The organism is Chryseobacterium sp. UYP7 (assembly GCF_056279225.1).
On sequence record NZ_JBWBQW010000002.1, the window covers coordinates 173,015 to 229,641 of the forward strand.

At 35.4% G+C, this 56,627-nt stretch carries 61 protein-coding genes, 1 tRNA gene and 1 pseudogene (2 of these 63 running past the window's edge); 26 read left to right on the plus strand and 37 right to left on the minus strand.

Going from position 1 to position 56,627, the window contains the following annotated elements; all coding sequences use genetic code 11:
• From ACZ9HT_RS05030 to ACZ9HT_RS05040, 3 genes and pseudogenes are all read left to right on the plus strand, one after another.
• A protein-coding gene (locus tag ACZ9HT_RS05030; RefSeq protein ID WP_476039367.1) for a hypothetical protein crosses the window boundary here: on the plus strand, positions 1 to 147 show its 3' end. It extends 381 nt beyond the left edge of the window; only the last 147 of its 528 coding nucleotides appear in the window; the start codon falls outside the window, past its left edge; the stop codon is at positions 145 to 147.
• Between the two features lie 56 nt (positions 148 to 203).
• Positions 204 to 1,121: a phage/plasmid replication domain-containing protein gene (locus tag ACZ9HT_RS05035; protein WP_476039368.1), complete on the plus strand. Its 918-nt coding sequence runs from the start codon at positions 204 to 206 to the stop codon at positions 1,119 to 1,121.
• 308 nt (positions 1,122 to 1,429) lie between these two features.
• Positions 1,430 to 1,573 (plus strand): annotated as a pseudogene (locus ACZ9HT_RS05040) (DUF3871 family protein); the annotation flags it as partial.
• A 33-nt stretch (positions 1,574 to 1,606) separates the two neighbouring features.
• Here ACZ9HT_RS05040 and ACZ9HT_RS05045 read toward each other — a convergent pair.
• The 10 genes from ACZ9HT_RS05045 to ACZ9HT_RS05090 form a co-directional block, all read right to left on the minus strand.
• Positions 1,607 to 1,744 (minus strand): hypothetical protein, encoded by a 138-nt coding sequence (locus tag ACZ9HT_RS05045; RefSeq protein ID WP_476039369.1) that lies wholly within the window; start codon positions 1,742 to 1,744, stop codon positions 1,607 to 1,609.
• Positions 1,741 to 2,319 (minus strand): hypothetical protein, encoded by a 579-nt coding sequence (locus tag ACZ9HT_RS05050; RefSeq protein ID WP_476039370.1) that lies wholly within the window; start codon positions 2,317 to 2,319, stop codon positions 1,741 to 1,743. Before ACZ9HT_RS05050 ends, ACZ9HT_RS05045 begins: the two co-directional genes overlap by 4 nt.
• Positions 2,320 to 2,345: 26 nt before the next feature.
• Entirely contained in the window at positions 2,346 to 3,230 is an 885-nt protein-coding gene (locus ACZ9HT_RS05055) for a hypothetical protein (protein ID WP_476039371.1), read from the minus strand.
• Positions 3,231 to 3,279: 49 nt separating this feature from the next.
• Complete coding sequence (locus ACZ9HT_RS05060) at positions 3,280 to 6,165, minus strand: type I restriction endonuclease subunit R (RefSeq protein ID WP_476039372.1); 2,886 nt, start codon at positions 6,163 to 6,165, stop codon at positions 3,280 to 3,282.
• A 45-nt stretch (positions 6,166 to 6,210) separates the two neighbouring features.
• The gene (locus ACZ9HT_RS05065; protein WP_476039373.1) at positions 6,211 to 6,657 is read right to left on the minus strand and encodes a hypothetical protein; all 447 of its coding nucleotides are present in this window, start codon (positions 6,655 to 6,657) and stop codon (positions 6,211 to 6,213) included.
• A 2-nt stretch (positions 6,658 to 6,659) separates the two neighbouring features.
• Positions 6,660 to 7,079 (minus strand): helix-turn-helix domain-containing protein, encoded by a 420-nt coding sequence (locus ACZ9HT_RS05070; protein WP_476039374.1) that lies wholly within the window; start codon positions 7,077 to 7,079, stop codon positions 6,660 to 6,662.
• A gap of 5 nt (positions 7,080 to 7,084) precedes the next feature.
• Entirely contained in the window at positions 7,085 to 7,639 is a 555-nt protein-coding gene (locus ACZ9HT_RS05075) for a hypothetical protein (protein ID WP_476039375.1), read from the minus strand.
• Positions 7,640 to 7,733: 94 nt separating this feature from the next.
• On the minus strand, positions 7,734 to 8,960 hold the full coding sequence (locus ACZ9HT_RS05080; protein ID WP_476039376.1) for a restriction endonuclease subunit S: 1,227 nt from the start codon (positions 8,958 to 8,960) through the stop codon (positions 7,734 to 7,736).
• Position 8,961: 1 nt separating this feature from the next.
• Positions 8,962 to 10,533 carry a type I restriction-modification system subunit M gene (locus ACZ9HT_RS05085; RefSeq protein WP_476039377.1) on the minus strand — a complete coding sequence of 524 codons (1,572 nt, stop codon included), beginning with the start codon at positions 10,531 to 10,533 and terminating at the stop codon, positions 8,962 to 8,964.
• 9 nt (positions 10,534 to 10,542) lie between these two features.
• The gene (locus ACZ9HT_RS05090; RefSeq protein ID WP_476039378.1) at positions 10,543 to 11,235 is read right to left on the minus strand and encodes a hypothetical protein; all 693 of its coding nucleotides are present in this window, start codon (positions 11,233 to 11,235) and stop codon (positions 10,543 to 10,545) included.
• A 165-nt stretch (positions 11,236 to 11,400) separates the two neighbouring features.
• Between ACZ9HT_RS05090 and ACZ9HT_RS05095 the strand changes: the two genes are divergently transcribed.
• Together ACZ9HT_RS05095 and ACZ9HT_RS05100 are read left to right on the plus strand one after the other, a co-directional pair.
• Positions 11,401 to 11,754: a hypothetical protein gene (locus ACZ9HT_RS05095; protein ID WP_476039379.1), complete on the plus strand. Its 354-nt coding sequence runs from the start codon at positions 11,401 to 11,403 to the stop codon at positions 11,752 to 11,754.
• Positions 11,755 to 11,763: 9 nt separating this feature from the next.
• Complete coding sequence (locus ACZ9HT_RS05100; RefSeq protein ID WP_476039380.1) at positions 11,764 to 12,411, plus strand: SOS response-associated peptidase; 648 nt, start codon at positions 11,764 to 11,766, stop codon at positions 12,409 to 12,411.
• A 130-nt stretch (positions 12,412 to 12,541) separates the two neighbouring features.
• On the opposite strand, the gene ACZ9HT_RS05105 is transcribed toward ACZ9HT_RS05100, so the two are convergent.
• Positions 12,542 to 12,623: transfer RNA gene (locus tag ACZ9HT_RS05105), tRNA-Leu, on the minus strand.
• Between the two features lie 103 nt (positions 12,624 to 12,726).
• Positions 12,727 to 13,491, minus strand: coding sequence for an MBL fold metallo-hydrolase (locus ACZ9HT_RS05110; RefSeq protein ID WP_476039381.1), 765 nt, complete (start codon positions 13,489 to 13,491; stop codon positions 12,727 to 12,729).
• A gap of 47 nt (positions 13,492 to 13,538) precedes the next feature.
• Between ACZ9HT_RS05110 and ACZ9HT_RS05115 the strand changes: the two genes are divergently transcribed.
• Positions 13,539 to 14,975 carry a TonB-dependent receptor gene (locus tag ACZ9HT_RS05115; RefSeq protein ID WP_476039382.1) on the plus strand — a complete coding sequence of 479 codons (1,437 nt, stop codon included), beginning with the start codon at positions 13,539 to 13,541 and terminating at the stop codon, positions 14,973 to 14,975.
• Positions 14,976 to 14,988: 13 nt separating this feature from the next.
• Positions 14,989 to 15,438 (plus strand): GAF domain-containing protein, encoded by a 450-nt coding sequence (locus ACZ9HT_RS05120; protein WP_476039383.1) that lies wholly within the window; start codon positions 14,989 to 14,991, stop codon positions 15,436 to 15,438.
• A 70-nt stretch (positions 15,439 to 15,508) separates the two neighbouring features.
• Here the strand turns inward: ACZ9HT_RS05120 and ACZ9HT_RS05125 are convergent, their stop codons facing one another.
• A complete protein-coding gene (locus ACZ9HT_RS05125; RefSeq protein WP_476039384.1) occupies positions 15,509 to 15,979 on the minus strand; it encodes an N-acetyltransferase family protein in 471 nt (156 codons plus the stop codon).
• A 93-nt stretch (positions 15,980 to 16,072) separates the two neighbouring features.
• On the opposite strand from ACZ9HT_RS05125, the gene ACZ9HT_RS05130 reads away from it, so the two are divergent.
• Entirely contained in the window at positions 16,073 to 16,279 is a 207-nt protein-coding gene (locus ACZ9HT_RS05130) for a hypothetical protein (protein WP_476039385.1), read from the plus strand.
• A gap of 28 nt (positions 16,280 to 16,307) precedes the next feature.
• Here the strand turns inward: ACZ9HT_RS05130 and ACZ9HT_RS05135 are convergent, their stop codons facing one another.
• Positions 16,308 to 17,648: a dihydrolipoamide acetyltransferase family protein gene (locus ACZ9HT_RS05135; RefSeq protein WP_476039386.1), complete on the minus strand. Its 1,341-nt coding sequence runs from the start codon at positions 17,646 to 17,648 to the stop codon at positions 16,308 to 16,310.
• Between the two features lie 133 nt (positions 17,649 to 17,781).
• Between ACZ9HT_RS05135 and ACZ9HT_RS05140 the strand changes: the two genes are divergently transcribed.
• Both ACZ9HT_RS05140 and def read left to right on the plus strand, forming a co-directional pair.
• Positions 17,782 to 18,075: a putative quinol monooxygenase gene (locus ACZ9HT_RS05140; protein WP_476039387.1), complete on the plus strand. Its 294-nt coding sequence runs from the start codon at positions 17,782 to 17,784 to the stop codon at positions 18,073 to 18,075.
• A 3-nt stretch (positions 18,076 to 18,078) separates the two neighbouring features.
• Positions 18,079 to 18,696: a peptide deformylase gene (def, locus tag ACZ9HT_RS05145; protein WP_476039388.1), complete on the plus strand. Its 618-nt coding sequence runs from the start codon at positions 18,079 to 18,081 to the stop codon at positions 18,694 to 18,696.
• 49 nt (positions 18,697 to 18,745) lie between these two features.
• Here the strand turns inward: def and lipB are convergent, their stop codons facing one another.
• From lipB to ACZ9HT_RS05190, 9 genes are all read right to left on the minus strand, one after another.
• Positions 18,746 to 19,468, minus strand: coding sequence for a lipoyl(octanoyl) transferase LipB (gene lipB / locus ACZ9HT_RS05150; protein ID WP_476039389.1), 723 nt, complete (start codon positions 19,466 to 19,468; stop codon positions 18,746 to 18,748).
• 311 nt (positions 19,469 to 19,779) lie between these two features.
• Entirely contained in the window at positions 19,780 to 20,562 is a 783-nt protein-coding gene (trpA, locus tag ACZ9HT_RS05155; RefSeq protein ID WP_476039390.1) for a tryptophan synthase subunit alpha, read from the minus strand.
• 182 nt (positions 20,563 to 20,744) lie between these two features.
• Positions 20,745 to 21,926 (minus strand): tryptophan synthase subunit beta, encoded by a 1,182-nt coding sequence (trpB, locus tag ACZ9HT_RS05160; RefSeq protein WP_476039391.1) that lies wholly within the window; start codon positions 21,924 to 21,926, stop codon positions 20,745 to 20,747.
• Between the two features lie 90 nt (positions 21,927 to 22,016).
• A complete protein-coding gene (tnpA, locus tag ACZ9HT_RS05165) occupies positions 22,017 to 22,469 on the minus strand; it encodes an IS200/IS605 family transposase (RefSeq protein ID WP_476039392.1) in 453 nt (150 codons plus the stop codon).
• A gap of 89 nt (positions 22,470 to 22,558) precedes the next feature.
• Positions 22,559 to 23,194, minus strand: a complete 636-nt coding sequence (locus tag ACZ9HT_RS05170) for a phosphoribosylanthranilate isomerase (RefSeq protein WP_476039393.1) — start codon at positions 23,192 to 23,194, stop codon at positions 22,559 to 22,561.
• 62 nt (positions 23,195 to 23,256) lie between these two features.
• Entirely contained in the window at positions 23,257 to 24,042 is a 786-nt protein-coding gene (gene trpC, locus ACZ9HT_RS05175) for an indole-3-glycerol phosphate synthase TrpC (protein WP_476039394.1), read from the minus strand.
• 2 nt (positions 24,043 to 24,044) lie between these two features.
• Entirely contained in the window at positions 24,045 to 25,028 is a 984-nt protein-coding gene (gene trpD, locus ACZ9HT_RS05180; protein WP_476039867.1) for an anthranilate phosphoribosyltransferase, read from the minus strand.
• A gap of 139 nt (positions 25,029 to 25,167) precedes the next feature.
• On the minus strand, positions 25,168 to 25,737 hold the full coding sequence (locus tag ACZ9HT_RS05185) for an anthranilate synthase component II (protein WP_476039395.1): 570 nt from the start codon (positions 25,735 to 25,737) through the stop codon (positions 25,168 to 25,170).
• Between the two features lie 173 nt (positions 25,738 to 25,910).
• A complete protein-coding gene (locus ACZ9HT_RS05190) occupies positions 25,911 to 27,332 on the minus strand; it encodes an anthranilate synthase component I family protein (RefSeq protein ID WP_476039396.1) in 1,422 nt (473 codons plus the stop codon).
• 375 nt (positions 27,333 to 27,707) lie between these two features.
• On the opposite strand from ACZ9HT_RS05190, the gene ACZ9HT_RS05195 reads away from it, so the two are divergent.
• Positions 27,708 to 27,896, plus strand: coding sequence for a hypothetical protein (locus tag ACZ9HT_RS05195; protein ID WP_476039397.1), 189 nt, complete (start codon positions 27,708 to 27,710; stop codon positions 27,894 to 27,896).
• A gap of 186 nt (positions 27,897 to 28,082) precedes the next feature.
• Here ACZ9HT_RS05195 and ACZ9HT_RS05200 read toward each other — a convergent pair whose 3' ends face one another.
• The 4 genes from ACZ9HT_RS05200 to ACZ9HT_RS05215 form a co-directional block, all read right to left on the minus strand.
• Positions 28,083 to 28,601 (minus strand): efflux RND transporter periplasmic adaptor subunit, encoded by a 519-nt coding sequence (locus ACZ9HT_RS05200; protein ID WP_476039398.1) that lies wholly within the window; start codon positions 28,599 to 28,601, stop codon positions 28,083 to 28,085.
• On the minus strand, positions 28,558 to 29,157 hold the full coding sequence (locus ACZ9HT_RS05205; protein ID WP_476039399.1) for a cytochrome b/b6 domain-containing protein: 600 nt from the start codon (positions 29,155 to 29,157) through the stop codon (positions 28,558 to 28,560). Before ACZ9HT_RS05205 ends, ACZ9HT_RS05200 begins: the two co-directional genes overlap by 44 nt.
• Before the next feature lie 16 nt (positions 29,158 to 29,173).
• The gene (locus ACZ9HT_RS05210; RefSeq protein WP_476039400.1) at positions 29,174 to 29,311 is read right to left on the minus strand and encodes a hypothetical protein; all 138 of its coding nucleotides are present in this window, start codon (positions 29,309 to 29,311) and stop codon (positions 29,174 to 29,176) included.
• Between the two features lie 120 nt (positions 29,312 to 29,431).
• Positions 29,432 to 29,815, minus strand: a complete 384-nt coding sequence (locus tag ACZ9HT_RS05215) for a hypothetical protein (RefSeq protein ID WP_476039401.1) — start codon at positions 29,813 to 29,815, stop codon at positions 29,432 to 29,434.
• 219 nt (positions 29,816 to 30,034) lie between these two features.
• Between ACZ9HT_RS05215 and lysS the strand changes: the two genes are divergently transcribed.
• The 5 genes from lysS (at position 30,035) to ACZ9HT_RS05240 (ending at position 36,181) form a co-directional block, all read left to right on the plus strand.
• Entirely contained in the window at positions 30,035 to 31,732 is a 1,698-nt protein-coding gene (lysS, locus tag ACZ9HT_RS05220) for a lysine--tRNA ligase (protein WP_476039402.1), read from the plus strand.
• A gap of 20 nt (positions 31,733 to 31,752) precedes the next feature.
• Positions 31,753 to 32,169 carry an OsmC family protein gene (locus ACZ9HT_RS05225; protein WP_476039403.1) on the plus strand — a complete coding sequence of 139 codons (417 nt, stop codon included), beginning with the start codon at positions 31,753 to 31,755 and terminating at the stop codon, positions 32,167 to 32,169.
• 226 nt (positions 32,170 to 32,395) lie between these two features.
• Positions 32,396 to 34,330, plus strand: coding sequence for a DNA topoisomerase (ATP-hydrolyzing) subunit B (gyrB, locus tag ACZ9HT_RS05230; RefSeq protein ID WP_476039404.1), 1,935 nt, complete (start codon positions 32,396 to 32,398; stop codon positions 34,328 to 34,330).
• Positions 34,331 to 34,469: 139 nt separating this feature from the next.
• Positions 34,470 to 35,279 carry an RsiV family protein gene (locus tag ACZ9HT_RS05235; protein ID WP_476039405.1) on the plus strand — a complete coding sequence of 270 codons (810 nt, stop codon included), beginning with the start codon at positions 34,470 to 34,472 and terminating at the stop codon, positions 35,277 to 35,279.
• A gap of 50 nt (positions 35,280 to 35,329) precedes the next feature.
• On the plus strand, positions 35,330 to 36,181 hold the full coding sequence (locus tag ACZ9HT_RS05240) for a diacylglycerol/lipid kinase family protein (RefSeq protein ID WP_476039406.1): 852 nt from the start codon (positions 35,330 to 35,332) through the stop codon (positions 36,179 to 36,181).
• Positions 36,182 to 36,213: 32 nt separating this feature from the next.
• On the opposite strand, the gene ACZ9HT_RS05245 is transcribed toward ACZ9HT_RS05240, so the two are convergent.
• The 8 genes from ACZ9HT_RS05245 to ACZ9HT_RS05280 are packed head-to-tail and all read right to left on the minus strand — an operon-like array spanning position 36,214 to position 41,912.
• On the minus strand, positions 36,214 to 37,512 hold the full coding sequence (locus tag ACZ9HT_RS05245; protein ID WP_476039407.1) for a cryptochrome/photolyase family protein: 1,299 nt from the start codon (positions 37,510 to 37,512) through the stop codon (positions 36,214 to 36,216).
• Positions 37,502 to 38,155, minus strand: a complete 654-nt coding sequence (locus ACZ9HT_RS05250; RefSeq protein WP_476039408.1) for a MarR family winged helix-turn-helix transcriptional regulator — start codon at positions 38,153 to 38,155, stop codon at positions 37,502 to 37,504. The genes ACZ9HT_RS05245 and ACZ9HT_RS05250 overlap by 11 nt, the downstream gene beginning before the upstream one ends.
• Before the next feature lie 4 nt (positions 38,156 to 38,159).
• Positions 38,160 to 38,855 (minus strand): SDR family NAD(P)-dependent oxidoreductase, encoded by a 696-nt coding sequence (locus ACZ9HT_RS05255; RefSeq protein ID WP_476039409.1) that lies wholly within the window; start codon positions 38,853 to 38,855, stop codon positions 38,160 to 38,162.
• Positions 38,856 to 38,866: 11 nt separating this feature from the next.
• Positions 38,867 to 39,010, minus strand: coding sequence for a DUF2256 domain-containing protein (locus ACZ9HT_RS05260; RefSeq protein WP_476039410.1), 144 nt, complete (start codon positions 39,008 to 39,010; stop codon positions 38,867 to 38,869).
• A gap of 18 nt (positions 39,011 to 39,028) precedes the next feature.
• Positions 39,029 to 39,652, minus strand: a complete 624-nt coding sequence (locus ACZ9HT_RS05265; protein WP_476039411.1) for a flavin reductase family protein — start codon at positions 39,650 to 39,652, stop codon at positions 39,029 to 39,031.
• Positions 39,653 to 39,925, minus strand: coding sequence for a TIGR03643 family protein (locus ACZ9HT_RS05270; RefSeq protein WP_476039412.1), 273 nt, complete (start codon positions 39,923 to 39,925; stop codon positions 39,653 to 39,655).
• Positions 39,925 to 41,244 (minus strand): ABC1 kinase family protein, encoded by a 1,320-nt coding sequence (locus ACZ9HT_RS05275; RefSeq protein ID WP_476039413.1) that lies wholly within the window; start codon positions 41,242 to 41,244, stop codon positions 39,925 to 39,927. Before ACZ9HT_RS05275 ends, ACZ9HT_RS05270 begins: the two co-directional genes overlap by 1 nt.
• Positions 41,241 to 41,912 (minus strand): TetR family transcriptional regulator C-terminal domain-containing protein, encoded by a 672-nt coding sequence (locus tag ACZ9HT_RS05280; protein WP_476039414.1) that lies wholly within the window; start codon positions 41,910 to 41,912, stop codon positions 41,241 to 41,243. The genes ACZ9HT_RS05275 and ACZ9HT_RS05280 overlap by 4 nt, the downstream gene beginning before the upstream one ends.
• 87 nt (positions 41,913 to 41,999) lie before the next feature.
• On the opposite strand from ACZ9HT_RS05280, the gene ACZ9HT_RS05285 reads away from it, so the two are divergent.
• From ACZ9HT_RS05285 to ACZ9HT_RS05310, 6 genes are all read left to right on the plus strand, one after another.
• Positions 42,000 to 43,469: a phytoene desaturase family protein gene (locus ACZ9HT_RS05285; protein WP_476039415.1), complete on the plus strand. Its 1,470-nt coding sequence runs from the start codon at positions 42,000 to 42,002 to the stop codon at positions 43,467 to 43,469.
• Between the two features lie 4 nt (positions 43,470 to 43,473).
• The gene (locus ACZ9HT_RS05290) at positions 43,474 to 44,319 is read left to right on the plus strand and encodes a phytoene/squalene synthase family protein (RefSeq protein ID WP_476039416.1); all 846 of its coding nucleotides are present in this window, start codon (positions 43,474 to 43,476) and stop codon (positions 44,317 to 44,319) included.
• Positions 44,319 to 44,777 (plus strand): hypothetical protein, encoded by a 459-nt coding sequence (locus tag ACZ9HT_RS05295; protein WP_476039417.1) that lies wholly within the window; start codon positions 44,319 to 44,321, stop codon positions 44,775 to 44,777. The genes ACZ9HT_RS05290 and ACZ9HT_RS05295 overlap by 1 nt, the downstream gene beginning before the upstream one ends.
• 1 nt (position 44,778) lies before the next feature.
• The gene (locus ACZ9HT_RS05300) at positions 44,779 to 45,252 is read left to right on the plus strand and encodes a sterol desaturase family protein (RefSeq protein WP_476039418.1); all 474 of its coding nucleotides are present in this window, start codon (positions 44,779 to 44,781) and stop codon (positions 45,250 to 45,252) included.
• Positions 45,253 to 45,415: 163 nt separating this feature from the next.
• Positions 45,416 to 45,901 (plus strand): SRPBCC family protein, encoded by a 486-nt coding sequence (locus ACZ9HT_RS05305; RefSeq protein ID WP_476039419.1) that lies wholly within the window; start codon positions 45,416 to 45,418, stop codon positions 45,899 to 45,901.
• A complete protein-coding gene (locus ACZ9HT_RS05310) occupies positions 45,898 to 47,325 on the plus strand; it encodes an SDR family oxidoreductase (RefSeq protein ID WP_476039420.1) in 1,428 nt (475 codons plus the stop codon). Before ACZ9HT_RS05305 ends, ACZ9HT_RS05310 begins: the two co-directional genes overlap by 4 nt.
• Before the next feature lie 202 nt (positions 47,326 to 47,527).
• Here the strand turns inward: ACZ9HT_RS05310 and ACZ9HT_RS05315 are convergent, their stop codons facing one another.
• On the minus strand, positions 47,528 to 48,136 hold the full coding sequence (locus tag ACZ9HT_RS05315) for a Crp/Fnr family transcriptional regulator (protein WP_476039421.1): 609 nt from the start codon (positions 48,134 to 48,136) through the stop codon (positions 47,528 to 47,530).
• 5 nt (positions 48,137 to 48,141) lie between these two features.
• A complete protein-coding gene (gene ggt, locus ACZ9HT_RS05320) occupies positions 48,142 to 49,827 on the minus strand; it encodes a gamma-glutamyltransferase (protein WP_476039422.1) in 1,686 nt (561 codons plus the stop codon).
• Between the two features lie 245 nt (positions 49,828 to 50,072).
• Between ggt and ACZ9HT_RS05325 the strand changes: the two genes are divergently transcribed.
• The 4 genes from ACZ9HT_RS05325 to ACZ9HT_RS05340 form a co-directional block, all read left to right on the plus strand.
• A complete protein-coding gene (locus tag ACZ9HT_RS05325; RefSeq protein WP_476039423.1) occupies positions 50,073 to 52,940 on the plus strand; it encodes a TonB-dependent receptor plug domain-containing protein in 2,868 nt (955 codons plus the stop codon).
• Between the two features lie 245 nt (positions 52,941 to 53,185).
• Positions 53,186 to 54,157 (plus strand): NAD-dependent epimerase/dehydratase family protein, encoded by a 972-nt coding sequence (locus ACZ9HT_RS05330; protein ID WP_476039424.1) that lies wholly within the window; start codon positions 53,186 to 53,188, stop codon positions 54,155 to 54,157.
• Positions 54,157 to 54,909 carry a polysaccharide deacetylase family protein gene (locus tag ACZ9HT_RS05335; RefSeq protein ID WP_476039425.1) on the plus strand — a complete coding sequence of 251 codons (753 nt, stop codon included), beginning with the start codon at positions 54,157 to 54,159 and terminating at the stop codon, positions 54,907 to 54,909. The genes ACZ9HT_RS05330 and ACZ9HT_RS05335 overlap by 1 nt, the downstream gene beginning before the upstream one ends.
• Before the next feature lie 153 nt (positions 54,910 to 55,062).
• Positions 55,063 to 56,627, plus strand: the 5' portion of a protein-coding gene (locus ACZ9HT_RS05340; protein WP_476039426.1) for a T9SS type A sorting domain-containing protein. Its footprint extends 37 nt past the window's final position; 1,565 of the gene's 1,602 nt are visible here — the first part of the coding sequence; the start codon lies at positions 55,063 to 55,065; the stop codon falls past the right edge of the window.

A 56,627-nucleotide genomic window follows, 5' to 3' on the forward strand; every position in this document is an offset into this window, starting at 1 on the left:
AATAAAGAATTTACACAGATAGAAATAATTGTTTTTGAAAATTCAAAACCATTCGCAAGTGATTTCCTTCAGTGCGTTATAGACGGTGAACTTGATGAACTACTTGTTGATATGAGGCGGGGTTGTATTCCTTTTAAAGAATATTAAGATGCTATATAGTAAGTTGAATTCAGGGACAGATTTTGTCTTAAATCCTTCTTATCATGTATGACACTTTGGGCATCTGGCAAAATGCAGAGAGTTTAAAAAATAGTGGGTATCTCCAAAGGATACCTGCTATTTTATCTAACACAATTCACTCCATTAAAAGCAATGGCATTGAATATTATAGCGGTAGGTATGAGAATCTTTTCATAACCATTAGTGAGAATGGCTTATCAATTAAGGGAAGTCTGAATAAACTTTGGCACAATGATAATTTTTCAAAATTAACCAGACAGGAAACTCAGCACAGTATAGAAAAGCTTCAAGATATCCTGCTAGTTAATTTGCTTGATGCAAAAATGACCCGAATTGATGTTGCACATAATTTTATAATGGATGCCGAAGTAACCAAGTATTATCATTTTTTGGGTGATTGTCAATATTACAAACGTCTACATCAAGCTGACAGCATTTACTATAATAGTGGAATAAAAACCAAGCTCTTCTACAACAAGGTGAAGGAAGCTAAATCAAACGGCTTAGAGATACCCAAAATTTGGCATGAAAGAAATATTTTGAGATATGAGCTAAGATTTATGCAAAGATTGACTAAACAGTTCCAAATGAGCCACGTCACGGTAGCTGATCTATTCAACGAAGTATTTTACAAAAAGAGAGTTGATGCATGGTTCCGGGAATACGATGAAATCAAGAAGAATAAATTACTAACACCAAATATTGAAAACAAAATGACAAGTAAAAATGCTAAAGAATTTCTTTTAAGTGCTTTAATTGAAATTGTAGGACAAAATGAGGTTAACAAGCTAGCAGATCAGTGGCGAGATAATTTTAGTACTTCAAAGGAAGCGCAACGTTTTAAAAAAAGCTTGCAGGAACTGAGAGCACTGAATGAAGAGAGTCCATTAATAAAAGAATTGGATAGTAAAGTATTAAGAGTGACAGAATATTATAGGTAGTTTAAAAACGACTTTCGATTTCAAATTTCTTCTACCTAAAATTGAATGGGCGGGTATCAAACACATTATATAAAGGGCTGTTTTTTTAATAGCCCTTATATTATATAGTAACACTAACACTTTGACACAAACACCATCAAAAACCTTTGACATAGGGTATTCAGGAGATTTCACTTTGTAATAAAATAATATAATCGGTTTCAAATTGGATACCAAAATTTAGGAACCAGTCTAATACTTTTGCTATGTAACAGAGAAATAGTAGTGGAAATTAAATTGATCCAGAAGATTTAAGGATTAACCGCTAGAATTTGTACAACCTCTTCACACAGGCTAATAAGTCCTCCTATATTGTAACTTTCCTAGATAGGAATCTGAATGCCTTTGAGTTTTCAAAAGGTGTTCAGAAAGCACTCAATGGTAATTCACCATACCATTGGTTTTTGAGTTAGGTGATCCACTCCATAGAAATATGGGGTGGCTTTTTATTTTTGTCCTTTTTTAACTGTTGGTTTTAAAAAAATTGGTTTTGATGGTGTAGGGTTTGTTCTTCCACCCATAAAAACACCTATTTTAGTTTTAGGAATTCCAACTGGACCTTCTTGTTTAATTTTCTTACTCATTTTTTAGGCGTTATAACTTTTGCAGGTACTGGATTAATTCTTCCTTTCTCCTCTGTTAAAGGTTTAGGATCTTTAGGGGTACCTTGCTTAGGATTATTTTCATTGCTCATATTTATAAAGTTTATGGTTACAAATGCTAAAATACATACAATTCCAGTCACAAAACTAAATAATGAAATATCATTTAATAAGGTGACACTTCTATTATTTTTTGTATTTTTTGCTGTGAAATTTTCATTAAATAGTTGATCATAATTTTGTGCATTATTTAAAATATAGTCAGAGTCCTTTATTGACTTGTTATGTGAATATAAATTAGATAGGATAGTAATCAAAAAACTAACTAACCCTAAAATAAACAGTAACTTAAATGTAACATCGAAGCTTTGTTCTATTAATTTTCCTGCAATGACTAAAGATATGACCACACCACCACTTGACCAAAGATTGATGTACTTTTCAAAATCATCTTGACTTTTATTTTTATTAACTTCTACACTATTTCTAAACTTATAGAAGTATTCATTCTCAGCGTCTGATTGACTTACCTTGTCAATATCTAATTTTTTTTTCATTGTAAGATTTTATCAGTTACAAATTTTTAATCTTTCTCCCTTAACTCTAATTTATTAATTTCTCTGTGAGTGCCATCTTGACTTTTTTCCACACCCATTTCAAAAGCAGTTTCAGAATAGAGCTTTTTAATAAAATCCTTTTGGTTAATATCTAATCCAAATAAGATACTCATCTCAGCATCTAAACTTGTTTGGATGTATGGATTATAATATTCTATTCCATCAAGAGTGAAAGATAGTATGTAATGAGGGAATATAGCTGTAAAAACTGAAAATTCCTTCTGTTCTGGATATACAAAAGAATTAAAAAGGTATATCCCACTATATTTATCAGTAGTAGATTTTGGTTTCCAAAATTTTATGATTATTCCTTTAGAAAACTTCGTTGCAACCTCTTCATATGATGAAGAAGAAAGGTGATAAGAAGTCTTTCTGTATTTTGTATATGTTCCAATTTGGTGTAAAATAGATAGTAAGTAATTTCTTGTTATAAAAATATCCTGCTGTGATTGTTCTAATACTTTTTTAACAAATTCTTGTTTATTTTTTAAATCAAAAAAGAAAGAAAACAACTCTTTATTGGTATCAATAAATTCTTTTGTTCTTAAGCTTTTAGACTTTCTAAGTTTTCTAAAGTCTTTAAATATGAACTCGAAAATCTCTGGTGATATATCATTTATTTTAAAATCCTTTTCATAGGCTGTGCTTATAAAATAGATAGATTTGTTTCCATAAAAAAATAGTTTTTCAGCAAGTTGATTAATTTTATAATCTTCCAAATGTAATTTAAAAACACCTAGTAGATTCTCTTTAGATTCTCCTCTATAAAATATCTCTACTGCATGTTCTTCACTTAATTCCAGCAACTTATTTTTAAATAAGTCTATTTTCTCCTGTTCAAGTTTATCCATATTACAATCTTTACAGCTTCTTCATTTAAAAAGGTGAGTTTTATTTTCTTCACCCTCCAAACCCACTCACAAAAGTATTCACATACCCCACAATCTTGTGCAGAATCTTTTCACTTCTGGGTTTCCTTTCCAGTAGAGTAGGTTTAGCTCCCATAATCAAGCCTAACACCTCATCTCGCAGAGGTTCTTTCTCAGAGAACATATAATGCTCAATAATGTTTTGTGTGAGTTCTGGGGAGAGATCCTCTGTATTAATAATATCATCGAATGCATTTTTCTGCTCTTTAATCCAGTACTTATCAAACTCTTCTGTAACATCTGATTCATCATCTATAACAGGTAGATTTTCATTAATGAATTTCTCAATAAGCTCCCTTTTGTTTCTAAGATTAACCTCAGAGTTTAGAAGATTCAGAATTGCTTTCTTGGTGGCTTCTTTTTTAGTAGCACTTTGACCTTTCATCTTAATTAGAAGTTGAAGAATGTAGGTCACATTTATTTCATCTTTATGTATGAGTTCTACTTCAAAATCAATATCCTCCAGAATTGAAACTTTTTCTCCACCAGTTCCTGATTGTACTTTGTCATAAAGGTCCAGATATTTACTTTTAAAATCCTCAAAATCCTGTTCCTGCATATCCAGATCTTCCCATTTGAAATCTGTGAAAGTCATCAGGACATTTCTAGTCCTCATCAGTTCTCTAAATGCCTGGATAAATTCCAATTCATCTTCTTCTGATACCAGTTCATTTACAGAATCTACAGTTGGAACTATTGCTTTTAGTTTCTCAACCTGATCATTAAATTTCTCTGTGTAATCTTCATAAGGTTGCACAATAATAACTTCAATTGCTTCCTTGTTACTGAACAAAGTAATGGCTTCATCTGTAGCTTCTTTTAAATTTCTAAAGACAACAATATTCCCTTGTGATTTTTTCTCATTCAGAATCCTGTTGGTTCTTGAGTAGGCTTGGATTAAACCATGATGTTTGAGGTTTTTATCAACATATAAAGTATTTACTTTTTTAGCATCAAAACCTGTGAGGAACATATTCACTACCAATAAAATATCAATTCTATTGTCAGGATTTTCAGGATCTTTTTCTCTGTCTTTTAATTTCTTAGAGAGATCATTGTAGTAATTATAGAAATCATCTTGATTCTTAGTGGAGTATTTAGTTCCAAATGTTTCATTATAATCCTGAATGTAATCTTCCAGTTTATCTCTGGAATGGGAATTAATTTTGTAATCAGGTCTTCCTTCTGCAACTTGTGGAAATTCAACCTCATCAATCAATCCATTAGCATCCTGATCATCTTCATTAACTCCATAACTGAAAATGGTAGCAATATTTAAATTGTGCTCTCCATTGAGTTTTTTCCTCTGGAATAAATCATAATATTTGGTTAGCATTTCAATACTGCTCACAGCAAACAATGCAGAAAAGTCTTTATTGTAAGTCTTTCTGTTGTGGTTTTGAATGATGTAATTGGTGATCTTTTCTACTCTGGAATCTGATTCCATGGCTTCTTTGGTATCAATCTTTTCTACATCAATATCTATGTTGGTGGCTGAACCTTCTTTCTGTTTAAACCTGCCCACATATTCTACAGAAAACTTGAGAACATTTTCATCTTTAATGGCATCTGTAATCACATACTTATGAATACAATCTCCAAACAATTCTTTGGTAGTTCTTTTACCTAGACTATTTTTAACTGCATTATCTGCAAAAATTGGAGTTCCGGTAAAACCAAATAGCTGAATATTATTAAAGAAAGATTTAATCCTTCCATGAGTTTCCCCAAATTGTGATCTGTGACACTCATCAAAAATAAATACCATCTTTTCATCTTTAAGCTTAATCATCTTGTTTAAATAATGACTCTTGGAAATGGCAGTATTCAGTTTTTGAATAGTAGTTACAATTAACTTGGTATCATCTTCAAACTGTTTAACCAAGGCTTTGGTATTGTCAGTTCCATCAATACTCCCTTTGCTGAAACTATTAAATTCTTTGGTAGTTTGATAATCCAGATCTTTTCTATCTACTACAAAAACTACTTTCTTAACTTCTGGAAGAGTTGTAAGAATCTGACTGGCCTTAAAGGAGGTTAAAGTTTTACCACTTCCTGTAGTGTGCCAGATATAACAATTCTTATTGGTTGATTTAACCATCTGCACAATGGATTCAACTGCATAAAATTGGTAAGGTCTTAAAACCATTAGGATTTTATGGGTTTCATTCATGACAATATACTTGCATATCATTTTTGACAAATGACACGGCTCTAAAAAGTCTGTGGTAAACCCATTCAGAATATTGGTTAACCTGTTATTTTCTCTGTCTGTCCAGTAGAAGGTTTGTTTGAAGGATTGTTTCCTGTTGTTAGTGTAGTATTTTGTGTTCACTCCATTACTGATCACAAAGATCTGAATGTACTGGAATAGGGCTGAATTAGAGGCATAAGAATGTCTGTGATACCTGTTCACCTGGTTAAATGCTTCCTTGAGTTCTAAACCTCTTCTCTTGAGTTCAATCTGACAGAGTGGAAGTCCATTAATTAAAATAGTAACATCATATCTATTCTTGTATTTTCCTTCAATGGTAACTTGATTAGCCACCTGAAATTCATTCTGACACCAAGCCTCTGTATTGATAAATTCAACATAAAGATTGTCACCATTATCTCTGAGGATATGTTGTTTTTCCCGAAGAGTTTTGGCTTTTTCAAAGACAGAACCTTTGTTCAGAATATTCAAAACTTTATCAAATTCATTAGCGGAGAACTCTGTTTTATTATGCTTCTCTAATTGAGTTTTAAGATTGGCAACTAGAGTTTTTTCATCAGGAATAGTTACAGCAGTATAACCTATCTTCTGTAGTTGTTTTAAAAGTTGTTCCTCTAAGGCTTGTTCTGATTGTCTGGACATAAATGGATTGAATAGAAAAATCGTTTATAGGAGAGGTTCTAAATATTATTTAGTGATTTCCAGTAAAATATCTTCTTTAATAGCATCATTCACGTTAAGTAATGGAAGTATGTATTTTGATAATGGAGAATCTCCTTTAGACAATTTCTCAAATAAGATTCCTCTGATTGAACCCACTGAAAGCATTGCAAAATGTGCAAGAATGTTTCTTGGAATGATTACCTGATTATTATCTTCTAAATCTTCCCACGAAGAGTTTGAAATTTTAAATGTAAAAGTAAATTTTCCCTTTAACATTATTTTTTCATCTATTAATGCTTGGATCTCAAAATTCCATTCTACTAATTTATCTGTATCACTTACATTGAAGCCAACACCAAAATTAAATTGATGGTCAATCTCTCTATTTTCTTTAAAGTTTTCTTCAAATTTTGCAAATTCTTCAGTAGATATTGATACTAATGCAAATTCAATGTTTTCTTTATTTTTCATAATTACATTTGAGCATATTGTGGAATTTGTGCTGAAGAGACCATAGGAATTACAACCGCCTGATAACTTTTAGTATTGGTTAGTTCAGTGTGCTTTTGCTGTAAAATTAATCTTTTGGTTTCACGTGGGAGATTCTGAACAAAAATGGGTAAGTCTAGAATTTCCTCTAATTTACAAAGAAGATCTCCCCCAAATTTGTGATTCCCTTTTACCATCTTGCTGACATACTGTGCAGAAACCCCTAACTCGTCTGCCAATCTTTTCTGAGACCAGCCAGGTTCATCCAATTTCAACAAAATATCTAAAGCCAACCTTTTATAAGTTCGCATTTGCATTTTATTGGAATTTCTTTCTTTAATTTTCTCTATTAAGCGAGTATCTGAGCCACAGGAAAATTCCTTGAGTGATTTTTTTGTTTCCATAGTACTTATTGGTTAATGTATCCTATTAATGAGTCAATATCATAGATATCATTTTCTTTAATAAAATTTTGGACTTCGTGTAGTAATTCTAATTGATGAATGGTGTCAGGATGTCCCTGCATGGTTTTTGTGATTTTTATTGCTCCACCAGTTATAATATATTCATCTTCTAACTTAAGTTTAATAGCGTAGATTCTAAGAAATTCTTGTCTTGCTTTACGAAGATCTTTATTCTCATCAGTAACTTTTTTATGTAAGTATTCAAATAATTGTTCAATAGTATCATTATCAAAGTGCTCTTTAATCAATGCTTCAATTTCTTCTGATTCATCAAATATCTGTTCTATAAAATCACGGATATCTTTAATATGGGAACAGAATGGATCATTATTAATGATTTCCTTATTATCATCATAAAACTTCTTGAGATATTCCACATCTTGCCACAATTCTAAAACTCTCTCAAGTTCATCTATTTCATCAATACCATACTCTTCCTCCAGGTTTCTGGGTAGAACAACAGCGTATAATTTCTCTGCGAAGATACATTTAAATTTCATATTAATCAACCTATAGGTTTACTTTTAAATTCATTAGTTTAAAATATGCTCTTTTTATTTGGCTCTTTTTACTTTTTACTTAGCTCTTCTCAACCTACACAAACATCTGCTGCAACAATCCTTTTTTCCAAAGTTCTGTTTTTTGGATTTGGATTTCTACCAAGTTGATCTTTGCATCTAAAGTACTTAAAACTTTGGCTATTTTTTCTTGTTCTGGAAGTGATGGAATATTCAAATTAATATTAAAGAAATCACTTAATGCAATGTTCAATAGTCCATGATTTCTTGCTCCTTCTTGTGTTATGTTCTCTAATTCTTTAATATGTGTTCCTGCTTCAAAAAGTTGTTCGATAAAAGTCATATCAATCTGATTTTTATCAAACCTAAAACATATATATAAAGTTGAAACAACTCCTTTAGCATATCTATTCAATCTTTTTATTGCTCCCATTGGATACCCTTTTGAATAACTTTTGTTATAAGCAAAATCATCTTTTTCAATTAGATAATAATTGGTTAAGTTTTTAGCAGAAACAGATTTATTAAAATATTCTAATTGACTAATTAATCCTTGTTGAGCAGATATGGTTAAGACGTTTTGATTATCCTCTTTGTTTTTAAATGTGATTCTGTGCGCTACTTCCCCCAACTTCTTTTCTTCCCACTCAGCAAACTCATTTCCCTTATCATCTTTGAATCTGAGTTTTTGGGAAAAGATTTGTTGCATCACTCCTTTTTTATAGAGTTCCAGTTTTTCTTTTTTCTCTTTTAATAAATTGAGTTTTTGATCAATGGTGGTAAATAAAGTGGCAATTTTTTCTTGCTCTGGTTTATCAGGGAAGGTAATTTTAAAACCCTTAATACTTTCAAAATTTAATCCTTCTCTACCACTTCCAGTCATTGCCTGGAATATTAATTTTTGTCCTATTTCAGAAGAAAGTATTGTCTGAAAGAATACGGGGTTATCTTTTTTAAGTCTAATAATAGCAACATGCTGATTGACATTTCCTTCTGTAAAATCTTCAGGAACAACACAACTTCTACCAATAGAACCTCCAGTTATATTGAGTAAAATATCATTATGTAAAACTTTACTGCCAGACATTTTCTTATGAATAGATTCAGGAATATGAACATCATCAACCTGTAATTTATTACCAATAACATTTTGACTTCTTATAAAGATTATTCCTTCTTTAGTATAAACTTCTACACCGCCTTTTGGAGTACTGCCACTTCCTACTTTTGTAGTTAATGTTCCAAGTTTTTTTATATCCCATTCCTCAGAAAACCCATTAAACCTTAATTTTGGACTACTCATTCTAAAAAGGTTTTAAAATTTCTAACTCCTCACAGAAAACTGCTAAATCCATATCAGCTTGTGAAATCTTGTGTTCTAAATCCTGCAATTCCTTAGCAACAGTAGAAAGATCAACAGCATCTTCTGCTTCAAAAGTATCAATGTATCTTGGGATATTCAGATTGTAATCATTCTCTGCAATTTCTGTTAAAGGAACATTGCGGGAATATTTTTCTAAATCTGTTCTGTTTTTATAGGTTTCAAAAAGGGTTTCAATATCTTCTTCGCGCAGATAATTTTGGGTTTTTACCTTTTCAAAATTATTGCTGGCATCTATAAAAAGTACTGTTTCTGGCGTATCTCTGCATTTCTTGAATACCAAAATAGCCGTTGGGATAGAAGTTCCATAAAATAGATTGGCAGGTAAACCAATCACAGCATCCAGATAGTTTCTATTTTCAATAAGGAACTTTCTGATATGTCCTTCTGCGCCACTTCTAAATAAAACACCATGCGGTAATACTACTGCCATAGTTCCATTCTCTGCCAGATGATAAACCATGTGCTGTACAAAAGCAAAATCTGCTTTAGAACCTGGTGCTAATTTACCATAAGGAGAAAACCTTTCATCTGAAGTGAAGAGTGGGTTTGCAGACCATTGTGCAGAAAAAGGAGGATTGGCTACAATGGCTTCAAATTCCTGCCCAATATGTTGTGGGTGCTCAAGAGTATCTTCTTGCTTAATATCAAATTTTCTAAAATGTACGCCACGAAGAATCATGTTCATGCGTGCTAAATTGTAAGTAGTTCTATTGAGTTCCTGTCCATAAAAATCTCCAACTTGATCTTTCACTTCTTTGGCAACTCTTAAGAGCAAAGATCCACTTCCACACGTAGGATCATAAACAGATTTTAACTTGTCTTTATTGACTGTAACAATCTTTGCAAGAACTTTACTTACCTGTTGTGGAGTATAAAATTCACCTGCTTTTTTACCAGCACCACTTGCAAACTGTGCAATCAGATATTCATAGGCATCACCCAAAACATCTAATTCCGTATCTTCTAACTGAAAATCAATATTGTCTAAATGAAAGAGGACTTTAGAGATCAGTTCATTTCTTTGGGTGGGAGTTTTGCCCAGTTTGGTGTTATTCAGATCCATATCCTCAAAGAGATTATCAAAATCCTCTTCAGATTCTGTTCCCATAGTACTTAACTGAATATTCGTCAGGATTTTCTGAATATCCTCAATCACAAAAGTATTCTCTAAAGTTTCAGAATTTCCTTTCTTGGTTATCTGGGAGAAGAGTTCAGAAGGTTTTAGGTAATATCCCAAACTCTCCAAGGCTTCATCTCTGATGGCTCCAAGATATTCTTTTCCTAGATCCGAATGTTCATCAATGGTTTGATACTGAATTTTATCTTCTGCTAAAATCTTATTGGCAAAGAGATTCATCTTTTCAGACAGATACTTGTAAAAGATAAATCCTAATATATAATCCCGGAATTCATCTGCACCCATTTTCCCTCTCAGGGCATTGGCAATATTCCAGAGTTGCTGTTCTAATTGTTTCTTATGTTCTTCTGACATTTATTTTACTTAATTTTCTTGTTCAATTTTTCTCTCACAGGAACTGCACACCTCATCAAAACTAGAGAATTTTCTACCTCCACATTGTGGACAAGTATGATCTTTTTCATCTTCCATTTTTCTTTTGCAGGAACTGCATATCTCATCATATGCATATTTGTAGCTTCCACAATTAGGGCAAGTTTCATCTTCAACCTTTTGTGCTTGCTCCTCTATATCATTATTAACTGAGTTTCTCAATTGATAACCTCCTGAACATCCACCACCAAAAGAACCAATACTTACAGTATATTGATAACCTTTATCACTTCTGAAAGATACCTCTCCAGAAGAAATGCTTTCAGGTGAAAAATGGGTAGAGTCTAACCAACCTCCATTTGGCCAATCAATTTGAACTAAATCACCATTTTGAACTTCTACATCTAAATCATAACTCCTTCTAGTACCTGTAGATGAATTATAGTATTCTACCTCTGCACAATAGGTTCCATCAGGATATTCACCAGTTGAGTCCAGATATATTTGCACATCATTATCATCAGATATTTCCATATCGTCCGGATCTATTTCTTGAGAAAAGTCCACAAAGGAAGTTGCCGTATTAGATTCTATTACCTCATCAGAAGTGCTTGTAGAACTATTAGATTTTTGACATGAGAAAAGGAGAGTAAGGAAAAGTAAAAGGATAGAAATTTTCTTCATTTAGAATGTTTCTTGTGTTTTCCAAATATAGATAATTTTGGATTTACACCAAGATTTAAAATGGTGTAAAGTCAATTAAAAATAAATGAAATATTTATAAAATGAAAATTATTACGTTTATTATTTAAATGTGGACTGAATATTTAGTAATTTTAAAAAAAAACAATGATGAGAAAAATTTTATTTTTTTGTGCAATATTATTTGCGACCATGTTCAGTGCACAGAATGCTTCTTGTAGTGATTTAGTGAGGTATGCAAAATCTTCTGACTCTTCACCAGATAGAATCAGTCCAATAAATTCATCAATGATTGCAAAAGCTGAATATTACGAAGTAGATGGTGGAGGATTAGTAATTGCTTATCTTAAAAGCAATGAATATGATTTTTCCGGTAAACCTTACATATTCTGTGGTATAAGCTATCAAAGATGGTCTAAATTCAAATCAGAGGGAATGTTTGGTAGTTACGGCGAGGCATTTCATGCTTATATAATGGACTACACTTGTGACTGTAATTAAACTTATTTTATGTGCTACTACATTTCAAACAACCTTACCAAAAAAGAAATCAAGGACTCATTTGGAGTAGAATATAATGCTCCAGACTTTAAAGGTTCTGGATTTTTGAATGGATTCTCACATCCTAAAACACCCATTATTATGGATGAAAATTCTGATGAAGCTATATTGGGAGATTGGGGATTAATTCCATTCTGGTCAAAAGATAGAAAGGTTCAGAAAATGACCTTAAATGCTAGAATAGAAACTTTGACAGAAAAGCCAAGTTTTAAAAATTCAGTTTCTAACAGATGCTTAGTTTTGGTTAATGGTTTTTATGAATGGAAGTGGTTAGATTCTAAAGGAAAAAATAAAGAGAAATACTTCATCCATTTAGAAAATGGTAATCAACCATTTGCTTTAGGAGGTATTTATAATATTTGGACAGATAAATACACTAATGAAACCCTCACTAGCTTTTCAATTGTAACTTCTAATGCTAATGAACTAATGTCTGAAATCCATAATACAAAGGACAGAATGCCTTTGGTTCTATCTAAGGAAGCAGAAGAAGCTTGGTTATCTGACAGGTCTATTGATCATTTTGCTTTCCCAAATTATAATCCGCAGTTAGTTGCTGTGAATTTAGATACTGCAAATCCTACAACTCTTTTTTAGGATCAAATATTTGTGGTAAATAATTTATAAAAACCATTTGTCTTCAAGTGGTTTTCCTCATTATGTTACTATTTTGTTACCGATAAAAATAAAAACCACTGATAATCAATAGATTAACAGTGGTTAAGAGTACCCGGTGCCGGAATCGAACCGGCACATCTTGCGATACTAGAGTTTGAGTCTAGCGCGTCTACCAATTCCGCCAACCGGGCGTTTTTAATTGGTGTGCAAATATAGAATTATTTTCATTTCTGAAAAATTATTTTCTGAGTTTTTTCAAAAATCTTTCTACAACTGGCTTTAGGTGTTATTCATTTAAAAATCGAGCACCAATCCATCATACGCAAGATGCACATTTTCTGGCAGTTCACTTTCAGTTTCGGCGTGCAGTCCTAGATGATGAGAAATATGAGTGAGATATAATTTCTTCGGGCGAAGTTCTTCAAAAAGCTCTAAAACCTGCGGCAAAATAAAATGTGCCGGATGCAGCTCTTCTTTTCGAATGCAGTTTAATATGAGATAATCAAGATTTTTCAGTTTTTCCTTTTCCTTTTCCGAAATAAAACTTGCATCGGTAATGTAAGCCAGATTTTTAAACTTAAAACCTAAAATTGAAATTTTGTAGTGCAATATTTCAATGGGAATTATTTCAGTCCCAAACAGTTCAAAATTTTCTTTGATCTCATGTAATTCAAACGACGGTGCACCCGGATATTTAATGTCCGAAAAAGCATACGGAAATCTATTTTTGATTTCCGCTCCTACCCTCTCATTACAATAGATCGGCATGTCTTTATGACTTCGAAAAATTAAAGGCCGTAAGTCGTCAAGACCGATAACGTGATCATTATGTTCGTGGGTAATCAAGACCGCATCCACATGATCTTCTTTATTAGTTAGCATTTGCATTCTAAAATCCGGACCGCAGTCGATAAGGATCTTTTCACCGGAATGTGTACTCACCAAACCCGACGACCGAAACCGGTTATCTTTCGGATTCGCTGATGTGCAAACTTCGCAGTGGCAACCAATAACAGGAATACCTTGCGAGGTTCCTGTTCCTAAAAATTTCAACTTCATTTCTTTTGAACTAGGAATATTAGTGGTAAATTTACAAAAAATAAGAATTGTCTGTGATTAATCAAAAATTAACACCTAAACAAAAGGCCTTAGCCATTAATTTAGACCCCGATATCTACGGAACTTTTGCCGAAATTGGTGCCGGACAGGAAACGGTACGTCATTTTTTTAGAGCGGGCGGCGCCTCGCAAACCATTGCAAAAGCGATGTCGGCTTACGATAAAGATTTTAGTGATGCGATCTATGGTAAAGAAGTCCGTAACAGATATGTAACTCAAAACCGTCTTAGAAAAATGCTTCGTTATGAAGTTTCTTTAATAGAAGAACGTTTGTCCCGCGAAAATAATCCCGGCAGAAAGTTTTTTTCTTACGCCAATACCGTAACAACAATCAATTTCGATAAAACGATGAGAGGTCACGGTTGGGTTGGGTTACGATTTCAACTCGATGAAAAAGAAGATTATAACGAAATTGTTTTCCATGTAAAATTTAACGAGAATGATACCACGCTTCAGCAGGAAACACTTGGTGGACTTGGAGTGAATTTGATTTATGGCGCCTTTAATTATGCAGATAATCCACGAAGACTCATCGAATCTTTGTACGATGATATCTCTACCGATAATGTAGAAATTGATATGATCGACTTCAGCGGACCTGCTTTTACCTATGTTGACAACCGATTAATGAGTTTGCAGCTGGTAAAAAATGGAATGACCGACGCTGTAATTTTCAATCCACAGGGGAATAACATGTTGCCCGCAGATATTCTGTATAAAAAAAATATTTTCGCCGTTCGGGGGAGTTTTCGTCCTGTAACCTTGGTGAATATTGATATGTTCGAGAAAGGTTTGGAAATGTTCATGAAAGATTCGGAATGTAGTTTTGAAGAAAAAGAAGTTCTTTTTGAAATTACCATTTCGAATTTAAGAGCTGCCGGAGATATCGACGAAAGAGATTTTCTGGACAGAGTTGATGTTTTGGCAAAACTCGGATACACAGTTATCATTTCTAATTTCTCAGAATATTATCGGTTAATTGATTACTTCGCGCATTACACCGGCGGAAATATTGGTGTTGCAATGGGGGTAAATAATCTTTTGGATGTGTTTGATGAAAACTATTATAAATTCCTCTCTGGTGGTATTTTAGAGGCTTTCGGAAAGTTCTTCAGAAAAGGAATGACCGTTTACTTATATCCTTATAAAGATCCGGAGACACACGAATTATTGACCTCTAATAATCTGAAGGTTACCGATAATCTGAAGGAATTATACAAATATTTTAAACTGAATCAGCGGATCGTAGATATTCAAAATTACAATCCAGCCTATTCTGAAATTTATTCCCGCGAGATCCTAAGCAAAATTGCAAATCACGAGCCCGGTTGGGAAAAACAAATACCTGCAGAGGTTGCTGATATGATTAAAGAACGCGGAATGTTCGGTTATAAAGAAGAATTAAAATTAAAGGAGTTTTCTTAAAAAAATTAAAATAATGTCAGAAATTAAAAAACGTCTTTCTATCATTTTAGAAAGTCCAAATAACACTACAGAAGTTAAGCTACAAAAAGTTTGTCATCTTCTAGATCAGGAAATTTCCTACTTCAACTGGACCGGATTTTACTTTAAAAACGGCGACAAAGAAGAGTTGATTCTGGGACCTTACGTTGGAGCACCAACGGATCATACCATTATTCCTTACGGAAAAGGTATTTGCGGACAGGTTGCAGTATCCAACGAGACTTTTGTAGTGCCAGATGTTCACGATCAGGACAATTACTTAAGCTGCTCCATCGATACTAAAGCTGAAATCGTAGTTCCCATTATGAAAGACGGTCAAAATATTGGTCAGATCGATATTGATTCGCATACCATTGATCCTTTTACAAAAGATGATCAGGAAATGCTGCACTGGTTGTGCGACGAAATAGCGAAAATTATGTAATCAAGTGATTAAAATAAAAAAAGTGTGGATTTTTAACGAATCCACACTTTTTGTTTTTTCAGCAGTTTTTTTATTCCGCCAAATCGGCAATTCCTTTTTCATCTAATCTAAAAACCGACCATCCATTCATTGGTTTGGCCTGAAGCGATTCATAAAATTTAATTGCTGGCGTATTCCAATCCAGAACCGACCACTCCATTCTACCACATTTTTTTGCTTTGGCTATTTGAGAAAGTTCTACAAATAGTTTTTTGCCATAGCCTTTTCCGCGAAATTCCGGTTCTACGAAAAGATCTTCCAAGTACAAACCAGGCTTACCAACGAATGTAGAAAAATTATAGAAATAAAGAGCAAAACCAACGGGTTTGTCCTCTTCTTCTGCAATAATTACTTCTGCATATTTCTTATCGAAAATATTCCGGCGAATTTCTTCCACAGAAGTTACCACGTCATTTTCCATTTTTTCGTAAACAGCCAATTTTTTTATAAGATCAAAAATTATTGGGGAATCTTCTTCGGTAGCTTTTCGGATATTGAACATATTAACTTAATTTTTAGAAGCCAAAGATAACAACTTTGAAAGAATTAGTTAGCTTAAGAAAAACCACGAATACACGAATCTTCCGTACTAGCGATGTCAAATCACAGAAAAAACATTCGTGAATTCGTGGTAGATAATTTTATGATCTTTCTACCAATTTCCTTAGAAAACCTACGCGTAACTAGCCGCGATCGAAACGGCATCCTTTTTCTTTTGAATGGAAATGCCGTGGCAAAAAGAAAAAGATATAGTGTAGAGCGCGAAAAAGCTCCTAAAAAAAACCTCCAGAAAGTTTTCTGAAGGTTTTAGTTTACTATTTTTTGAGATCTTAAATTTCGGTATCCAGATCCCAGTTCTGTAAATAATCGTGAACATGTTTTAAGAACATTCCTCCCAAAGAACCGTCTACTACACGGTGATCGTAAGAATGTGACATGAACATTAAGTTACGGATCGCAATAACGTCGCCGTCTTTGGTTTCTAAAACTGCAGGTTTTTTAACGATGGCTCCAACCGCCAAAATAGCGACTTGAGGTTGCGGAATAATCGGCGTTCCCATTAAATTACCAAATCCACCAACATTGGAAATCGTGTAAGTTGCTCCCTGCGTGTCTTCGGGTCTCAATTTTTTATTTCTCGCACGGAAAGCCAGATCATTGATCGCTTTTGCTAATCCTGAAAGTGAAAGCTGATCTGCATTTTTAATAACAGGAACAATTAAATTTCCGTCTGGAAGAGCGGTTGCCATTCCAATATTAATATTTTTCTTTTTGATGATCTTATCACCATCTACAGAAACGTTGATCATTGGGAAATCCTGAATTGCCTTCACGATCGCTTTCACAAAAATTGGCATATACGTCAATTTCTCACCTTCTCTTTTTTCGAAAAGATCCTTATGTTTCGTTCTCCATTTCACAACATTCGTAACATCGGTTTCGATGAAAGACGTTACGTGTGGCGCGGTATGTTTGCTTTTAACCATTGCCTCGGCGATGATCTTTCTAACGCGGTCCATTTGAATAACCTCGTCGCCTTGTCCAACAATCATTGGCGTAGAAACTGGCGCAACTGCCTTCGGAGCCGGAGTTGGAATTGGTTGTGCTTGAACCGGAGTTTGCATCTCGGCCTTTTGCTGACCTCTTGTAGAAACAAACGATAAAATATCTTCTTTCGTAATGCGACCGTCTAAACCACTTCCTTTAATGTTCTGCAGTTCATTTTCGGAAATATTTTCCTGTTGTGCGATCGATTTTACCAAAGGTGATAAATAAAGATCGGAACCTTCAAAACCTGTAGAGCTTTTTGAACTTTCCATCGCTTCTTCCAGACCTTTTACGACTTCTGAATCTGCATTTGGAATCTGAGTTTTCACTTCTTCGGCAGATTTTGGTTCCTGCGGCTGATCAGAAACTGATTCTCCTTCACCTGCAACTTCTAATATCGCAATGACTTCGCCGATTTTTGCGATTTCATCTTTTTGCTTTAAAATTTTTATGATTTTCCCGGAAACTGGGGTCGGAACATCGGAATCAACTTTATCGGTTGCGATTTCTACAACGGAATCGTCCTCCTTTACCATATCTCCTTCGTTAAACATCCAACTGATGATCGTTGCTTCCATCACGCCTTCTCCCATCGAAGGAAGAATTAATTTATATTCTGCCATTTTTACTTTATTGATTCTTACAAAGATAAAAATTTTTAGCAATTAAGAATAAATGATTTTAAACCCACTTTTTTTGAATTTATTTCAAAAATTAACGTTTCACTTTTCTATCTTTGAAGCCTAATTTAAAACAATGAAAAATTTATCCATAATCGCTGTGTTTCACTTTAAAGAAAATGATCTCATGGACGCGCTCGAACTGCTTAAAAAATTGGTAATTGAGACCCGAAAGGAAGAAGGTTGTCTGCAATACGATCTGGTAGAAGATTTCGAAAACAAAGGCGTTTTCTTTATCACAGAACTTTGGGAAAGTCAGCAACATCACCATCAACACAACATCAGTGATCATTTAACCAATTTCAGAATACAATCGGTATCACTTTTCAGCAAATCTCCGGAGGTTTACAAAGGTTACAAAACATTTTAAGAAATGAAAAAAGTTTCATTGCTCTTCCTGCTGTTTTCGATTTTTTCTTTCGCGCAAAGATTTACCGACGCTGAACTTCTCAGGATTAAAGACGGAGATATTGAAACTGCGATGCCCATTTTTCAGACCTCGGATTCACTGCAACATTTTGTTTTACTTGATCAGTCGATCGATGTAAATCCAAAAGATAAGAACACGAAAATTTTAGTGAACCGCATAAAACTGGCCTTACTTTCTACGAACAGCGGGGTTGGAATTGCGGCGGCACAAGTCGGAATTAACCGTAACATAATCTGGGTAAAACGTTTTGACCAAACGGAAAATCCGCTGGAATGTTTAATTAATCCGAGAATTGTATGGCGTTCCAAAATTTTAAATTTTGGTCCGGAAGGTGATCTTTCTATCGAAACCTTCAGAGATTATTTTTACAGAAGTCAGGTCATCCAAATTGAATTCTACGATTTGGACGGAAAAAAACATACGGAAATCGTGGAAGGTTTCACCGCCGTAATTATGCAGCACGAAATCGATCATCTTTCGGGGATTTTAATTTCGGATAAAATTAAAAAGCAGAACTTAAAAACTTTCGAAAAAGCAGAATTTTACAAAGAGTTACCATAATAGAAATCATCTTTAAAAAAGATGATTTCTATTATTTAATGGTGTTGAGCTAAATAAATTTTGCATCAAAAACTTCAGAAAAGTGTTTTTTAATTTTCTCTTTGAGATCACCAATTTCAGCTTCAGAAAATTCCCGTTCCAGTTCCCGTTTCAAAGAAGTCACCGTTTTATCTTTAATTCCACACGGAATGATATATTCAAAATATCTAAGATCGGTATTCACATTTAAAGCAAAACCGTGCATCGTCACCCATTTTGAAGTCTTCACGCCCATTGCACAAATTTTACGCGCGTAAGGTTTTCCTACATCCAACCAAACTCCGGTTTCGCCTTCACTTCTTTCTCCTTTCAAGCCAAATTCTGCAATGGTGCGAATTATGACTTCCTCCAAATTCCGCATATATAAATGGATGTCGGATTTGAAATTATCAAGATCTAAAATTGGATAACCAACCAATTGTCCAAAACCGTGATAGGTAATATCTCCGCCACGATTGGTTTTCACGTAAGTCGCATTGATTTCTTCCAACCGTTTAGAATTGGCCAGCATATTTTCTTCATGACCAGATTTCCCCAAAGTGTAAACATGCGGATGTTCGACAAACAATAAATAATTAGGAGTTACCTCTTGAATTTCATCGATTCGATCACGGTTTTTCAGTTTCAAAGCGATGATTTCTTTCATCAGTTTTTCCTGATATTCAAAAGCGGGAAGATAATCCATCAAACCTAATTCCTGAAATTGCAAAGTTCTATTTTGTGTGCTTGTCATTTTCGATATTTATTTTGGGCAATCCCTTCGTTGTCCTTGCTTTCCATCACCAACTCAGGTCGGGCTATCCGTTACAATCTTTTTTTCCAAAAAAGGATTTTCACTACTATCCCTATTGCGAGACTTCGCTTTTACACCAATGTTTTTCTGGTTTAGAAGGATTTATTTTTTCAATAAACTATTCAAAACTTTGAAAACTTGTAAGTAAAATCAGTTTGTATTTTTTGATTTCTTCTGAAGAGCTTCTTTATCACATTGGGCTTTTGTGGCTTTCGTGCTTTAAAGATTTTGCAGTTGTAAATTTACAAAATTTAATTCTTTATGCTATGAATAAAGTCGCTTCCTTTCTGTTTCCAGTCGTCATTTCCTAAAAGAATTTTCACGAAAGCAGTTCCGATAATTCCACCTTCTGCTTTTTCGGTTACGTTCGCGAAATCGGTTTTATCTTTTATTCCAAAGCCGATGAATACCGGATTTTTTAAATCGAGCTCTGAAAGATTTGTTAAGTATTCTTCGTTTTTGACTTCTTTATTTTCGTTTCCTGTGGTCGAAGAACTTGAAACTGCATAAAGAAATCCGGAACTTAATTCATCCAGATATTTAATTCGTTTCTCTGAAGTTTCCGGAGTGACGAGGAACGTAAAATTGAGATTATATTTCTTCAGGATTTCGCTGTAATTTTTCTCAAATTCAATCGGTGGCAGATCTGGAATAATTAACCCAGAAACGCCGGAATCTGCGCATTCTTTACAGAAATTCTCAAAGCCGAAACTTAAAACAGGATTAATATAACCCATTAAAACAACGGGAATTTTGATCTCTTCTTTTACCGTTTTCAGCTGTTCGAAAAGTTTTGCGATGGTCATTCCGTTTTTCAACGCGATCTCATGAGCTTTCTGAATGACTTCTCCATCTGCAACAGGATCAGAATACGGCATTCCGATTTCCATATAATCTGCACCAGAATTCTGGATGGTTTTCATGATTTCCGTGGTGTCTTCTAAATTCGGAATTCCTGCCGTGAAATAGATATTGAGTTTTTTTTGCGGCTGGATGCTGGAAGTTGGATGCTGGATGTTAATATTGTCGATCATTATTTATTTCGTTTTTTTGAATTGAATTTGACAAAATTACTTTTATTTTAAAAATAATTTTTTGAGGAGCGCGATTTGCGACCCGACCTGAATGGAGCTCTTTTTAATTGGTGGCTGAGCGGAGTCGAAGCCACCAATTAAAAAAGCGGGAATGGAGGGCGGAAATTGTCGCCCAAAAAATATTACAAATTATTAAGATACATTTCCAGATCTTTATCGCCTCGACCACTCAAACAAATCACGACTACATCATCTTTCGCAAACTTTTTCTTTTCCAAAACCGCCAAAGCATGCGCGCTTTCCAAAGCCGGAATAATTCCTTCAATTTTAGTTAATTCGAAAGCTGATTTTAAAGCTTCATCATCGGTAATACTGAAAAACTCGGTTCTTTTTTCTGTAAATAAATTCGCGTGAAAAGGTCCAATTCCTGGATAATCTAATCCTGCAGAAATCGAATGTGGCTCGATAACTTGTCCATCTTCCGTTTGCATGACGATACTTTTACTTCCGTGCAAAATCCCCAAAGTTCCAAGAAAAGTTGTGGCCGCAGATTTCCCTGAATCGAGTCCAAAACCTCCGGCTTCAGCTGCAATTAATTTGACGCTTTCTTCATTCACAAAATGATAGAACGTTCCGGCAGCATTGCTTCCACCACCGACGCAGGCAATGACGTAATCAGGATTTTCCCGACCGATCTTTTCTTTCAACTGCCATTTAATTTCTTCCGAAATCACGCTTTGAAACCGTGCTACCAAATCTGGAAAAGGATGCGGACCGACCACACTTCCAATGATATAATGCGTTGTCGTGGCGTTGTTGATCCAGTCTCTTAAAGCTTCGTTTACGGCGTCTTTCAACGTCTTTGAACCGGAGGTTGCGGGAATGACTGTCGCACCCAACATTTTCATTCGTCCAACATTTGGTGCCTGTCTCGCGATATCGACTTCGCCCATGTAAACGATGCATTCCAAATTCATCAATGCACATGCAGTCGCAGTTGCAACGCCGTGTTGACCTGCACCGGTTTCTGCGATAATTCGTTTTTTTCCTAATTTTTTGGCAAGTAAAACCTGTCCCAAAGCATTATTGATTTTATGCGCTCCAGTGTGATTGAGATCTTCTCGTTTTAAATAAATCTGCGTCTGATATTTCTCACTCAAATTTTTCGCAAAATAAAGCGGTGTCGCGCGACCGACATAATCTTTAAGTAAGTCTCGAAATTCTTTTTGGAATTCAGGAGTGCTGATAATGTCAATATATTTATCCTGTAATTCTTCTACGTTTGGATAAAGCATTTCGGGAACGAAAGCGCCACCAAATTCGCCGTAATATCCGTTTTCGTCGGGGTTTTTATAATTTTTCATTTTATATTTTATTTTTACGAAGCCACGAAGTGGCGGTTTAATGAAGGATAGGATGAAATCCTATCTGGTATTTGCGACGTGTACCGTATTTTAATCCCAGAGATATTTTTCGTCGTATTGCACGTCATTATTTTTTAAGGTTTCTATAAATTCGGTTTTAAAGTCTTTTTGTCTGTGATGTTCTCTCTGATTTTCAATATTTTTGGAAGTGACGTTTAAATTACTTTTGTCCACAGAAAAAACTCCATATCCATCCTGCCAGAAAAAATTTTCATACTTCGGACCCTTTTTTTTTATCCAACTGGATGAATGTGATTTTATTTCCTGAACCAATTTCATCACTGCAATCTTTCTGGAAAGAATTCCCAAAATGTGAATGTGATCATCTGTACCACCAATTTTCAATGCAGGACTTTCGAAATCTTTACAGATAGTCGCAATATATTTGAATAACTCTGACTCTATTTTTTCATCAATAAAATCTTCCCGATATTTTGTCGAAAATATGAGGTGTATAAAAATTTGCGATAATGATTGAGCCATGATTTTGGGTTTTTAATTGAAATACTGTAATAGGATTGTATCCTATTCTTATTAAGTCATAGGATTATATCCTATTCTTTATTAAGCCTTCACTTCGTGACTAATTCTTGTTTAAACAATTTTATTTTTTCTAAATCCTTATTTCCGGGTCTAATTTCAAATCTTGAATTGATGTCTAAGGCAAAAGGTTGTTTTTTTAACAATTTTAGATTTACAATATTATCTTCTGAAATTCCACCACTTAAAAAAAAAGGTTTAGTAATTTCAAGGTCATTTAAAATTTGCCAGTCGAAAGAATGTCCTGTTCCACCGAACGATTTTGAATCGGTATCGAAAAGAAAATAATCGACGTCAGATTTTAAATTTCGAATTTTAGATTTTAAATTTTGGAACTCCGTTCCTATTCGGAAAACTTTGATTATTTTAATTTCAGAATTAAGTTTTTCTCTTAATTCGGAAATGGATTGGTCGCTTTCATCGCCGTGAAGTTGAATGAAATTGAGATCTGCTTTTTCAGCGATTTCTATGATTTGGTCTTGACTTTCATTGACGAAAACTCCGACTTTTCCTTGATGAGTAATAGATTTAATTTGGTCTAAAGTCAAAGAGTTCAAAACATAACGCGGTGATTTATCATAAAAAACAAACCCTAAAAAATCGGTATTCAAAGAAATTAATTCTTCAATTTGATTGAGTTTTGTGAGACCGCAAACTTTTAATTTCATAATAAGTTTTGGCTAAAGCCAAATTGATTTTATTTCTTTTTTAAACGGGCTAAAGTCCGTTCCTATTGATCACTATTAATTTCTTCTGAAAATTTTTCAAACGCCAATCCCGGATTTTCATTTGTCATAAAATATTCGCCCATTAAAAATCCAGTAAATCCTTTTTCTTTTAGAAATTTGAAATCTTCTACAGAATAAATTCCACTTTCCGCGACAGATAAAACGCTATCCGGAAGTTGATTTTTTAAATTGACAGAATGCTGCAAATCGACTTTAAAATCTTTTAGATTGCGATTGTTGATGCCGACCAGATCAATCTTATTATTATAATGTTGTAATTCTTCTTCCGTATGAATTTCCAACAAAACTTCTAAACCAAGTTCATGGGACAATTCCGTAAATTCTAAAACTTGGGATGGAGGAAGATAGGCTGCGATCAACAATATAACATCTGCTCCAATTGACTTTGCTTCGTAAAACTGGTAGTCATCGATCATAAAATCTTTTCGAAGAATTGGAATTTTAATTTCATTTCTAACCTTTATAATATCATCAAAACTTCCTCCAAAAAAATCCTGATCGGTCAGAATGGAAATTCCGCTTGCACCAAATTTCTCGTAGGATTTTGCTACTTCGAGAACAGCAGATTTGCCGTTAATAATTCCTTTTGAGGGCGATTGTCTTTTAAACTCCGCAATAATTCCAGATCTACTTTTTAGAGAATCTTTCAAAGAGAAAGTTTCTCTCCCAAAAAACCCGGAATCTTCAAGTTTATTCCGCGATATCTTTGACTTGGAAGCTTTGATTTCCTCCTTTTTCCGTGCAATTATTTGGTCTAAAATATTCATTTCTACTTCGTTAAAACTTTTAAACCATTCAAAGCTTTTCCGCTTTCTAAACTTTCCTTTGCCATTAATAAACAGTTTTGATAATCACCATATTTCTCCGTGTTTTGCAAAGCTTTTGCAGCATTCGATAAAACTACCGCATTTTGCTCATAAGTTCCTTCACCTTGCAAAATTTTCAGGAAGATCTCGGCGCTCTCTACTTTGGTTTTACCACCGTTGATCGCTTCTGCGTCTATATTTTTAAATCCTAATTCTTCTGCAGAAAAAATATTTTCACCGCTTTTATCAAAGATCTTGGTATCTCCAGTTAAAGAAATTTCATCGTAACCATCAAGTCCATGAACCAGCATAAAATCGGAATTTTGTTTTTGAAGCAGATATTGATACAATCTTGCAATTTCCAGATCATAAACGCCGATCATCGAAAAATCTGGTCTTACAGGATTTACGAGTGGACCTAAAACATTAAAAAAGGTGCGTAAACCTAAACCTTTTCTTAAGGGTGCAACCGTTTTTAAAGCCGGATGAAAAAGCGGTGCGTGAAGAAAACAAATATTAGCTTTTTCCAGATCACCCTGAAGTTCTGCCTCATTGTCTTTAAATTGATATCCCAATTCTTCCAGAACATTGGAAGATCCCGAAATTGCAGTTACGCCATAATTACCATGTTTTGCAACTTTTTGACCGGTTCCAGCCACCACAAAACTCGCTAAAGTAGAAATATTGAAGGTGTTTTTTCCGTCGCCACCAGTTCCGACAATATCAACTAAATCATTTCCTAAATTGACAGTTGTCGCCAATTGTAAAAGTGCATCCCGAAAACCTTCCAATTCCTCCAAAGTGATGGTGCGCATTAAAAAAACGGTCACAAAAGCCGTCACTTCATTTTCGTTAAATTTGTTCTGCGCAATTTCCTTCAAAATGGCTTTTGCTTCAGCTTTTGATAGCGTATTGTGGCTGAATAAATACTGTAAAATCTCTTTCATTTTTTTATAATTTTTTGGGCAATTCCCTCGCCGAAGCTTTTCCAGCACCTCGGGTCGGGCTATTCTCTCCAATCCTCCTGAATTTTCGGGAGGGATTTCCATTTCTATCCCTATTGCGGGATTTTCGCTCATTATCTAATTAGTTATTTAAAAAATTCTCCAGGATCTTAAAACCTTGCGGCGTCAAAATACTTTCTGGATGAAACTGAACCGCATGAACATCGAAAGTTTTATGTTGCAATCCCATGATCATTCCATCTTTGTCGATCGCTGTAATTTCTAATTCCTCGGGAAAATCTTCAAGATTAACTGCCCAAGAATGATATCTTCCGGCTTCAATAGTTGGCGGAAGATCTTTAAAAAGTTTCGTATTTTCTTTTGTCACCTGAACATCTGTGGCAACTCCATGAAATATTTCAGAAAGGTTAATTAAACTTCCACCAAAAGCCTCAGCAATCGCCTGTTGTCCTAAACACACTCCGAAGATGGATTTCGTGGGTGCATATTTTTTGATTAGATCCAAAAGAATTCCTGCTTCTTCCGGGATTCCGGGACCCGGCGAAAGAATGATCTTATCATATTGGTCAACATCCTCTAAACTAATTTGATCGTTCCGGAAAACCGTTACTTTTTCGCCCACAATTTTTTCGATCATCTGCACGAGATTGTACGTAAAACTGTCGTAATTATCGAATACTAATATTTTCATTTTTCTATTTTTTTTGATGAAATTTTATTCTATCCTTTATTAACCGTCACTTCCTGATTTTTTATAAATTCATTTAATAAATATGACGAATCTGCAACCCGGCTTGAGCGGATCCCGATGTTCAATCGAAGAAAGAGCGGAAGATCTCGTCATCTTTGACGAGACCCCAAATATTAACTGATTTTCTCCGCTTTCAAAATTGCTTGTTTCAAAGCTCCTAACTTATGATTGACTTCCTGCAATTCATTTTCGGCGGAAGATTTCGCTACAATTCCTGCTCCAGCCTGGGAATACAAAGTGTTTCCTTTTGATAAAAAAGTCCGGATCATAATGGCAAGATTACAACTCCCATCAAAACCGACGAAACCGATGCAGCCGCCATAATAACCCCGCGAAGTTTTTTCATACGAATCGATCAATTCCAGCGCTTTATATTTTGGTGCACCACTCAAAGTTCCCTGTGGGAAAGTAGTTGCGATCATTTCGTAGGGGTTTTGATCATCTGAAACATCGGCTGTAACTTCGGAAACCATGTGAATGACGTGGGAGAAAAACTGAATTTCTTTTAATTTAGAAACGGTCGTATTTTGTCCTAAAATGCTTAAATCATTTCTAGCGAGATCAACGAGCATCGTATGTTCCGCGTTTTCCTTTGCATCAGCTTTCAGTTCATCCGCCGATTTTAGATCTTCTTCTAAATTTCCGGTCCGTTTAAAAGTTCCGGCAATCGGGTGAATAATGGCTTTATGATCTTTAATGATCAACTGACTTTCCGGACTGGAACCCATTAATTTGTAATCTCCGTAATCGAAATAAAACAAATAAGGCGAAGGATTTATATTTCGCAAAGCACGATAAACATTGAATTCATCACCTTTAAATTTCTGTTCAAACCTTCGGCTTAGAACCAGCTGGAAAACATCGCCGCGGAAACAGTGTTTTTTTGCAACTTCGACCAGATTTCTGTATTCATCATCGGTTAAATTCGAACGTTCCTCCTCCACTTTTTCAAATGGAAAAACAGGTGCATTTTTTTGTTGAATAATATTTTCCAGCGTCAACATTTCAGACTTTACGCCTTTGATTTTATTCTCGATGAGAAACATTTCATCGTTGTGATGGTTGATGGCGATGACATACTGATAAAGACGATATCTCAAAAGGGGGATTTTATTTTCCGTGGAAAGTTCTTTGAATTTTATATTTTCAAAAAACGGGATCGCGTCGTAAGAAGTGTAGCCAAAAAATCCCTGCGCGGTTTTACCAATGGGTAAAGTTGGTTCTTCACATTCAAAAGTCTGGGAAAATTCCTGAAGAAGATCGGTGAGTTTTTCTTTTTCAATATTGAACTTTTTTGGACTTTCCAAAGGAAATTTAATTTCCGCTTCTGTATAATTTTTAATTTCAATACCGGCAATCGCGTTGACTGCTATAAAAGAAAAATTATTTTCGGTATTTTGGTTTCCGGCACTTTCCAAAAGAATGGTGTCGCGAAACTGATCACGCAAACGCAGGTAAATTCCTACTGGCGTGAAAAGATCGCTCATCACTGATTTGATAGTGGTTTTTATTCTTACAGTTTGATTAAATTTCATGAGATATTTTAAAATTAAGATAAAAAAAAAGACTTTAACGGGTCACGTCAAAGTCTTTTTATCTATTATTACGAACAGAATACAAGATTTGCTTCAGACCTTAAAAAAGTTTGAATGCCACCACCAAGTATTGTTTGTTCCTGAATTCATTTGTCTAAAATTGTTTACTTAAAAGCTGAAAATTAATATTTCTTTGAAGAAATATCTGTTTAGTATTTCAGTGGGACAAATATATAAATGTTTTTCAAAAAAGAGAATTTTTTTTACACATTTTTTGAAGTATAAACTTAATGTCACTTTTTATTTTTGTTTTTATCTCTTCAAAGTTTGATTATGTAAAATATATTCTTCATTTTTGCGCAAAATTAAATTATTATGAAAAAGTTATTAGCAATTGCATTTGTAGGTGGATTAATCTTAGCAAGTTGTGCAAAAAAAGAAAATGTTGAAGAAACCAACACAATGATGGCTGAACCAGATTCTACAATGATGACTGCTGCTCCAATGAACGATTCTACGGTAGTAGTAGCGCCAGTTGCAGTTGATTCAACTATGGCAAAATAAGTAGCAATTACTTACAAAAATAAAGCAGCTAAGTAATTAGCTGCTTTTTTAATTTTCTTATTCTTCTACGTTTTTCAGCGCCATTAATAATTGATAAGCGCCTTTGGTCACAAATTTTTTGCTTTTATTTTCCTCTTTGAAATTCAACAATTCAGTAAATCCATTTTCAGAATTTCCGATCTCTACCTAAAACATCTTGTAGGTTTTAGGTTTAATTTCTACGAAAACATATTGCTTTTCTTCCCAGGTTACAATCGCATCATCGGGAATTACAATTCCTTCTTCAGAATCTGCTTCCATTTCAGCGTTCATAAAAGTTCCCGGAAGCAAAGCCAATCGAGTATCTACAAAATGACAATGAATCAAAACACTGCGATCGACAAAAAAATCTTTACCAATTAGAAAAACACGAGCTTCATATTTTTTGGTCGGATTTTGATTGGTGAATGCAAATACTTTCTGACCAGTTTTAATCTTGATCAAATCTTTTTCAAAAACCTTTAAGGCCAAATGCAGATCGCCGGTATTCACAATCTCAAACATTTTATCCATTGGAGAAACATATTGTCCAATATTTATATTTACGCTAGAAATATATCCTGAAATCGTGGAATTCACGGCAAATGTTCGGCGAATGTTATTGGCGCTTAAAGAGCTGGGATTAATTCCCAACGCCGTTAATTTTTGTGGCTTCAGAATCTCCACCAATCATTTTTGAGGTAATTCCTTTTCGATTTGTATTTTCAGAAATAGCGACGCCAGCAAAGTGCAAAAGAACAAAAATCGGCATCCAGTAAACGGCGAGTTTGTGGGTTGTCTCTGCTAAATCTGCCAGTGATTCGGATCCTATTTCAAATTTCAGAATACTTCCTGTAATTATTTGTACCGCAACTAAAACATAGAATCCAACATAAGTTAAACCTTGCAATTTTTCTTTAGTTGTGGTTGTTTTCAGAAAAGGATTTGGAAATCTTATTCCTTTAAAAATCATGTAAATAATCCTCGCGATAAAAGCAAAAGTAATCACGTATGCAGCGTAAACATGCCACTCAAACATTGGATCTTGCACAGAATGAACGATGGTTCGAAGGCTTTGTTTATCTAAATTCAGACTTTGAATTTGTGAATTTTTATTCACAGCAGTTGAAATGACAGTTTTGCTCATCCACACAATTCGAAGGAAGCCGGTGGTAAATAAAACCAATATTCCAAGTGCGAAAACCCAGTGTAATAAGCGATGTAGAGCGGTATATGTTTTCATTTTTATAAATATTTAATTAGTTCTGAGTTAAAGTGTTTAACTGAATTGTTTTTTCATTCAGCATTTCAAACAATCCATAAATAATTAAACCAAGCGTCATCAAAATGATGATCAGTTTATTTTTTATAGAAAATTTTATAATTTTATTGAGCATTTTACAGGAAGTTTGAGCATTGTTAGATGATCATCTCAACAATACTTCTTAAGTTAGAAATACTTAAAGATCAGTCAGAATCTGAAGATTTGACGGAATGATACACGAAAATATATTTATTTATATTTTTGGCGGCTCCCAGATCGTTTGTAAAACTGAAGGATAGAATTTTTCGCAATAGGCAAAATTAGTCGAGTAATCAACGTAAATATTTTCCCGTTGTAAATTTAAATTTGCCTTGTGGGGCTGAATATTTAAAGTGATGGAAGAACTGGAAAAATCATGACTTTTATATGGTAATTTCATATCCTCTTCGTAATCATTATCTACGATTTGCTTATCTACATAATGCATTTTAATAAACGCATATATTGAAATATCGTGGTTGGCAATTTTATGAGAAATATAATGTTCAACCAATTTTGGAAGTTTCACGATTTGTCTGACTTCCGAAAAAGAAATTAGGTACGTGATGAGCATTAAATAGAGAAATATTTTCTTCACCCAACAAATTTAATGATAATAGTCTGAAGACAGCACCGCATTAGGAATATGGAATGATTACAGATAAAGATCATGTTATTTTTCTTACATTACTATTGAAGACAAAAGTTATTTAAAATTTAGTAAGAAAGTATGCAATTCGATAAATTCATCCGTAACGGTCGATTGTCAATTCCCAGAAAAAATGACTAAATTTGCAGTCTTAAAATAGCAAGAAAAATGCAGTTATCAGAACAGGAAATAATCCGCAGAGAAAAGTTACAAACTCTGGAAAAAATGGGCATCAACGCTTTTCCAGCCGAAGAATATAAAATAACAGATACTTCTAAATCCATCAAGCAGGATTTTGTTGAAGGAAAAGAAGTGACCATCGCAGGTCGATTAATGAGCCGTAGAATTCAGGGGAAAGCAAGTTTTGCAGAACTTCAGGATTCAGAAGGTAAAATACAGGTTTATTTTAACCGCGACGAAATCTGTACTGGTGAGGATAAAAGCCTTTATAATGACGTTTATAAGCATCTTTTAGACATCGGTGATATTATCGGGATTGAAGGTGAACTGTTCAATACTCAAGTTGGAGAAATGACGGTCAAGGTGACGAATTTTACTTTGCTCACCAAATCTTTACGTCCGCTTCCACAAGCTAAAACTGATGAAAATGGTGTCGTTTACGATGCATTTAATGATCCGGAACTTCGATACAGGCAACGTTATGTAGATTTAATTGTGAATCCACAAGTAAAAGAAGTTTTCATTAAAAGAACAAAATTGTTCAACGCAATGCGAACTTACTTTAATAATGCAGGTTATTTTGAAGTGGAAACTCCGATTTTACAGGCTATACCAGGTGGTGCTGCGGCGAAACCTTTTATCACGCATCATAATGCATTAGACATTCCATTATATTTAAGAATTGCGAACGAGTTATATCTAAAAAGATTGATCGTTGGTGGATTTGACGGTGTTTATGAATTCTCAAAAAACTTTAGAAATGAAGGAATGGACCGAACTCATAATCCTGAATTTACGGCGATGGAAATTTATGTCGCGTATAAAGATTATAATTGGATGATGGATTTCACGGAAAAATTACTGGAATTTTCTGCGATTGAAGTGAACGGATCTACAGATTCAACTTTTGGCGAACACACCATCAATTGGAAAGCGCCTTATCCAAGGATTTCAATGACCGAATCTATTCAACATTTCACTGGATTTGATATTACTGGAAAATCCGAACAGGAATTGTTTGATTTTGCAAGATCGATTGGTGTTGAAGTAAATGAAACGATGGGTAAAGGAAAATTAATTGATGAAATTTTTGGGGAAAAATGTGAAGGAAATTACATCCAACCAACGTTCATTACCGACTATCCTATCGAAATGTCGCCTTTAACAAAGAAACACAGAAGCAAAGAAGGTTTAACGGAACGTTTTGAATTAATGGTTTGCGGAAAAGAAATCGCAAATGCTTATTCAGAATTAAATGATCCGATCGATCAAAGAGAGCGTTTTCAAAAACAAGTTGAATTAGGTCAAAAAGGTGATGATGAAGCAATGTTTATTGACCAGGACTTCTTGAGAGCTCTGGAATACGGAATGCCGCCAACTTCGGGTTTAGGAATTGGAATGGATCGTTTGATTATGTATTTAACGAACAATCCCTCAATTCAGGAAGTTCTATTTTTCCCTCAAATGAAACCGGAAAAAGCTACTCCAACCTTCGAATTAGATGAAGACGAAAAACTGGTTTTAGAAATTTTGAATTCTTCAGAAGAACCAATGACTTTAGGTTTGGTAAAAGTTAAAAGTAATCTTTCCGGAAAAAAATGGGATAAAGCCGCTAAAAATTTAACGAAATACAATTTGGTTAAAGTAGAGAAGATCGACGATGTCGTTTTGATGAAATTAGTATAACACCAATTAAAAATCATATTATGAAAAGAAATGCAACAGCCATTTGGCAAGGTTCCGGTAAAGAAGGAAAAGGAAATTTGACAACCCAAAGCACCACCTTAAACCAAACTCAATACTCCTACAACTCCCGTTTTGAGGAAGGTGTAGGAACGAATCCTGAAGAATTGATCGCAGCAGCACACGCAGGTTGCTTCACAATGGCTTTATCTTTCAAAATAGATGAAGCAGGTTTTAAAGCAGAAAAATTAGAAACGAAATGCGTTATTAATCTGGATGCTAAAGAGGGAAAAATAACCGAATCAATGTTGACCTTAATGGCAACAGTTCCGGGATTATCTCAGGAAAAATTTGATGATTTAGTTGCTGATGCAGAAAAGAACTGCCCAATTTCTAAATTACTGAATACTGAGATCAAAGTAGAAGCAACTTTAGCTTAAAAAGAAAATAAAAGTTAAAATTTAGCTTGAAATCCTCAATTCTTTGAGGATTTTTTCGTGGAAAACACCCCTAATTTTATGACTTTCTTAACTTTGATATTACATCGAAATTCAGTATATTTGTGAGCCTTTTGAAATAGTCAAAAACAGACAAATTTCAGTATCATTTTAATATAAATTTCATTGAATATGTTGGCGTTAAATGACTTCAACAAACAACAATATTATGAGTCAAAAAGAATATACAGCGAGTAGCATCCAAGCTTTAGAAGGAATGGAGCATGTAAGAATGCGACCATCAATGTACATTGGTGATGTAGGTTTAAGAGGTTTGCATCACTTGGTTTACGAAGTTGTGGACAACTCGATTGATGAAGCTTTGGCAGGACATTGCGACACTATTTCCGTAATTATTCACGAAGGTGAAAGTATCTCTGTAAAGGATAACGGTCGTGGAATCCCTGTAGATTTGCACGAGAAAGAACAAAAATCTGCTTTAGAGGTCGTAATGACCAAAATTGGAGCCGGTGGAAAATTTGATAAAGATTCCTATAAAGTTTCCGGTGGTCTTCACGGAGTTGGAGTTTCTGTGGTAAATGCCCTTTCCAATTCTCTAATTGCAACTGTAAACAGAGATGGTAAAACCTATCAGCAAAAATATTCTAAAGGAAAAGCTTTAGCAGATGTTCAGGAAATCGGTACCACTACCGAACGTGGAACGGAAGTTTTCTTTCAGGCAGATGACACCATTTTCCAGGAACTGATCTTTAATTACGATACGTTAGCAAGCAGAATGCGCGAGCTTTCTTACCTGAATAAAGGCATCAAATTGACTTTAACGGACGAACGGGTTCTGGAGGAAGATGGAACTGCTAAACATGACCTCTTCTTTTCTGAAGGTGGCTTGAAGGAATTTGTAGAATATATCGATGGAAACCGCGAAAGCATCATGAACAGCGTAATTTTCATGGAAGGTGAAAAAGATAATATTCCGGTGGAAGTTGCAATGAGATACAACACTTCTTACACGGAAAACCTGCACTCTTACGTTAATAATATCAATACCCATGAAGGTGGAACTCACCTTGCCGGTTTCAGAAGGGCTTTAACGAGAACTTTGAAGAAGTTTGCAGACGAGTTAGGACTTCCAGCAAAAGAAAAGGTAGAAGTTACCGGTGATGATTTCCGTGAAGGATTGACTGCTGTGATTTCTGTAAAAGTGATGGAACCTCAGTTTGAAGGTCAGACCAAAACTAAATTAGGAAACTCCGAAGTTTCCGGTGCAGTTGATAAGATCGTAGGAGAAATGCTTTCTAATTTTTTGGAAGAAAATCCGAATGAAGCGAAACTTATCGTTCAAAAAGTAGTTTTAGCTGCAAAAGCGAGACAGGCTGCAAAAAAAGCACGTGAATTAGTACAGCGTAAATCGCCGATGGGCGGAAGCGGATTGCCAGGAAAACTGTCCGACTGTTCTTCCAAAGATCCTGCAATTTCGGAATTATTCTTAGTCGAGGGAGATTCAGCAGGTGGAACAGCGAAACAAGGTCGTGACCGTCATTTTCAAGCGATTTTGCCATTAAGAGGTAAAATTCTGAATGTTGAGAAATCAATGGTTCATAAAGTGTACGACAACGAAGAGATCAAAAATATTTATACAGCTCTCGGCGTTTCTGTGGGAACAGAAGAAGACAGTAAAGCACTGAATATCGCCAAATTAAGATATCATAAAATTGTGATCATGTGTGATGCCGATATTGACGGTGCTCACATTTCGACTTTAATTTTAACGTTCTTCTTTAGATATATGAAAGAATTGATCGAGAATGGATACATTTACATCGCTCAGCCACCCTTATATCTCTTGAAAAAAGGAAGTAAAAAAATCTACGCGTACAATGAAAAGGAACGTGAAGAAATTACTTTAGAAATGGCGCCAGACGGTAAAGGTGTTGAAGTTCAACGTTACAAAGGTCTTGGGGAAATGAATCCGGAGCAGCTTTGGGAAACAACTTTAAATCCAGAAAAAAGAACGCTGAAACAAGTGACGATCGAAAGTTTGGCAGAAGCAGACAATGTATTCAGTATGTTAATGGGCGACGAAGTACCACCAAGAAGAGAATTTATCGAGAAGAATGCGATCTACGCAAAAATCGATGTTTAAGACTTTTTGAACGATATTATTTAAACTGCTCAATTTTTTGAGCAGTTTTTTTTTGCTTTGAAAGAATCATCCGTTTTAAAAGTTATGAAAACATTACTAAACCATTTTTTTAAACAAATTATTTTCATTAAATTTAAAAATGAAAAATTTCTTAATCCTTGTAATTTCATTTTCCTGCCTTTTATCCAGCTGTAACAAAGAAAAAACGACCGTTGAAACGACGCCTAAAGCCGCATTAGATACGGTAATAGTTCCGGAACAATTCACCATAGATTCCGTTAGTGTTGGCGATTCTTTAAAAATTGATGACAACTTAACGATCAGTTTTAAATCCAAATTGCTGGTTTTTCCACAGATCAAAGATTCTGTACTTCTGGATTCCATTTATGCAAAGGAGCAAATTTATGCAGGTAATTATTCCAAACCAAATCTGATCAAGGAATTAGAAGCAAAAAAAACGAAATTTTTCGAGGATAACAAAAAATCTTTAAAAGACTGGAAACCCGATTTTAAGTCAACCTGGAACAGCGATTCCGATATGAAAATGTTTTCAAAAGAAAATGATTTAATGACGATCCAGTATTCCGGAAATGGATTTACAGGCGGTGCCCACGGCTATTATTATAAATTCTTTAAGGTCTTTGATCTAAAAAACAACAAAACAATTGAACTTTCCGATATTCTTGCAGAAAAAGATCCGAAAATATGGAGCAGAATTTTAATGGACAATTTTTTAAAAAACGATCTGGACAAAGGACAGGCGGAAATGCTTTTAGTTAAAGAAATTCCACTGAACAATAATTTTTACTTCGATAAAGAAGCTTTATACTTTCTTTATAATCAATACGAAATTACGGCTTATGCAGCGGGTCCGGTTTTAATAAGAATTCCATTTTCGGCCATTAAACCTTTAATGAAAAGCGAATTTAAAACGCGCATCGGTTTATAAAAACTCAAAGAAAGCTGGTTTTATCGCTGGCTTTTTCTATTTTTGTTCTTATGCAAAATGTCGCCTTTATCATCAATCCTTTTTCCGCAAAAAAAAATTATCAGCCTTTTTTAGGTTCCCTTAAAAAAGCGCTGGGCGATCCTAATTACTACATTTCGGATTCTGTGGAAGGCACGGCAAATTTCATCCGGGACAATTTCGACAAAACCGATATTTTTGTGGCAGTTGGTGGCGATGGAACCATTTCTTCGGTAGCGAAAAGCCTTATCAATACCGGGAAAATTATCGCAATTTTTCCTGCAGGTTCCGGAAATGGTTTCTCCAATGAAAATAATTTCAGTAAAAATCTGGAAGAGCTTCTGGCTAAAATTAAATCTAAAAAATACCGCGAAATCGACACTTTTAAAGTCAATGATAAATTATCGATCAATGTTTCAGGCACTGGTTTCGACGGCAAAGTGGTAAAGGAGTTTGAAAAGACGGATCGTGGTTTCAAAAATTATATCAAAGTTTCTGTTAAAACCTTCTTCAGCTACAAACCGATTCAGGTAAAATTTCAGTCCGAACAATTTAAAAAGCACGACGGCGAATATTTAATGATGAATATCGCAAACACCCGACAATTCGGGAACAACGCTTATATTGCCCCACATGCGAGTACGGTTGATGGTTTGGTTGATGTGGTTTTGGTGAAAAAATTTCCGCTCTTGTACGGAGCCGTTTTTGCAATTCGAATGTTTTCGAAAAATTTAAAAGAAAACGAATACGTTACTTATCTTTCTGTTCCGGAAATTGAGTTCAGCGTAAATACGGCGGATTGGCATCTTGATGGTGAGTATAATGAAATTAACTCTCCTATTCAAATAAAAGTGCTGCCGAAAAGCTTAAAAATTTTGATCTGAAAAATTTTCTCGAAGTTGAAAAGTAAAATATTCTACTCCTGAATTCCTTTTTTATAGGTATCCAAAGCTCTGGCGCGTGCAAATTTATGCTCAACGATAGGATGTGGATAATCTTTCGTTCCGAATTCTTTGACCCATTTTTTGATGTATTTAAATTCCGGATCAAATTTTTTCTGCTGTTCTTCCGGATTAAATATACGAAAATAAGGTGCCGAATCGCAACCGCTTCCCGCGCTCCACTGCCAGTTTCCGTTGTTTGCCGATAAATCATAATCCAATAATTTTTCCGCGAAATAAGCTTCTCCAATTCGCCAGTCCATCAAAAGATGTTTGGTGAAAAAACTTGCACAAACCATTCGAACGCGATTGTGCATAAATCCAGATTCATTTAATTCCCGCATGCCGGCATCAACAATAGGATATCCCGTTTTTCCTTCCTGCCAGTTTTTTAAATTTTCATCATCATAAAGCCACTTTATATTATCGTATTTCCTTTTGAAAGATTCATGAACCACTTTTGGAAAGTGATAAAGAATCTGCATAAAAAATTCCCGCCAGATCAATTCTTTTAAATAAGTTTGATTCAGTTCTTTACCATCTGCAGCCAGTTTACGAACGCTGATGGTTCCAAAACGAAGATGAACACTCATTTCGGAAGTTTTCGTGGTCGGAAAATTTCTCGTCTCGTCGTAGGTTTTTAAAATCTTAGGATTGATCTTGGGAACTTCAAAGCGATAATCTGTTTTAATAAATCCAATTTTATCTAAAGAAAAATCTTGTTTTTCAGTATCTAAAAAATTTTGCAGATGTTTTTCACTTGGATAAAACTCGACTTTACTGGCGTCATATTTCAGGAGCCACTGTTTTGAATAAGGCGTGTAGATCGTGTACGGCTTGCCATCAGCTTTTAAAATATCATCTTTATGAAAATGAACCTGATCTTTAAAAGATTGAAAGGCAATATCTTTTTTTTCTAAAAATTCCTGAATTTCCTGATCTCTTTTGATGGCCGAAGGTTCGTAATCTTCATTGCAGAAAACGCTTTCGACCTCATAATTTTCAACGAGTTCTTTAAAAACATCAATGGCTTTTCCATGCAGAATTTTAATCGACTTGCCAGATTTTTCTAAATATTGATTCAGCATCTGCAAAGCCTGAAAAATAAAATCGACTCTTTTATCTTCTTTATTTTCTAGTTTTGAAAGAATTTCGGTGTCGAAAATAAAAACAGGCAAAACACTTTCCGAAGATTTTAAGGCTTCAAAAAGTCCGTGATTATCCGTGAGACGTAAATCTCTACGAAACCAAAAAACAGTTATTTTATTCGGCATTTTGTACCATTTTCAGGATTTTTTTCGGCTCTTCATTTCGCAAATTCGTGTAGATCGTGTGATGAAAAGTATTGAGTTTTTTTAGAGAAATCAACAGTTCTTCTTTTTCTGTATCGTCAAGTTTACCACACATAATTTTTGAAACCATTGTAATATCTTTCATCGAATCCCGAAAAACAGTTTTCCCCTTTTCGGTCACAGAAATTCGGGTACTTCGCTTGTCATCTAAATCCGGACTTTCTGAAAGCAGTCCGTTTCTTACCAAGCGCTTGATGATCTCGATTCCGGTTTGCTTCTCGTGGGCATTTTTTTCGATGAGCTGCATCTTCGTTAAAGAGTCATAATCCATCAGTCTAAATAGATAGGTAAAATCTTCGTTCACCAGATCCGGATGATTTTCTAAAGACTTTTTAATTAAATGTTTAGAATATCGACCCAACATGATCACCTGTTTCGCAATTTCATTTTCACGGTCAAAAACCTGCAGATCAAATTTATCCGAGAGATTTCTAGGCGTTTCTTTTTCGTAAGCCTTTTCGTTCAGATACAATCGAAATTCTTCCAAAGAAGTCTGACCGCCTGGCTGCTCTTTCTGAAAATTATCCAGTTCAGCCAATATATCGATGATTAAATTTAATTCCATAACATTATAATTTTATATTTCCTAAGCCACCATCAACACCAATAACCTGTCCTGTCATCCAGGAACTTTTGTCGGAGAGTAAGAACTCAACCAATTGCGCACTGTCGTCGACTGAGCCAATTCTTTGCAACGGATGTCTTTTCGCAGAAGATTCTCTTTTGTCTTCTGTAGAAAGCAGCATTGCAGCTAAAGTAGTATCTGAAAGCGATGGCGCAATCACATTTACCCGAATTTTAGAAGCGGCTACTTCTGCAGCTAAACTTCTTGCAAAACTCTCAATCGCTCCTTTACTTGCTGCAATTGAAGTATGAAAAGGCATTCCCACTTTAGCGGCAACCGTAGAAAAAAGAACAATACTTCCCGACCCCGATTTCTTCAGGGCAGGCAAACATTTCTGAATAACCTTAACAGCGCCTAAAAAATTTTGATGAAAATCTGCCAAAAAATCTGCTTCTGACAGTCGATTGAAAGGTTTTAAATTAATAGAACCCGGACAAAAAACCAGACCGTGTAATTCTTCCGGCAAAGATACTTCACTCAAATCATCTGTGGAAACATCTAACTCAAAAAAATGAGTTCCTAAATTTTCTAATTCAGGCGTTGTATTCCGGGAGATTGTGTAAAGATTTTCTTCTTTTAAAAGTTCCGCAGATTTGAGGCCGATCCCTTTTCCCGCGCCGACAATCAATATATTTTTCATGTTATAAAACGTTAATTATTATTATTTCTTCTGCACTTTTCGCTGCAGTACAAAACATTTTCCCAATCTCTTTCCCATTTTTTTCGCCAGGAAAAAGGTTTTTTGCAGACCAAACAGATCTTCGCAGGCAAATCTTGCTTTTTTACATTTTTCAAGACAATTACAATTTATATTCAGGGTTTCGCGTAAGGCAACTGCTCTAAAAAACGACTCGAATAATAAGCATCTAAACCGCCGCTCAACAACAAGTCATCAACTTTTACCAGGCCATCTTCGGCCAGTCTCTCTTTGGGAATCTGGATCCATTCGATACTTCCAATGACCAAGATCGTATTGTTGATTTTAAGATCTACAATTTCCTGAAGTTTCATTTCAACTTTAATTGAAGCTTCTTTAACAAACGGCGCAAAACAATTTCCTAAATATTCCGGCGTAAAACCAACTGCCTTAAACTCGGAAGAATCTTTTGGATATCTCGCGGAAGTTTGGTGTGCCTGTTTTACATATTTTTCATGGATCAGATTGAGCGTGTAACTTTCAGTTTCTTTGATGTTTACTAAAGTGTCCCGCTCCACAGAATCCGGTCTCGATATAAAACCAAACAAAGGCGGATGTGCACCTAGATGAATTAACGAATTAAAAATGGCTACGTTTTCCTGTCCGTTTTTGGCTTTCGTTCCGATCAAAGAAACCTGACGAATTCCGGCTAAAGAGTTGATCAATTTGGTGCGAAAAAGTTTTTCACTTTTCAGAATCAATTCCTGAGTCAGACTCAATAATTCGTACTCCTTCTCCATTTATCTTTTGCTAATCTTATTTCCTGAAATAGCCCGTTGTCTGGTGCATTTAAATCTCTCAATCCCGGAACTTCTTTTATATAGATGTTTCTGACTGATGCCGGAATTTACTCGGGCGCGCCATAATTTAAAAGAACTTCTTTTTAATTCTTTTCGCATTAAAATGATCACGTCTTTTTCGGTTAAAGAAAATTGATATTCAATAGCTTCAAACGGCGTTCGGTCTTCCCACGCCATTTCGATAACGCGATCGATCTGTACAGTGTTCAACATCAATTTGTAATATATTTTTTATAGTTATTGATGACTACATTTTTAGCTTTAATATCGTGCATTAAATTATACAAACCGAAAAATGTTCTGTTCATATAAATAAAATGCCGCGAACCTCGATTGGCATTTCTGCCCTTCATTTGGGTGTTTTTCGCATATTTCTGTCCAAGATCTGCGATCGCTGCGAAGAATTTTCCATCAGAAAAATCAAAATTTTCTTCTTGAAAAGGAACGGTGAATAAATACAGTAATTCATAAAATATCTGTGTAAAAAACGCTCTTTCCTCTGGCGAATCGTCGGCTCTGATGATCTCTAATTCTATTAATTTCTCGTCGAAAAACTCCTTGTTATCCAGGTTTTCCCGAATCGACAATTCAAAATAAGGAGTATAAAACTCTTCCGGAATCGTTTTCATACATCCAAAATCAATAGCGATCAAAGTCCCGTCTTCCGATACCAAAAAATTTCCCGGGTGCGGATCCGCGTGAACTTTTCGTAATTTATGGATCTGAAACATATAGAAATCCCATAAAGCCTGTCCTACTTTCTGAGCCATTTCGGGATCATTATTTTCTGCGCAGAACGTGGATAAATGTTTCCCATGCATCCAATCCATGGTGATAATTCGGTTATTGGATAACTCTGGATAATAATTTGGAAAAGCTAAATTCGGCAGCATTTCACAATTTTTTCTGATCTGCAAACTTTGACGAAGTTCTAAATCATAATCCGTTTCTTCTAAAAGTTTATCTTCAACTTCTTTAAAATATTGATCAGAATCTTTTCCTTTTATATTGAACATCTTCATGGCAACCGGTTTTACCATGGCGAGATCAGAAGAAATACTATCGGAAACTCCGGGATACTGAATTTTTACAGCCAGTTCTTTGCCATCTTTCCAGGCTTTATGCACCTGACCAATACTGGCAGCATTGGTAGAATCTGCTTCAAATTGATCGTATAATTCTGTAGGTTTTTGTCCGAAATAATTTTTAAAGATCTTCGTCACCAAAGGTGCAGAAAGCGGCGGAACCTGAAACTGAGCTAAGGAAAATTTTTCTACATAAGCTGCCGGCAATATGTTTTTTTCCATGCTCAACATTTGCGCTACTTTCAAAGCACTTCCTTTTAGTTCTTTTAAACCGTCGTAAATGTCTGCAGCGTTATTTTTGTTGAGATTTCCTTTGGCTTCATCTTCCGTTTTCGTGATCTTTTCGCCGTAATATTTCAAGTAATTCACTCCTACCTTTGCACCGGTAGAAAGCAACTTGGTTGCGCGTTCGATTTTGCTGGTTGGTATTCTGTCTAATGTTTTCATGAAGGATTTTTTACTTTTTCGTTGAAGAGAAATTTTCCCAGATCCACTAATTTTTTCAAAGGCTGAACATCTAAGAATTCAAAGCTTGTATCAACGGACTTTTCAATAAAAATATCGGTTTTTTCAAAATTAGAACTCGTATCATCCATCCAGAATTTGATGGTCGCTACAAAATGTCCCCAGTAGAATTCCTCGATTCCCTTATTTTTTAATTTGTCTATTTTCGCAGCACTTTCGCTTGTCCCTTCCATCAAGGGTTGCGAGATCGCCAATGACTTGATGAAGAGCTGAAATTCTCTTTTCAACGACCAGAGTTTTTTCATGTTCGCTAAATTATTCTTTTCGGACCCCAGTAAATAGATGATCAGACTTCTATTCATTGTCAACTGTTCGAAAAAAGTATAATAAAAGGAAAGCAACTTGTGTTTCGCATGATCACTCGCGTAAGTTTCTTCTTCGGAAATAAGCTGAATGGAACGGTCCATAAAAAATCGCAGATAATCACCTTCTAATTGCTCAAAGTTTGAGTAATAGAAGTAGAAATCGTTTTCAGTAAAACCATGATCTTCACAGAACGTGTAAACATTCACCGGTTTTTTATTATTTCTTAGTACATAATTAGAGTACAGGTCTAATATTTTTTGTTGATCAACGTCTATATTTTTCATATCTTGTATAATAAATTATGTACAAATTTAGTAAAAATATTTTCTAATTAAGAAATAAAAGTATATTTTTGTTCCATTATTGAAAACATGAAGAAGGTTGTTATTATAGGTTCAGGATTTTCCGCCATTGCTTCCGCTTGCTATATGGCGAAAGCGGGATATTCTGTGCAGGTTTTAGAGAAGAATGAACAGTTAGGTGGTCGCGCTTCACTTTTAGAAATTGAAGGTTTTAAATTTGATATGGGTCCAAGCTGGTATTGGATGCCCGATATTTTTGAGCGGTTCTTCGCTGATTTTGGAAAAAAAGTTTCAGATTATTATGAACTTCAGAAGCTTTCTCCCGGTTACAGAGTGATTTTCGGGAAAGATGATTACATTGATATTTCTGATGAGCCTGAAAAAATTATCGAAAAATTTGAAGAAGTTGAACCTGGAAGTGGTAAACATCTTCGAAAATTCATGGAGGATTCCCGTAAAAATTATGAGATCGCGATGAATGATCTGGTTTACAATCCCGGAAAGTCATTGCTGGAATTAGTTAATTTTGAGACCGCCATTAGACTTCCGTTATTTGTACAGAACATTTCCCAAACTGTTCGGAAGAATATAAAAAACCCGAAACTCCAAAGTATTTTAGAATTTCCTGTTCTTTTTTTAGGTGCGAAACCACAGAATACACCGGCGTTTTATAATTTTATGAATCATGCCGATTTCGGTTTAGGAACCTGGTATCCAAAAGGGGGTTTTAACGCAGTAGCTTTAGGAATGGTAAAACTGGCCAAAGAATTAGGCGTAAAATTTCTCGTCGATCAAGAAGTAACGAAAATCGAAACGGAAGATCACAAAGCAAAACGCGTCATTACGACAACCGACAGTTTTGAATCTGATCTGGTAATTTCGGGTGCAGACTATGCACACACCGAAAATTTGCTTCAACCTGACGAAAAAAATTATACCGATAAATATTGGCAAAAGAAAGTTTTTGCACCGTCCTCCTTTTTATATTATGTTGCATTTGATAAGAAAGTTCCGGAACTTCAACATCATAATTTATTTTTTGATACCGATTTTGGACAACACGCTGTGGATATTTACGATGAGCCTAAATTGCCTACAAAACCTTTGTTCTACGCGAATTTTTCCTCCAAGACAGATTTAGATTTATGTCCGGAAGGAAAGGAAATTGGCTTCTTTTTGATTCCAGTTGCGGTGGATTTAGAAGACAATCAAGAGATTCACGATCGATATTTCGAAATGATCATGGATCGGGTTCAGAAAAACATTGGAGTTGATCTTCGGGATTCTGTACTATTTAAAAAGAGTTTTGGCGTTCAGGATTTTAAAGAGCGGTACAACTCTTGCCGTGGTAATGCTTATGGTTTAGCCAACACTTTATTACAAACTTCTATTTTACGCCCGAGCATCAGCAATAAAAAAATCAAAAATCTATTCTATACCGGTCAGCTAACAGTTCCCGGACCCGGAGTTCCACCCGCCTTAATCTCCGGAAAAGTGGTTACAGATTACATTCTTCAACATCAAAATAAAATATTCTAATCCCATGAATAATTTAGAAATTTTTAACTCTTTTTGCGGACAATCGTCGAAAATGGTTACCGAAAAATACAGCACCTCTTTCTACAAAGCCTCGTCGCTTTTTCAGCCAGAGATCCGTCAACACATTTATAATATTTATGGATTTGTACGGTTGGCAGACGAAATTGTAGATACTTTTCATGATTATGACAAAGTGACTTTGATGGCTGAATTCGAGACTTCTTACCATTCTGCGAAAACAAACTGCATTTCTTTGAATCCAATTTTGCATTCCTTTTGCCTCACGCAAAGAGAAAAGAATATTCCGCAGCATTTGGTTGACGCTTTTTTGCATTCTATGAAAATGGATCTGGGGGAAATCAAAGATTTAAACGATGAAAAATACAATGAGTATATTTATGGCTCTGCAGAAGTTGTGGGTTTAATGTGTCTGAAAGTTTTTGTGAATGGCAATGACGAAGAATATGAAAAGCTGAAACCTTTCGCACAGAGCCTGGGTGCGGCTTTTCAAAAAATAAATTTCCTGCGCGATATTAATGCAGATTTTATTGATTTGAACCGGACTTATTTTCCTAACGTCGATTTTACCAATTTTTCTAATGAAGATAAAAAGACGATCGAAAATGATATTGCCAAGGATTTCGAACACGCAAAAATTGGAATTAAAATGTTGCCGATTTCAAGTAAATTAGCAGTTTTTATGGCTTATAAATATTACTTCAACCTCTTAAAGAAAATTAAAAAAACCAAACCAGAAATGCTTTTAACCAAAAGGATCAGAGTTTCAAACGCACGTAAAATGTATCTTTTTGGTGAGATGATCTTAAATAAAAATTTGAACCTACTTTAATGAAAAGATTTAGTTTAATTCTATTTCTAATATTTTCTCAAATGACATTTTCTCAAAATTTAGAAGAGTGCAGGACTTTGTTGAGAGCCGGCGAAAATTCCGAGAGATCCGCAAAGATGCTGATCGAAAAATCTTCGGACGCTTACAACAAAACGAAAGAGCCTATTTACGCTGGGTTCTTGGCGTGTGGCCAGTTTTTTATGGCAAAACATGTTTTTAATCCTTTAAAGAAAATGTCTTATTTTAATGAAGGAAAAAAGTTAATGGACAATGCTGTAAAATTAGAGCCAAACAATATCGAGATCAGGCTAATGCGCCTCATAACGCAGGAAAACGTTCCCAAAATTTTAGGTTACAATCATAACATTTCCGAAGACCGCAGTTTCTTAGTTAAAGAATACAAAAATACGGATGACGGTAATTTAAAATTGTACATTAAAAATTATTTAAAATTATAAAATGGAAATTCTAGGATATATTCTAATAACTCTTGGCGTCTTCGTTACCATGGAAGGCGTTACGTGGCTTACCCACAAATTCGTAATGCATGGTTCCGGCTGGTATTTTCACGAGGATCATCATCAACCGGGATATCCACACGTTTTTGAAAAGAACGACGCTTTCTTTATCGTTTTTGCGATCCCAAGTATGCTGCTCTTTTTTTTCGGAACCTGGTATGGCCTAAACTGGATGTTTTTCGTCGGTCTGGGAATTCTTTTATATGGTATCGCCTATTTTACGATTCACGATGTTTTAATTCACCGAAGATTTAAATGGTTTGAAAAAACAAACAACTGGTATTTGCGTGGTTTAAGAAAAGCACACAAAATGCACCACAAACATTTGGGGAAAGAAGAAGGCGAATGTTTCGGGATGTTATATGTACCGCTTAAGTACTTTAAAGAAGCGCGATTGTCAATCTCAAAGAAATAAATCTAGAAGCGCTATTATTACTTAATTTTAGATGTTTTCAGCTTTCTACTCCCGTTTCTTTTTTTTTAGGAAGACACGCTCTACTTTTGCACTCTATTATATTCGATCGTTCCTGTATTTGAATATTTAAGATTGAAAGAAATATTTCGCACAAAAAATTATAATGAAAATCAACATTACCAAACAATCTGGAATTTACACTTTGACTTCCGAACAAATACTGCCTATTTCTCTAGAGAAAGCCTGGGATTTTTTTACGGTTCCGATGAATTTAGATAAGATCACGCCGAAGGAAATGGATTTCAAGATCACTAATAATCCACCGGCAAAAACGTATAAAGGACAGATCATTACTTATAAAATTGGTATTCTGCCCGGAATTAAATCGAACTGGATCACAGAAATTACGCAATTAGAAGATCATCAGTTTTTTGTTGATGAGCAACGCTTCGGACCTTACGCAATGTGGCATCACGAACATCATTTTGAAGAAATAGAAGCTGGAAAAGTGAAGATGACGGATATTGTAAATTTCAAAATGCCTTTCGGCGTTTTAGGTGATTTATTTGGTGGAGCTTTGGTCAAAAATAAAGTCAGATTTATCTTCGAAAGCCGCTATACTATTTTAGAAAAATTCTTAAAACCATGAAAATACTTCTTACAGGCGTTACCGGTTATATTGGCAAAAGGCTTCTGATCCAGTTATTAGACGAAGGTCACCAAGTGGTTTGTTCTGTAAGAGATCATCAACGTTTTGTAGCTCATTTATTTAAAAATAAATCCGCTCAGATTGAGGTTATAGAAAATGATTTTTTAAACGAAAAAACGTTAGATAATATTCCAAAAGATATTGAGGCTGCTTATTACTTAATTCACTCCATGTCCTCAAGTGAAGGAGATTTTGAAGAAAAAGAAAAAATTTCTGCCGAAAATTTCCGTCGTGCTTTAGAAAAAACCAATGTTAAACAGGTGATTTTTCTAACCGGAATTATTAATGAGGAGAAACTATCAAAACATCTTCAGTCGAGAAAGAATGTAGAAGAAGCCTTGCAAAGTTCAGTTTATGGATTGACAAGTCTTCGCGCGGGAATTATCGTAGGTTCCGGAAGCGCATCTTTTGAGATCATTCGCGATATTGTTGAGAAATTACCGGTAATGGTCGCTCCAAAATGGCTCAATACGAAATGTCAACCTATTGCAATTAGAAACGTTATTCAATATTTGAATGGCGTTTTAGGAAAAGAATTTACCTATAATCAACATTATGATATCGCAGGAACTGATATTTTAACGTACAAAGAAATGCTTCTGCAGTATGCGAAAATTCGGGGTTTAAAACGGACTATTATTATTGTTCCGGTAATGACGCCTAAGTTATCTTCGTACTGGCTATATTTCGTAACCTCTACCAGTTATTTTCTTGCACAAAATTTGGTCGATAGCATGAAGATCGATGTTGTTGCAAAGAAAAATGACCTGGCTGAAAAATTAGAAATTCATCTTTTTTCTTATCAGGAAGCGATAAAACTGGCATTTGACAAGATCAAACAAAACGATGTTTTATCGAGTTGGTATGATTCTTTTACGAACCAGTTTCACACACGACAGGTTTGGCAATATTTAGAAGTTCCGGATGAAGGTTGCTTTAAGGATATTCGCGAAATTAAAGTGGATGATGAAGAAGCGGCAATCAACCGAATCTTTAGTATCGGTGGTAAAACCGGGTGGTATTACGCAGATTTCCTCTGGAAAATTCGCGGATTTTTGGACAAGCTTTTTGGTGGTGTTGGTTTAAGACGCGGTCGCCGAAATGTGACTGAATTAGATGCCGGAGATTCCGTAGATTTTTGGCGTGTTCTTTACGCAGACAAAGATAAAAAACGACTTTTGCTTTTCGCTGAGATGAAACTTCCGGGAGAAGCGTGGCTGGAATTTAAGATTAAAAATGGCGTTTTGCATCAGGAAGCAACTTTTCGTCCGCTCGGGATTTCAGGCAGATTATACTGGTATTCCGTTTTGCCTTTTCACGGTTTAATTTTTAATGGAATGCTAAAGAAATTAGCGGGGAAATAAATTCATTTCTTAGTCTAAAAACTTGATCCTTTGCTGTATTATCTCTTCAATGATATAAAATTTGAAAAACCATTTCAAAATGAATTCTTCAAAATAAAAAATACAGCAAAGGCAAGGATCGAGATCACTCTCTTTTATTCATCTTGTGTCGAAGAATCAGTGTAAAGATAAAACAACGCTTTCTTAACCCACTTAACATTTGTTAATTCCGACTTATTTTGAATCTTTCTGCGCGAATTCTGGATAAATGAACCGGCGAAATATTAAGCCAGGATGCGAGATGTTTTAAGGGTACCACATTTAAATAGCGCGAAAAATAACTTTCGATATAATCATAGTTCTCGCTCGCCGTATTAAAGCTGATTGTGTTTCGAAAATTCATTAATTTCACATAATGCTCCTCCATAATTATGAGTCCAAATAGAGCCCAATCATGGTGTTCAATATAAAGCTTCATTAAATTTTCCCGATCAATAGAATATAGGGTAGAATCTTCGTAACAACGAATATCACATCGACTTACTGTTTGAGAACTAAAACTTTCATACTCAGTTATCAGAGTTTTTTCCTGTTCCAGCCAGATCGTTTTTTCTTCGCCCTCCTGATCAACAAAATAGCAGCGCGTGATCGAATTTTCAGCCATAAAAATACCTTTACATACTTCACCTGCTTTCAAAATAAAATCCCCACTTTTACAAGTAAATACCTGAAAGTGTTCCAAACCAATTTCCAGCATTTCCAGATCAAAATCCGGTTTATACGAAAGTACTTTGTTTCTTATAAAATCTTTTTCTCTTATATTTTGTATCATATCACTTATTCTACACCTACAGAATCATCGCCGCGACCGTCTGCAACTGCAACAGCATTTCCATTTTCGTCGATAACGATCATTTCTGTTCTGCCGATCTGGGAGGTTCTTTCAATTTTATAGTTCATCTTTTCTAAATCCCTGATCGTTGTTTCCGGAAAATTCTTTTCGACCAGTACACTTTCGGGTAACCATTGATGATGAAATTTCGGAGTATTGACGGTCATATTAGGATTCAATCCGAAATCCACAACATTTACGATTGATTGGTACACCGAAGTTGGGATTGTAGTTCCACCTGGAGTTCCGACGATGATATAAGGTTTTCCGTTCTTCAAAACAATGGTTGGAGTCATAGAACTTAACATTCTTTTTCCGGGTTTAATAGAATTTGCTTCTCCACCAACTGCACCAAACATATTGGGAACACCGGGTTTTACAGAAAAATCATCCATTTCATTATTGAGGAAAAATCCGGCGCCGGAAACAACGACTTTGCTGCCGTACAAGCCGTTTAAAGTTGTGGTAACTGAAACTGCATTTCCGTCTTTATCAACTATAGAAATATGGGTGGTTTCTGTAGATTCTTTGGGTTGAGGAATAATTTTACCGACTTCTGCACTTGGTGTTGCGGCATTTTTATTGAAGGTTTTCCAGCGGTTTTTTAAATATTCATCCGAAATCAGCATCTCGGTTTGATCTTTAATAAATCCCGGATCACCCATGTATTCTGCACGATCCGCAAAAGCGCGACGTTCGGCTTCTACCATAATTTGAACAGCCTGAGTAGAATTCTGCTGGTATTTTTCTAAGTTTTCGAAACCGCTCATTTTCAACATTTGGGCTAAAAGAATTCCACCACTCGAAGGCAAAGGCATTGATACGATCTCGTTTCCTTTGTAATTAAAAGCGATCGGTTTGCGTTCGGCGACTTTATAATTTTTGAGATCATTCAACGTAACAATTCCATTTCCGCGCTTCATTTCCTGCACGATCAGTTCTGCCGTTCTTCCTTCGTAGAAACCTTTTTCACCATTTTTCTGAATGAGTTTTAAAGTTTCTGCGAGTTCTTTTTGAATTAAAAGATCGCCTTGTTTCCAGGAAGAAGTTTTTTGAAAAACGGTTTTGGTTTTATTATGTTCGTTAAAAGCTTTCATTTCGCTGTTGAGCAGATTGGCTTCTTTTTGCGTCAGAGAAAAACCCTGTTCCGCTAAATCGATTGCGGGCTGAATGAGTTTTTCCATAGGAAGTTTTGCATATTTTAAAGTGGCAAAAAATCCGGCGACAGAACCTGGAACTCCGACAGCTAATCTTCCATTTTGGGAAAGATCGGTATTGGCATTTCCTTTCTTATCAAGATACATATCTTTCGAAGCTCTTTCTGGCGCAGTTTCGCGATAATCCAATGTAAATTTTTCCCCGTCATTTTTTACGCCGACCAAAAATCCGCCGCCACCAATATTCCCGGCTTGTGGATAAACAACAGCTAAGGCGAATTGTGTTGCGATCACTGCGTCATAAGCATTTCCGCCCATTTTCATAATTTTCGCGCCGGCTTCACTGGCTAAAGGATGAGCAGAAACAACCAATCCTCTGTCTTTGGTTCGGATTTCTTTTACAATATTAATGTCGGTGAATTGTGCAAAGGCAAACTGAGAAATAACTAAAAATGACAGAAAAAGCTTTTTCATAATATGGAATTTTATCAAAAGTAAGGAAACCTTTAAAATAAGTAATTTTTATTTTAAAAAAATGCTAAAATAAGATGATCAGAAATTTCTATAAAAATTTTCATAAAAACATCAAGACAAAAATACTGGTTTGGGTAATTATCAATAAATTATACTATTTTATGAATATAAAAATAACAAAAGAATAGATTTTATTGTTATTATTCATTATTATTAAATATATTTGATAAAATAAATAAACGACTATGAAGAAAAAGAATGTTCAGATCATCGCGCTGTGTGGATTTTTCTCACTCGCATCGGCTTACACCTTTGGTCAGGAACGGGACACCATCCGATCAAAAAATATTGAAGAGGTTAATTTGACCGTGGGATCCAGAAATAAAAACAGAGTTGCGACGGATACACCAGTTCCTGTTGATGTTATCAATATCGCCGCACAGGGAATTTTGAGCCCACAAACAGATTTAAATCAAATTTTAAATTTCGCTGCTCCATCATTCACCTCAAATACGACTACAGTTGCAGATGGAACAGATCACATAGATCCTGCTCAGTTGCGAGGTTTAGGGCCTGATCAGGTTTTGGTACTATTAAATGGAAAAAGAAGACATACTTCTGCATTGGTAAATATTAATGGTTCGCCCGGAAGAGGTTCGGTGGGTACAGATCTAAATGCAATTCCTGCTTTCGCAATTGAAAGATTAGAAGTATTGAGAGATGGTGCATCTGCACAATATGGTTCTGATGCTATTGCCGGTGTAATTAACGTGGTCATGAAAAGAGCGACCAATCAATTAACAGCTGCAATGACGGTCGGAAGTTTTAATTCTAAAGGCGCTAATGATCACAACGGTGGTTGGGATGGCGAGAAATATCAATTAGATCTTAATTATGGAGCTAGAATTGGTTCCACTGGTTTTATTAATTTTACCGGAAGCTTAATGTCGCGCGGTGATACGAGACGTGCGAGACCAAGAACCGGTACTATTTTTAATGCTTACAATGCCGTAGAACAGCGCGCGTTGGCCAATGGAATAAATATTTCTTCTTTATTTGACAATATTAACAACACGCCAAATACTCAGCAAATTATTGATAATATCCATCAATACGCGGCAGGGGTTGATTATTTCAGTACAGCGCAACAAAATGCAATTCAATCAGCTACTACCATAAGTGGTTTACAGTCTGCACTGGGTTTTGATGTGACTGAAAATGAGCTGGCTTACAGAGGTTTGAGCAGAGAAGATTTTAATATGAGAGTTGGTCAATCTAAATTAAAAACAGGCCAATTATACGTAAATTCTGAATTCCAACTCGGTGCTAATATTAAAGGATATGCTTTTGGTGGCTATTCTTACAAAGACGGTAACGCGGCGGGTTTTTACAGATTACCCAATCAATCCAGAACATCTACCTCCATTTTCCCCAACGGATTTCTACCGGAAATTGCTTCCGCTGTAATTGATAAATCTCTGGCTGCAGGTTTCAAAGGGAAATTGGGAAGTTTTAATTATGATTTTAGTAACACTTTCGGCCAGAACACTTTCGATTACACCATTAAGAATACGGCCAATGCAAGTTTAAATTATCCAAGCAAGACAGAGTTTGATGCGGGATCACTTGGGTTTTCCCAAAATACAATCAATTTGGATATGGATACGAAAGTTGACTGGTTACACGGTTTAAATTTAGCTTTTGGTGCAGAATCAAGATTTGAAAATTTCAGAATCACTCAGGGAGAAGAGTCTTCTTATGCGCTTTATAATATTTATGAAGATATTCAAAATCCCAACACAGTTAATATTCTGAAACCCACGGATTTTTTCGGAAACACAAGACCTGGTGGAGCCCAGGTTTTCCCAGGGTTTAGACCAGAAAATGCAGTGAGCAAAGACCGAACTTCTTTTGCATTGTATTCTGATAATGAATTAGATGTTACCGAAAAGTGGCTTCTTAGTGCTGCTTTACGATTCGAAAACTATTCCGATTTTGGTTCCACTTTCAATTACAAAGTTGCGACCAGATATAAAATTACCGACAATATCAATTTCCGTGGTGCGCATTCAACAGGATTTAGAGCACCATCGCTTCACCAGATTTCGTTTAACTCCACCTCTACTCAATTTGTTGGAGGTACAGCATTTGAAGTGGGAATCTTCAGCAATGATTCCAAATTAGCTGAACTGTTAGGAATTAATAAGTTGAAACAGGAAAAATCAACCAGTTTTTCCGCAGGATTTACGGCTAAAATTCCGCAGGCCAAACTATCATTCACTTTAGATGGATATTACATCAAAATTAAGGATAGAATCACTTTAACAGATCAATTTTCCCCAACACCTGCAACTCAGTCTTTATTTACCCAGGCTGGAGCAACTGCTGCCGCGTTTTTCGCAAATGCGATCGATACGCAAACAAAAGGGATTGAAGGAGTTGTTTCGCAAAAACTCACCTTTTCTAATTTTAAATTAAATAATGATCTGGCGGTGACCGTTTCTACCACAGAACAGGTTGGTGATATTCACTCGTCCGAAACTTTAAAAAATTCCGGGCAGGAATCCAGATATTTCTCCGAAGCAAGCCGTATTTACTTGCAGGAAGCAGTGCCAAGATTTAAAGCCTCTTTAATTAATATGCTGGAATTTAATAAACTAAGTTTCCTTTTGAAGAATGTTTATTTCGGTAAAGTAACCGATCCTAACACGGTTGATGTGAATGGAAATGGACAAATTGATGCCATCGTTGTCAACGGACAAGCAATCGAAAACGAACATCCAATATGGGCTGGAAAATTAATTACTGATTTATCCGTTGCTTATAAATTTACAAAGCAATTAAGTTTAACAGTAGGTGCAAATAATTTATTGGATATTTATCCGGACGAAAACTATGGACCAGTCTCCGCAAAAAGACCTACTAACTTAATACCTACAAATAATCCTCAATATAATCCTACCGGTGTAAATTCGAGTGGAAATGTAGAATATTCAACAATAACTCCTTCCGTTGATTTATCAAATGCCAACCAGTTTGTGTACTCCAGAAACACTTCCCAGTTCGGAATGAACGGCAGATTTCTTTTTGTGAGAGCGAATCTTTCTTTTTAAATTATTTTTTATTTATTAATGAATGCTGTTTTACAAATGTAGAACAGCATTTTACGTTTTGAAGGTCTACCAATTAAAAGAAATAATTTTATTCTCAATTTCCCGCTGCGACCCGACTTGAATGGATCCCGATGTAAAATCGCGAGAGAACGGAAGGCGGAAAAAGTCGCCCAAAAAATTATTTTGATATTACTATTTCTTTTACCCTTCTATTTTTCTAAATTTGTGCACCTTAAATTCTCACTATGGAATCCTACACAGAAAAAATTCTTATTACCGGCGCGCTTGGACAAATCGGTACCGAACTCACGAACCGACTGGTTGAAATTCACGGCGCCGAAAATGTAGTGGCTTCCGGATTGGATCGCTGGGATAAAAACCTGACTTCTGCGGGATTTTATGAAAGAATGGATGTTACGAACACGCAACTTGTAAGACAGGTGATCAAAGATTATCAGATCACGACGGTTTATCATTTGGCTTCTCTGCTATCTGGAACCTCCGAAAAACAGCCACTTTTTGCCTGGAAACTGAACCTGGAACCTTTGTTACATTTCTGTGAACTGGCAAAAGAAGGTTTGCTGAAAAAGATCTTCTGGCCGAGTTCTATCGCAGTTTTCGGGAAAGGAATTCCGAAAGAAAATGTTGGACAAGATGTCGTTTTGAATCCAACAACGGTTTATGGAATATCCAAAATGGCGGGGGAAAAATGGTGCGAATATTATTTCGATAAATATGGCGTTGATGTAAGAAGTATTCGGTATCCCGGATTAATTTCCTGGAAAACTCCGGCAGGCGGCGGAACGACTGATTACGCCGTAGAAATTTTTTACGAAGCCATCGAAGAAGGAAAATATACCAGTTTTATTTCTGAAGATACTGCAATGCCAATGTTATATATGGAAGACGCAATTAATTCGACTTTGAAATTGATGGACGCGCCAAAAGAAAATTTAACGGTTCACACTTCTTATAATTTGGGTGGATTATCTTTCACGCCGAAACAGCTGGCGGAAGAAATTCAGAAAGAAATTCCGAAATTTACAATTGATTATACGACTGATTTCCGACAGGCAATTGCAGATTCGTGGCCGGCTTCTATCGATGATTCTATCGGAAAAAAAGACTGGGGATTGTCTTACGACTACGATATTACCGCGATGACAAAAGACATGTTAAAGAATCTTCGTGTAAAACTGGGCGCTAAAAAAGATTAATGATCCTGTTAACTTTCAACATTATTAAAAACAAAAGTAATTTTGAAAAGAATTACCTTCTCGATGATGCTGAAATTTCAAAAATAACAGAACAAAATACGACCTCGGTTCTGCGGATCTTGGAAAACAATAATGTCCTGGCTACATTTTTCATTGAAGTTTCAATTGTTGAAAAGCTGAAACCTTTAATAAAGAAAATTATAGGAAATGGTCATGAGATCGCTTTCTATAATGAGAACTCTTCAGTACTGGATATTGAAAATACGAAGAAAAGTATTGAAGAATATACGGAGAAACTGATTCGGGGAATCCGACAGAAAGAAGTTTCTATTTCTGTGGAGGAATTAAAGGGTCTGGGCTTCAATTATATCTCAAATATTGAAAATGCGAATATTCTTTTCCCACTGAAAAGACTGGAACGCAGCACTCAGATTGTGCAGCAGAAAGGTTTGAATATCATTCCAGAAAGCATTTCGCCCTATTCTCAGATTCCTTATAATGATTTTGTTTTTCAGGTGATGCCGCATCAATATTATCAAAGTATGGTTTTAGAGACCATTAAAAATGATGATTTCGTCTTGGTTTATCTCAATTCCTGGCAATTCACAGATTTCGAAAAACTCAAATTTAAGATCTCTTTTTACCGAAAATACAATTCGGGACGAAAAATGGAAGACAAACTGGAAAGCTTTCTGCAGTGGTCGAACGAAGAAAATTTAGCTTTTTCCAGAATGAAGGATTTTATTTTTTAATTTGAAAAACGCTGATCTAAAATTTTTGATTACTTGATTCGCAACTGCATCTCGCTTTTAATATAATATCCAAATTCAAACTTACTTTTTATTGCATAATGATTTATTTTTTGGTACTTTTGAAACAAGTTTAACCAAATTAAATATTTTATTATGAAAAAAATTCTACTTATTGCCGGTTTTCTGGCGATTCCGTTCTTGGGGAACTCCCAGATCTTCCAGGAAAATTTCGACGGTAACGGTCCCGGATTCGCGGCCTGGACGTTAATTGATGTAGACGGTCTTGTACATGATGCAGCCGTAACAGACTTTGACGCAGGTGCGTGGATCAGAAAAAACAGAGGTGGACCAATACCAAATTATGGAGGTCCAGATAACGATTTTGCCGCAATGAGTTCTTCTTATTACAGTCCGGTCGGAACATCAAACGACTGGCTTATCTCTCCACAAATTGTAATGCCTGCAGCAAATGCTTTCCTTCAATGGGATTCTAAAGCGCAGGATCTTACTTTTAAAGATGGATATAAAGTGATGTTGGCACCAAATGGTGGAAACACTGTAGCAGATTTTACGGTAGAATTATTCAGCATTGCTGCAGAAAATTCAGCCTGGACTACAAGAACTGCGAGTTTAAATGCTTACGCAGGAACTACTGTTCGTATTGCATTTGTTAACAATTCAACAGACAAGTTTGTTTTATTGATGGATAACATTTCTATAAACGTTGCTCCTACTGTTGCGCCAAACTGCGCTACTCTTTTAACTCCGACGAATGGTGCTACAGGAATTAATTACCTAAATCCAGTTACTTTAACATGGTCTGCTCCAACAGCTGGAACTGCTCCAACGAGTTACGACGTTTATTTGGGTACAACTCCAAATCCTACCACTTTACTAGGAAATGTAAGCGGTACAAGTACCACAGCTCCAGGACTTGCTGCTTCCACGACATATTACTGGAAAGTAGTTCCTAAAAATGCTGCAGGTTCTGCAACAGGCTGTATGGATTTCTCCTTTACTACTGCGGCAAATCCTTTCGCTCCATATTGTGGACCGTTAGTATTTAGTTCTTCAACAGAACCGATTACTCTGGTTGATTTCGCAGGTATTAATAATGCGAGTACGGCAGTTACAACAGGAACTCCTGGTCACGAAAACTTTATCTCTATTGTAGGTAGTGTAACGCAGGGAACTTCTTACCCTATCGTCTTAAAAGGAAATACAGCAGGTAACTATACAAACAGATTCGTAGTATTTATCGACTGGAACCAGAATGGTACTTTAGATGATGCTGGCGAAGTTTATCAAATTACTCAACTGTTGGTTAATTCTACAGGAACTGACGCGGGTCAGGTAACTCAAAATATTGCTGTACCAGCAGGTGCGACTTCAGGAAATACAAGAATGAGAGTTAAAAAGATCTTCGGTACAACTAATTATGTTAACCCTTGTTTAGGATCTTCATTCGGACAGGCAGAAGATTATACGATCAATGTAGGAGTTTTGGCAGTAAACGATAACGTTAAAAATTCAGTTAAAGTTTATCCAAACCCTGTGGTAGATTACTTAAATATTGAGTCTCCAGCAAAAGTGAAATCAGTTTCTGTTTTCGACTTGTCTGGTAAATCCGTTTCTACTACAATGTTAAACGCTACAAAATCGCAGGTTGATTTATCAAAATTAGCTCCGGGAGTTTATATGGTGAACATTGAAATGGA

Bases quoted from the DNA above. Each gene is read 5' to 3' on its own strand.
- ACZ9HT_RS05035 (WP_476039368.1), top strand. From the start codon at position 204: ATGTATGACACTTTGGGCATCTGGCAAAATGCAGAGAGTTTAAAAAAT.
- ACZ9HT_RS05045 (WP_476039369.1), bottom strand. From the start codon at position 1,744: ATGAGTAAGAAAATTAAACAAGAAGGTCCAGTTGGAATTCCTAAAACT.
- ACZ9HT_RS05050 (WP_476039370.1), bottom strand. From the start codon at position 2,319: ATGAAAAAAAAATTAGATATTGACAAGGTAAGTCAATCAGACGCTGAG.
- ACZ9HT_RS05055 (WP_476039371.1), bottom strand. From the start codon at position 3,230: ATGGATAAACTTGAACAGGAGAAAATAGACTTATTTAAAAATAAGTTG.
- ACZ9HT_RS05060 (WP_476039372.1), bottom strand. From the start codon at position 6,165: ATGTCCAGACAATCAGAACAAGCCTTAGAGGAACAACTTTTAAAACAA.
- ACZ9HT_RS05065 (WP_476039373.1), bottom strand. From the start codon at position 6,657: ATGAAAAATAAAGAAAACATTGAATTTGCATTAGTATCAATATCTACT.
- ACZ9HT_RS05070 (WP_476039374.1), bottom strand. From the start codon at position 7,079: ATGGAAACAAAAAAATCACTCAAGGAATTTTCCTGTGGCTCAGATACT.
- ACZ9HT_RS05075 (WP_476039375.1), bottom strand. From the start codon at position 7,639: ATGAAATTTAAATGTATCTTCGCAGAGAAATTATACGCTGTTGTTCTA.
- ACZ9HT_RS05080 (WP_476039376.1), bottom strand. From the start codon at position 8,960: ATGAGTAGTCCAAAATTAAGGTTTAATGGGTTTTCTGAGGAATGGGAT.
- ACZ9HT_RS05085 (WP_476039377.1), bottom strand. From the start codon at position 10,533: ATGTCAGAAGAACATAAGAAACAATTAGAACAGCAACTCTGGAATATT.
- ACZ9HT_RS05090 (WP_476039378.1), bottom strand. From the start codon at position 11,235: ATGAAGAAAATTTCTATCCTTTTACTTTTCCTTACTCTCCTTTTCTCA.
- ACZ9HT_RS05095 (WP_476039379.1), top strand. From the start codon at position 11,401: ATGATGAGAAAAATTTTATTTTTTTGTGCAATATTATTTGCGACCATG.
- ACZ9HT_RS05100 (WP_476039380.1), top strand. From the start codon at position 11,764: ATGTGCTACTACATTTCAAACAACCTTACCAAAAAAGAAATCAAGGAC.
- ACZ9HT_RS05110 (WP_476039381.1), bottom strand. From the start codon at position 13,491: ATGAAGTTGAAATTTTTAGGAACAGGAACCTCGCAAGGTATTCCTGTT.
- ACZ9HT_RS05120 (WP_476039383.1), top strand. From the start codon at position 14,989: ATGTCAGAAATTAAAAAACGTCTTTCTATCATTTTAGAAAGTCCAAAT.
- ACZ9HT_RS05125 (WP_476039384.1), bottom strand. From the start codon at position 15,979: ATGTTCAATATCCGAAAAGCTACCGAAGAAGATTCCCCAATAATTTTT.
- ACZ9HT_RS05130 (WP_476039385.1), top strand. From the start codon at position 16,073: ATGTCAAATCACAGAAAAAACATTCGTGAATTCGTGGTAGATAATTTT.
- ACZ9HT_RS05135 (WP_476039386.1), bottom strand. From the start codon at position 17,648: ATGGCAGAATATAAATTAATTCTTCCTTCGATGGGAGAAGGCGTGATG.
- ACZ9HT_RS05140 (WP_476039387.1), top strand. From the start codon at position 17,782: ATGAAAAATTTATCCATAATCGCTGTGTTTCACTTTAAAGAAAATGAT.
- def (WP_476039388.1), top strand. From the start codon at position 18,079: ATGAAAAAAGTTTCATTGCTCTTCCTGCTGTTTTCGATTTTTTCTTTC.
- lipB (WP_476039389.1), bottom strand. From the start codon at position 19,468: ATGACAAGCACACAAAATAGAACTTTGCAATTTCAGGAATTAGGTTTG.
- trpA (WP_476039390.1), bottom strand. From the start codon at position 20,562: ATGATCGACAATATTAACATCCAGCATCCAACTTCCAGCATCCAGCCG.
- trpB (WP_476039391.1), bottom strand. From the start codon at position 21,926: ATGAAAAATTATAAAAACCCCGACGAAAACGGATATTACGGCGAATTT.
- tnpA (WP_476039392.1), bottom strand. From the start codon at position 22,469: ATGGCTCAATCATTATCGCAAATTTTTATACACCTCATATTTTCGACA.
- ACZ9HT_RS05170 (WP_476039393.1), bottom strand. From the start codon at position 23,194: ATGAAATTAAAAGTTTGCGGTCTCACAAAACTCAATCAAATTGAAGAA.
- trpC (WP_476039394.1), bottom strand. From the start codon at position 24,042: ATGAATATTTTAGACCAAATAATTGCACGGAAAAAGGAGGAAATCAAA.
- trpD (WP_476039867.1), bottom strand. From the start codon at position 25,028: ATGAAAGAGATTTTACAGTATTTATTCAGCCACAATACGCTATCAAAA.
- ACZ9HT_RS05185 (WP_476039395.1), bottom strand. From the start codon at position 25,737: ATGAAAATATTAGTATTCGATAATTACGACAGTTTTACGTACAATCTC.
- ACZ9HT_RS05190 (WP_476039396.1), bottom strand. From the start codon at position 27,332: ATGAAATTTAATCAAACTGTAAGAATAAAAACCACTATCAAATCAGTG.
- ACZ9HT_RS05195 (WP_476039397.1), top strand. From the start codon at position 27,708: ATGAAAAAGTTATTAGCAATTGCATTTGTAGGTGGATTAATCTTAGCA.
- ACZ9HT_RS05205 (WP_476039399.1), bottom strand. From the start codon at position 29,157: ATGAAAACATATACCGCTCTACATCGCTTATTACACTGGGTTTTCGCA.
- ACZ9HT_RS05210 (WP_476039400.1), bottom strand. From the start codon at position 29,311: ATGCTCAATAAAATTATAAAATTTTCTATAAAAAATAAACTGATCATC.
- lysS (WP_476039402.1), top strand. From the start codon at position 30,035: ATGCAGTTATCAGAACAGGAAATAATCCGCAGAGAAAAGTTACAAACT.
- ACZ9HT_RS05225 (WP_476039403.1), top strand. From the start codon at position 31,753: ATGAAAAGAAATGCAACAGCCATTTGGCAAGGTTCCGGTAAAGAAGGA.
- gyrB (WP_476039404.1), top strand. From the start codon at position 32,396: ATGAGTCAAAAAGAATATACAGCGAGTAGCATCCAAGCTTTAGAAGGA.
- ACZ9HT_RS05235 (WP_476039405.1), top strand. From the start codon at position 34,470: ATGAAAAATTTCTTAATCCTTGTAATTTCATTTTCCTGCCTTTTATCC.
- ACZ9HT_RS05240 (WP_476039406.1), top strand. From the start codon at position 35,330: ATGCAAAATGTCGCCTTTATCATCAATCCTTTTTCCGCAAAAAAAAAT.
- ACZ9HT_RS05245 (WP_476039407.1), bottom strand. From the start codon at position 37,512: ATGCCGAATAAAATAACTGTTTTTTGGTTTCGTAGAGATTTACGTCTC.
- ACZ9HT_RS05250 (WP_476039408.1), bottom strand. From the start codon at position 38,155: ATGGAATTAAATTTAATCATCGATATATTGGCTGAACTGGATAATTTT.
- ACZ9HT_RS05255 (WP_476039409.1), bottom strand. From the start codon at position 38,855: ATGAAAAATATATTGATTGTCGGCGCGGGAAAAGGGATCGGCCTCAAA.
- ACZ9HT_RS05265 (WP_476039411.1), bottom strand. From the start codon at position 39,652: ATGGAGAAGGAGTACGAATTATTGAGTCTGACTCAGGAATTGATTCTG.
- ACZ9HT_RS05270 (WP_476039412.1), bottom strand. From the start codon at position 39,925: ATGTTGAACACTGTACAGATCGATCGCGTTATCGAAATGGCGTGGGAA.
- ACZ9HT_RS05275 (WP_476039413.1), bottom strand. From the start codon at position 41,244: ATGAAAACATTAGACAGAATACCAACCAGCAAAATCGAACGCGCAACC.
- ACZ9HT_RS05280 (WP_476039414.1), bottom strand. From the start codon at position 41,912: ATGAAAAATATAGACGTTGATCAACAAAAAATATTAGACCTGTACTCT.
- ACZ9HT_RS05285 (WP_476039415.1), top strand. From the start codon at position 42,000: ATGAAGAAGGTTGTTATTATAGGTTCAGGATTTTCCGCCATTGCTTCC.
- ACZ9HT_RS05290 (WP_476039416.1), top strand. From the start codon at position 43,474: ATGAATAATTTAGAAATTTTTAACTCTTTTTGCGGACAATCGTCGAAA.
- ACZ9HT_RS05295 (WP_476039417.1), top strand. From the start codon at position 44,319: ATGAAAAGATTTAGTTTAATTCTATTTCTAATATTTTCTCAAATGACA.
- ACZ9HT_RS05300 (WP_476039418.1), top strand. From the start codon at position 44,779: ATGGAAATTCTAGGATATATTCTAATAACTCTTGGCGTCTTCGTTACC.
- ACZ9HT_RS05305 (WP_476039419.1), top strand. From the start codon at position 45,416: ATGAAAATCAACATTACCAAACAATCTGGAATTTACACTTTGACTTCC.
- ACZ9HT_RS05310 (WP_476039420.1), top strand. From the start codon at position 45,898: ATGAAAATACTTCTTACAGGCGTTACCGGTTATATTGGCAAAAGGCTT.
- ACZ9HT_RS05315 (WP_476039421.1), bottom strand. From the start codon at position 48,136: ATGATACAAAATATAAGAGAAAAAGATTTTATAAGAAACAAAGTACTT.
- ggt (WP_476039422.1), bottom strand. From the start codon at position 49,827: ATGAAAAAGCTTTTTCTGTCATTTTTAGTTATTTCTCAGTTTGCCTTT.
- ACZ9HT_RS05325 (WP_476039423.1), top strand. From the start codon at position 50,073: ATGAAGAAAAAGAATGTTCAGATCATCGCGCTGTGTGGATTTTTCTCA.
- ACZ9HT_RS05330 (WP_476039424.1), top strand. From the start codon at position 53,186: ATGGAATCCTACACAGAAAAAATTCTTATTACCGGCGCGCTTGGACAA.
- ACZ9HT_RS05335 (WP_476039425.1), top strand. From the start codon at position 54,157: ATGATCCTGTTAACTTTCAACATTATTAAAAACAAAAGTAATTTTGAA.